This is a genomic window from Aeromicrobium sp. (genome assembly GCF_037719875.1).
Lineage (GTDB): Bacteria > Actinomycetota > Actinomycetes > Propionibacteriales > Nocardioidaceae > Aeromicrobium.
The window spans coordinates 54043-111713 of the sequence record NZ_JBBJMJ010000007.1; the positions used below are offsets into that span (position 1 = coordinate 54043).

General features: G+C 67.5%; 53 protein-coding genes (1 of these 53 running past the window's edge). 28 read left to right on the forward strand and 25 right to left on the reverse strand.

From position 1 onward, the window contains the following. Both WKF39_RS08850 and WKF39_RS08855 read left to right on the forward strand, forming a co-directional pair. Positions 1–495: the 3' portion of an SDR family oxidoreductase gene (locus WKF39_RS08850; RefSeq protein ID WP_340387462.1), read on the forward strand. The gene continues 264 nt to the left of window position 1, outside the view; only the last 495 of its 759 coding nucleotides appear in the window; its start codon lies beyond the left edge, outside the window; the stop codon is at positions 493–495. A 94-nt stretch (positions 496–589) separates the two neighbouring features. Beyond that, positions 590–1168: a hypothetical protein gene (locus WKF39_RS08855; protein ID WP_340387464.1), complete on the forward strand. Its 579-nt coding sequence runs from the start codon at positions 590–592 to the stop codon at positions 1166–1168. 10 nt (positions 1169–1178) lie between these two features. Here WKF39_RS08855 and WKF39_RS08860 read toward each other — a convergent pair whose 3' ends face one another. Next, on the reverse strand, positions 1179–1823 hold the full coding sequence (locus tag WKF39_RS08860; RefSeq protein WP_340387466.1) for a class I SAM-dependent methyltransferase: 645 nt from the start codon (positions 1821–1823) through the stop codon (positions 1179–1181). A 57-nt stretch (positions 1824–1880) separates the two neighbouring features. Then, entirely contained in the window at positions 1881–2468 is a 588-nt protein-coding gene (locus WKF39_RS08865) for an XRE family transcriptional regulator (protein ID WP_340387467.1), read from the reverse strand. Between the two features lie 66 nt (positions 2469–2534). Between WKF39_RS08865 and WKF39_RS08870 the strand changes: the two genes are divergently transcribed. Beyond that, positions 2535–3500 carry an NAD(P)/FAD-dependent oxidoreductase gene (locus WKF39_RS08870; protein WP_340387469.1) on the forward strand — a complete coding sequence of 322 codons (966 nt, stop codon included), beginning with the start codon at positions 2535–2537 and terminating at the stop codon, positions 3498–3500. On the opposite strand, the gene WKF39_RS08875 is transcribed toward WKF39_RS08870, so the two are convergent. Together WKF39_RS08875 and WKF39_RS08880 are read right to left on the reverse strand one after the other, a co-directional pair. Then, on the reverse strand, positions 3479–4798 hold the full coding sequence (locus WKF39_RS08875) for an ATP-dependent 6-phosphofructokinase (RefSeq protein ID WP_340387471.1): 1320 nt from the start codon (positions 4796–4798) through the stop codon (positions 3479–3481). The two genes, WKF39_RS08870 and WKF39_RS08875, sit on opposite strands and share 22 nt — an antisense overlap. Before the next feature lie 54 nt (positions 4799–4852). Then, positions 4853–6223: an NAD(P)/FAD-dependent oxidoreductase gene (locus WKF39_RS08880; RefSeq protein WP_340387473.1), complete on the reverse strand. Its 1371-nt coding sequence runs from the start codon at positions 6221–6223 to the stop codon at positions 4853–4855. Between the two features lie 115 nt (positions 6224–6338). Between WKF39_RS08880 and WKF39_RS08885 the strand changes: the two genes are divergently transcribed. Continuing rightward, the gene (locus WKF39_RS08885) at positions 6339–7001 is read left to right on the forward strand and encodes an SIMPL domain-containing protein (RefSeq protein ID WP_340387475.1); all 663 of its coding nucleotides are present in this window, start codon (positions 6339–6341) and stop codon (positions 6999–7001) included. A 68-nt stretch (positions 7002–7069) separates the two neighbouring features. Beyond that, positions 7070–8212 (forward strand): alpha/beta hydrolase, encoded by a 1143-nt coding sequence (locus WKF39_RS08890; RefSeq protein ID WP_340387477.1) that lies wholly within the window; start codon positions 7070–7072, stop codon positions 8210–8212. Between the two features lie 50 nt (positions 8213–8262). On the opposite strand, the gene WKF39_RS08895 is transcribed toward WKF39_RS08890, so the two are convergent. Further along, entirely contained in the window at positions 8263–9930 is a 1668-nt protein-coding gene (locus tag WKF39_RS08895; RefSeq protein ID WP_340387479.1) for a DUF3352 domain-containing protein, read from the reverse strand. Between the two features lie 169 nt (positions 9931–10099). Here WKF39_RS08895 and WKF39_RS08900 point away from each other — a divergent pair, with 169 nt between their 5' ends. The 10 genes from WKF39_RS08900 to WKF39_RS08945 all read left to right on the forward strand — a co-directional run bounded on the left by WKF39_RS08900 (position 10100) and on the right by WKF39_RS08945 (position 22417). Continuing rightward, complete coding sequence (locus tag WKF39_RS08900) at positions 10100–10714, forward strand: TetR/AcrR family transcriptional regulator (protein ID WP_340387481.1); 615 nt, start codon at positions 10100–10102, stop codon at positions 10712–10714. Continuing rightward, a complete protein-coding gene (locus WKF39_RS08905) occupies positions 10714–11535 on the forward strand; it encodes a TIGR03084 family metal-binding protein (RefSeq protein ID WP_340387483.1) in 822 nt (273 codons plus the stop codon). The genes WKF39_RS08900 and WKF39_RS08905 overlap by 1 nt, the downstream gene beginning before the upstream one ends. Then, a complete protein-coding gene (locus WKF39_RS08910; protein ID WP_340387485.1) occupies positions 11532–13274 on the forward strand; it encodes an acyclic terpene utilization AtuA family protein in 1743 nt (580 codons plus the stop codon). The genes WKF39_RS08905 and WKF39_RS08910 overlap by 4 nt, the downstream gene beginning before the upstream one ends. Then, a complete protein-coding gene (locus WKF39_RS08915; RefSeq protein ID WP_340387487.1) occupies positions 13271–14422 on the forward strand; it encodes an acyl-CoA dehydrogenase family protein in 1152 nt (383 codons plus the stop codon). Before WKF39_RS08910 ends, WKF39_RS08915 begins: the two co-directional genes overlap by 4 nt. An 11-nt stretch (positions 14423–14433) precedes the next feature. Next, positions 14434–16026 carry a carboxyl transferase domain-containing protein gene (locus WKF39_RS08920; RefSeq protein ID WP_340387489.1) on the forward strand — a complete coding sequence of 531 codons (1593 nt, stop codon included), beginning with the start codon at positions 14434–14436 and terminating at the stop codon, positions 16024–16026. A 139-nt stretch (positions 16027–16165) separates the two neighbouring features. Further along, on the forward strand, positions 16166–18124 hold the full coding sequence (locus tag WKF39_RS08925) for a biotin carboxylase N-terminal domain-containing protein (protein WP_340387491.1): 1959 nt from the start codon (positions 16166–16168) through the stop codon (positions 18122–18124). Next, complete coding sequence (locus WKF39_RS08930; protein WP_340387493.1) at positions 18121–19281, forward strand: acyl-CoA dehydrogenase family protein; 1161 nt, start codon at positions 18121–18123, stop codon at positions 19279–19281. The genes WKF39_RS08925 and WKF39_RS08930 overlap by 4 nt, the downstream gene beginning before the upstream one ends. Before the next feature lie 10 nt (positions 19282–19291). Next, positions 19292–20038 (forward strand): enoyl-CoA hydratase-related protein, encoded by a 747-nt coding sequence (locus tag WKF39_RS08935; RefSeq protein ID WP_340387495.1) that lies wholly within the window; start codon positions 19292–19294, stop codon positions 20036–20038. Positions 20039–20150: 112 nt separating this feature from the next. Next, a complete protein-coding gene (locus WKF39_RS08940; protein WP_340387497.1) occupies positions 20151–21620 on the forward strand; it encodes an ABC transporter substrate-binding protein/permease in 1470 nt (489 codons plus the stop codon). 26 nt (positions 21621–21646) lie between these two features. After that, positions 21647–22417 carry an amino acid ABC transporter ATP-binding protein gene (locus tag WKF39_RS08945; protein WP_340387635.1) on the forward strand — a complete coding sequence of 257 codons (771 nt, stop codon included), beginning with the start codon at positions 21647–21649 and terminating at the stop codon, positions 22415–22417. A gap of 8 nt (positions 22418–22425) precedes the next feature. Here WKF39_RS08945 and WKF39_RS08950 read toward each other — a convergent pair whose 3' ends face one another. Further along, positions 22426–23904, reverse strand: a complete 1479-nt coding sequence (locus tag WKF39_RS08950; RefSeq protein WP_340387499.1) for a carboxypeptidase regulatory-like domain-containing protein — start codon at positions 23902–23904, stop codon at positions 22426–22428. A gap of 225 nt (positions 23905–24129) precedes the next feature. On the opposite strand from WKF39_RS08950, the gene WKF39_RS08955 reads away from it, so the two are divergent. Next, on the forward strand, positions 24130–26250 hold the full coding sequence (locus WKF39_RS08955) for a UvrD-helicase domain-containing protein (RefSeq protein WP_340387501.1): 2121 nt from the start codon (positions 24130–24132) through the stop codon (positions 26248–26250). Further along, a complete protein-coding gene (locus tag WKF39_RS08960; RefSeq protein WP_340387503.1) occupies positions 26229–27767 on the forward strand; it encodes a metallophosphoesterase in 1539 nt (512 codons plus the stop codon). Before WKF39_RS08955 ends, WKF39_RS08960 begins: the two co-directional genes overlap by 22 nt. Here WKF39_RS08960 and WKF39_RS08965 read toward each other — a convergent pair. Further along, positions 27764–28975: an ArgE/DapE family deacylase gene (locus WKF39_RS08965; RefSeq protein WP_340387505.1), complete on the reverse strand. Its 1212-nt coding sequence runs from the start codon at positions 28973–28975 to the stop codon at positions 27764–27766. The genes WKF39_RS08960 and WKF39_RS08965 overlap by 4 nt on opposite strands. 229 nt (positions 28976–29204) lie before the next feature. Here WKF39_RS08965 and WKF39_RS08970 point away from each other — a divergent pair, with 229 nt between their 5' ends. Next, on the forward strand, positions 29205–31070 hold the full coding sequence (locus tag WKF39_RS08970) for an anthranilate synthase family protein (RefSeq protein WP_340387508.1): 1866 nt from the start codon (positions 29205–29207) through the stop codon (positions 31068–31070). Positions 31071–31164: 94 nt separating this feature from the next. Here the strand turns inward: WKF39_RS08970 and WKF39_RS08975 are convergent, their stop codons facing one another. From WKF39_RS08975 to WKF39_RS09020, 10 genes are all read right to left on the reverse strand, one after another. Next, positions 31165–31779, reverse strand: a complete 615-nt coding sequence (locus WKF39_RS08975) for a LysE family translocator (protein ID WP_340387510.1) — start codon at positions 31777–31779, stop codon at positions 31165–31167. A 1-nt stretch (position 31780) separates the two neighbouring features. Further along, a complete protein-coding gene (locus WKF39_RS08980) occupies positions 31781–31984 on the reverse strand; it encodes a DUF2945 domain-containing protein (protein WP_340387512.1) in 204 nt (67 codons plus the stop codon). Between the two features lie 131 nt (positions 31985–32115). Then, entirely contained in the window at positions 32116–33051 is a 936-nt protein-coding gene (locus WKF39_RS08985; protein WP_340387514.1) for a DMT family transporter, read from the reverse strand. Positions 33052–33177: 126 nt separating this feature from the next. Continuing rightward, positions 33178–34662 (reverse strand): trypsin-like peptidase domain-containing protein, encoded by a 1485-nt coding sequence (locus tag WKF39_RS08990; RefSeq protein WP_340387516.1) that lies wholly within the window; start codon positions 34660–34662, stop codon positions 33178–33180. 71 nt (positions 34663–34733) lie between these two features. Then, the gene (locus WKF39_RS08995; RefSeq protein ID WP_340387518.1) at positions 34734–36128 is read right to left on the reverse strand and encodes a HAMP domain-containing sensor histidine kinase; all 1395 of its coding nucleotides are present in this window, start codon (positions 36126–36128) and stop codon (positions 34734–34736) included. Further along, positions 36125–36817, reverse strand: a complete 693-nt coding sequence (locus WKF39_RS09000) for a response regulator transcription factor (protein WP_340387519.1) — start codon at positions 36815–36817, stop codon at positions 36125–36127. The genes WKF39_RS08995 and WKF39_RS09000 overlap by 4 nt, the downstream gene beginning before the upstream one ends. A gap of 46 nt (positions 36818–36863) precedes the next feature. Beyond that, the gene (locus WKF39_RS09005) at positions 36864–37736 is read right to left on the reverse strand and encodes a fructosamine kinase family protein (RefSeq protein WP_340387521.1); all 873 of its coding nucleotides are present in this window, start codon (positions 37734–37736) and stop codon (positions 36864–36866) included. Between the two features lie 72 nt (positions 37737–37808). Continuing rightward, entirely contained in the window at positions 37809–38297 is a 489-nt protein-coding gene (locus WKF39_RS09010) for a low molecular weight protein-tyrosine-phosphatase (protein ID WP_340387523.1), read from the reverse strand. Then, positions 38294–38692, reverse strand: coding sequence for a phage holin family protein (locus WKF39_RS09015; RefSeq protein WP_340387525.1), 399 nt, complete (start codon positions 38690–38692; stop codon positions 38294–38296). The genes WKF39_RS09010 and WKF39_RS09015 overlap by 4 nt, the downstream gene beginning before the upstream one ends. A 29-nt stretch (positions 38693–38721) precedes the next feature. After that, complete coding sequence (locus tag WKF39_RS09020) at positions 38722–39660, reverse strand: EamA family transporter (protein ID WP_340387527.1); 939 nt, start codon at positions 39658–39660, stop codon at positions 38722–38724. A gap of 45 nt (positions 39661–39705) precedes the next feature. On the opposite strand from WKF39_RS09020, the gene WKF39_RS09025 reads away from it, so the two are divergent. The 5 genes from WKF39_RS09025 to WKF39_RS09045 all read left to right on the forward strand — a co-directional run bounded on the left by WKF39_RS09025 (position 39706) and on the right by WKF39_RS09045 (position 45768). Beyond that, positions 39706–40764, forward strand: coding sequence for a histidinol-phosphate transaminase (locus WKF39_RS09025; RefSeq protein WP_340387529.1), 1059 nt, complete (start codon positions 39706–39708; stop codon positions 40762–40764). Between the two features lie 37 nt (positions 40765–40801). Further along, the gene (locus WKF39_RS09030; RefSeq protein ID WP_340387531.1) at positions 40802–42112 is read left to right on the forward strand and encodes an alpha/beta hydrolase family protein; all 1311 of its coding nucleotides are present in this window, start codon (positions 40802–40804) and stop codon (positions 42110–42112) included. Between the two features lie 171 nt (positions 42113–42283). Next, positions 42284–43426 (forward strand): pyruvate dehydrogenase (acetyl-transferring) E1 component subunit alpha, encoded by a 1143-nt coding sequence (pdhA, locus tag WKF39_RS09035; protein ID WP_340387533.1) that lies wholly within the window; start codon positions 42284–42286, stop codon positions 43424–43426. Beyond that, positions 43423–44424: an alpha-ketoacid dehydrogenase subunit beta gene (locus WKF39_RS09040; protein ID WP_340387535.1), complete on the forward strand. Its 1002-nt coding sequence runs from the start codon at positions 43423–43425 to the stop codon at positions 44422–44424. Before pdhA ends, WKF39_RS09040 begins: the two co-directional genes overlap by 4 nt. A gap of 9 nt (positions 44425–44433) precedes the next feature. Continuing rightward, positions 44434–45768, forward strand: a complete 1335-nt coding sequence (locus WKF39_RS09045; protein WP_340387537.1) for a dihydrolipoamide acetyltransferase family protein — start codon at positions 44434–44436, stop codon at positions 45766–45768. Between the two features lie 20 nt (positions 45769–45788). Here the strand turns inward: WKF39_RS09045 and WKF39_RS09050 are convergent, their stop codons facing one another. After that, positions 45789–46394, reverse strand: coding sequence for a DUF1684 domain-containing protein (locus WKF39_RS09050; RefSeq protein WP_340387539.1), 606 nt, complete (start codon positions 46392–46394; stop codon positions 45789–45791). 60 nt (positions 46395–46454) lie between these two features. On the opposite strand from WKF39_RS09050, the gene WKF39_RS09055 reads away from it, so the two are divergent. Then, positions 46455–47756 (forward strand): MFS transporter, encoded by a 1302-nt coding sequence (locus tag WKF39_RS09055; protein WP_340387541.1) that lies wholly within the window; start codon positions 46455–46457, stop codon positions 47754–47756. Positions 47757–47838: 82 nt separating this feature from the next. Here WKF39_RS09055 and WKF39_RS09060 read toward each other — a convergent pair whose 3' ends face one another. The 4 genes from WKF39_RS09060 to WKF39_RS09075 form a co-directional block, all read right to left on the reverse strand. Continuing rightward, positions 47839–48291: a GNAT family N-acetyltransferase gene (locus WKF39_RS09060; protein ID WP_340387543.1), complete on the reverse strand. Its 453-nt coding sequence runs from the start codon at positions 48289–48291 to the stop codon at positions 47839–47841. Between the two features lie 81 nt (positions 48292–48372). Further along, a complete protein-coding gene (locus tag WKF39_RS09065; protein ID WP_340387545.1) occupies positions 48373–49308 on the reverse strand; it encodes an oxidoreductase in 936 nt (311 codons plus the stop codon). A gap of 29 nt (positions 49309–49337) precedes the next feature. Then, complete coding sequence (locus tag WKF39_RS09070) at positions 49338–50135, reverse strand: maleylpyruvate isomerase family mycothiol-dependent enzyme (protein WP_340387547.1); 798 nt, start codon at positions 50133–50135, stop codon at positions 49338–49340. Then, positions 50122–50646, reverse strand: coding sequence for a hypothetical protein (locus tag WKF39_RS09075; RefSeq protein ID WP_340387549.1), 525 nt, complete (start codon positions 50644–50646; stop codon positions 50122–50124). Before WKF39_RS09075 ends, WKF39_RS09070 begins: the two co-directional genes overlap by 14 nt. A 333-nt stretch (positions 50647–50979) precedes the next feature. On the opposite strand from WKF39_RS09075, the gene WKF39_RS09080 reads away from it, so the two are divergent. Continuing rightward, positions 50980–51621 (forward strand): response regulator transcription factor, encoded by a 642-nt coding sequence (locus tag WKF39_RS09080; RefSeq protein WP_340387551.1) that lies wholly within the window; start codon positions 50980–50982, stop codon positions 51619–51621. On the opposite strand, the gene WKF39_RS09085 is transcribed toward WKF39_RS09080, so the two are convergent. Further along, complete coding sequence (locus WKF39_RS09085) at positions 51618–53300, reverse strand: GAF domain-containing protein (RefSeq protein ID WP_340387553.1); 1683 nt, start codon at positions 53298–53300, stop codon at positions 51618–51620. The two genes, WKF39_RS09080 and WKF39_RS09085, sit on opposite strands and share 4 nt — an antisense overlap. A gap of 145 nt (positions 53301–53445) precedes the next feature. Between WKF39_RS09085 and WKF39_RS09090 the strand changes: the two genes are divergently transcribed. Next, positions 53446–54291 carry a universal stress protein gene (locus WKF39_RS09090; protein ID WP_340387555.1) on the forward strand — a complete coding sequence of 282 codons (846 nt, stop codon included), beginning with the start codon at positions 53446–53448 and terminating at the stop codon, positions 54289–54291. A gap of 1 nt (position 54292) precedes the next feature. Beyond that, positions 54293–54820 (forward strand): flavodoxin domain-containing protein, encoded by a 528-nt coding sequence (locus tag WKF39_RS09095; RefSeq protein ID WP_340387557.1) that lies wholly within the window; start codon positions 54293–54295, stop codon positions 54818–54820. A gap of 64 nt (positions 54821–54884) precedes the next feature. Here the strand turns inward: WKF39_RS09095 and WKF39_RS09100 are convergent, their stop codons facing one another. Further along, positions 54885–55316, reverse strand: coding sequence for a pyridoxamine 5'-phosphate oxidase family protein (locus WKF39_RS09100; RefSeq protein WP_340387560.1), 432 nt, complete (start codon positions 55314–55316; stop codon positions 54885–54887). A 214-nt stretch (positions 55317–55530) separates the two neighbouring features. Here WKF39_RS09100 and WKF39_RS09105 point away from each other — a divergent pair, with 214 nt between their 5' ends. Continuing rightward, positions 55531–56073, forward strand: coding sequence for a hypothetical protein (locus WKF39_RS09105; protein ID WP_340387562.1), 543 nt, complete (start codon positions 55531–55533; stop codon positions 56071–56073). 69 nt (positions 56074–56142) lie between these two features. Here WKF39_RS09105 and WKF39_RS09110 read toward each other — a convergent pair whose 3' ends face one another. Next, positions 56143–57648 (reverse strand): acetyl-CoA hydrolase/transferase family protein, encoded by a 1506-nt coding sequence (locus tag WKF39_RS09110; RefSeq protein WP_340387565.1) that lies wholly within the window; start codon positions 57646–57648, stop codon positions 56143–56145. Positions 57649–57671 lie beyond the last annotated feature (23 nt).

Sequence of the window (57671 nt, forward strand, 5' to 3'; positions counted from 1 at the left end):
GCCGGACTCGGCAAGGGCGGGCGGATCGGAACCGGCAAGTTCCAGGCCAACAAGCAGACTGCAGAGACCAACTTCATCGCGGCGATCGCCCAGTGCGAGGCGGCGATGGAGCACTTCTACGAACGCAAGTCCGGCCATCTCGTGGTGATCTCCTCGATGTCGGCGATGCGCGGGATGCCATCGGCGATGACGACCTACGCCGCGACCAAGGCGGGCATCGCGATGGTCGCCGAGGGCATCCGATCGGACCTGATCGGCCGCAAGGGCCTGGACATCAAGGTCACGACGCTCTATCCGGGCTACATCGCCTCGGAGATGAACGAAGGAGTGCAGCAGGAGGCCAAGCTGATGGTCGACACCGAGACCGGCTGCCGCGCACTCATGAAGTACATCGACAAGGAAGTCGTTGACGCCGCCGTCCCTGCATGGCCGTGGGCACCGATCGGCCAGGTCATGAAGCACGCGCCGCTCAGCATCGTCCGCAGGATGGTCTGACCGCCGCTCCAGTCGTCGCGACGCGATACGGACAGGCTGTAGTTCGTGAACTACCGTGGTGCACACCATCTGATGACATCGACAGGGGATTTGCATGAGCACCACACCGACACCGCCTGAGGGCGGGGACCAGACGACGGGGCCGGCCGGATACCCGGTGCATCCGGGCACGCCGCAGGACCAGCCGGGACGTTCTGCGGCACTGGTCGACCAGCCGCCCTCGATCCGCTTGGCAGTTCGCCTCATGTGGGCCGGCGCTGCGTTGAGCCTCATCGGCTTGATCGTCACCTTCGCCACGCTGGGCACGTTGAAGGACCAGCTGCGGGATTCGCTGGAGAAAAGTGACGCCAACTATTCGCAGGCTGATTTCGATGCGATCTACACCGCCACCCTCGCATTCGCCGTGGTCTTGTCGCTCGTCACGACCGGGATCTGGTTGTGGATGGCGTGGAAGAACGGTCAGGGACGTAGTTGGGCGCGCATCGTCGCCACAGTGCTCGGCGGGCTGTCCGTGGTCTCCACCATCTATGCGGTCGCCGCGGGCACATCGACTGGCGCCTCGATCGTGGTGAGTGTTGTCAGCCTTCTGCTGTCGATCGCGATCCTCGTGCTGCTGTGGCGCAAGGAGTCCAGCAACTTCTATGCCGAGCGGTCACGTCCGCAGGTTGGCTGAGCGCCCGGCATCAGGGCTGGCGAACCGCGCGCAGCACGGCATCGACCGCGATGGCAGGGTGGCCATCGCGGTCGGTCCAGGCGCGCTCGGAGGTCAGCGGGTCGATCGTCTGCCAGTCGGCCGGATCGAGTGACGCGGCGGCTTCTTCGGCGGTGAAGCGGATGTCCTCGAAGACCTCACCCTCCGGCGAGTGGCGGACGTCGTGGGGGTGGTGGCCGACGATCAGGAGCGTCCCGCCCGGTGCGACCGAGGCCGCGAGCTCGCGGTGCAGCGCGGTGAGTGTCGCGCGGGGGAAGTGCATGAACTGCGCAGACACCAGGTCATACGCGGCGTCTGCCGACCAAGCGAAGGCGTCGGCCTGCTGCCACGTGGTGAGTGCGTCGACACCCACGTGGACCGCTCGTCGAGCGGCACCGTCGAGCGCCACCGGCGAGACATCCAGTCCGGTGACCTGCCACCCTCGCTGGGCGAGCCAGATGACGTCGGCTCCCTCGCCGCACCCGAGGTCGAGTGCGGTGCCCGGGCGCAGGTCCGAGGCGTAGGTCACGAGGTGCGGATTCGGCTCGCCGCTCCAGACCTGCTCGCTGCCGTAGCGCTCGTCCCAGAACGCCTGGCTGAAGAAGTCGTGGGTCTCGGTCGTGTGCTCGTGTGTCATGGTGCCATCGTGCGCGGCTCTTGAGCTTGGGGCAAAGCGGCTTGCTCCTATGGCAACTCAGTCCTGTGACCGCGGCCTGGCGCGGACGTGCATGCGCTCGCCCTGCGTGCCGAACAGCATCAGCAGCTCGACCTCGCGCTTGCCGGCGTTGGTCACGGCATGCGGCAGCCGGGTGTCGAACTCGGCGGCCTCTCCGGCGCCGAGGTTGAGGTCGTGCTCGCCGATCCGCAGTCGCAATCGACCCGACAGCACATAGAGCCACTCGTAGCCCTCGTGCGTCTTGAGCTCATGGTCCTGATGGGCCGGGTCGGGCGGCATGATGACCTTGAAGGCCTGCAAGCCGCCCGGCTGACGTGTCAGCGGGACGAAGGTGCGCCCGTGCCGGATGATGGGCTCGGCCTGGATGCGGGGATCCTCCGAGGCAGGAGTTTCGACGAGCTCGTCGAGTGAGACCCCGTGAGCCCTGGCCAAGGGGAGCAGAAGCTCGAGCGTCGGCTTGCGCTGCCCCGATTCGAGGCGGGACAGCGTGCTGACCGAGATGCCGGTGGATTGCGAGAGCTGCGCCAAGGTGGCCTCGCTGCGTTGACGCAGGGCTCGCAGGCGTGGGCCGACGGTCGTGAGAGCTTCGGAGAGATCATGGGGCATATGTCGGAGTTTGCCATAGTGGCAATCGAGTTTGTCAGTCCGGTGGTCGCGACGAAGACTGGTGCCATGAACTCGAACTCGTGTGACGTCCTCATCATCGGAGCCGGCGCGGCCGGACTTTCTGCTGCCCTCGTGCTCGGGCGAGCCCGCCGACGGGTGATCGTGCTGGACGGTGGGCCACCGCGCAATGCCCCGGCTGTGCACGTCAACGGCTATCTCGGGGTGGACGGTCCGAGTCCGCTCGAGCTGCTGGAGATCGGCCGCCGCCAGGTCAAGGAGGTGGGGGTGGAGGTCATCGAGGCGAGGGCCGGGCAGATCGAGATCGCGGGCGACGACTTCATCGTGCGGACAGATGCCGGTGACATCTCGGCTCGTCGCATCGTGCTCGCAACGGGCGTCACCGACGTGCTGCCCGGGATCGCCGGCCTGCGCGAGGGCTTCGGTGTCGACGTCTTCCACTGCCCCTACTGCCACGGACATGAGGTCGCAGATCTGCGGTTGGGCGTCATCGCGACGCACCCGATGTCGGGCCATCAGGCGCGGCTGATCCGGCAGTGGTCGTCCGACGTGGTGTTCTTCCTCAACGACACGGTCCAGCTCGACGCCGAGGAGCGCCGACTGTTCGCCGCGCGTGGCGTCGACGTCGTCGACGGCCCGGTTGCCGAGGTCGTCCGCGACGGGGGCGTGTTGCGGGCGGTACGCGACCAGCACGAAAACTCATACGATGTCGATGCGGTCTTCGTCGCGACCACCATGATGCTCAACCTCGGACCGGTGGCCGGCCTGGGGCTGGAGATGGTCGACACGCCGATCGGCCCGGTTGTCGCGGTCGATCACATGGGTATGACGAGCGTGCCCGGCGTTTGGGCCGCAGGAAACATCGCCAATGCTGCGTCGCAGGTGATCTCGGCTGCCGCCGAGGGCGCCAAGGTCGGCGCGATGGTCAACTCATTCCTGATCGAGCACGAATGGGCCGGGGCCGAACGAGCCCTGGTGGGGGCCGCTCGGCCTCAGCACATCGAGAAGGGCTGAGCCGTGCTCTCCAGCACGGAGAGCCACAGGTCACCGTCGGGGGAGACGCTGTGTGATCCGGTCGTGACGAAGGGGATCGGCACGTGGACGAAGCGGTGCCGGCGACGGCCGACGACCATGTCGGTGCGTCCGGCCATCGCGGCATGGACCGCAGTCTGGGCGAGGCGCGCGCAGTAGACCGAGTCCGAGGCATCGGCCGGCACGGAGCGGATGGCGTAGCCGGGGTTGAAGTAGCGCATCGTCAGCGGCTGGTTGCGGTTGGCAAAGTCCTTGCTGATCTGGCCACGGAGGAATCCGGCGATGTCGCCGAGGACCGCGTTGCCGCTCGCGTCGGCGCGGTCGCTGGCCGGAATGAGGTCCTGGCCGGCGCCCTCGGCGAGCACGATGACGGCGCTCCCACGGGTGGCGACGCGGCGCTGCAGGAGGGCAAGCAGGCCGTTGTCACCGTCGAGCGTGAAGTCGACCTCGGGGATCAGGACGAAGTCGGCGTCGTGGTTGGCAAGCGCGGCATAACAGGCGATGAACCCGGCGTGACGCCCCATGACCTTGACGATGCCAACCCCGCCGACCGCGGCCTCGACCTCGACCCGAGCGGCCTTGATCGACTCGGCCGCCTTGGCAAAGGCGGTGGAGAAGCCGAAGCTCTGACCGATGTGGGGAATGTCGTTGTCGATCGTCTTGGGCACTCCGACGACGCCGATCGAGAGTCCACGGGCGGCGATCTCGGCGCCGATGTTGTGGGCTCCGCGCATCGAGCCGTCACCGCCGATGACCATCAGGATGTCGATGTCGAGCTCGACCAGCCGGTTCACGATCTCGACCGGGTCCTGCGCGCCGCGTGACGAACCGAGCACCGTGCCGCCGCGCTCGCTGATGCGGGAAACCGAGTCCGGGGTCAGGGTCACCACCTCGTGGCCGTTGGCCGGGATCAGCCCTGCATAGCCGTGCTGGAAGCCGACGACGTCGCGTACGCCGTAGTGGGTGTGCAGCTCGAGCACGATCGCACGGATGACGTCGTTGAGGCCGGGGCAGAGGCCACCGCACGTCACGACGCCGACCTTGGTCGTCGAAGGATCGAAGAAGATGCGCTGGCGCGGACCGCCGGACTCGAAGGTCGGCAGCTCATCCATCGGCACACCGCGTGAGGCGATCAGCTCGAGGGTGTCGTCATAGAGGATGCGGTCGGTCTCACCGACGTAGTACTCATTGGTCGTCCGCCCCTCGACATAGAGCGCGAGCGGCGAATCGATGTCGCACTCGCCGAGCGAGCGGACCTGGAGATCGGAGAAGGTGACCACGGCTCAATGCTATCCGAGGAAACCCTCACGTTTGACGGTGATCCCGGGAGATGTTCAGGTGTACGAGTAGTCCTCGAGCGGGAAGCTCGCGGCCTCTCGGAATGCGTTGATCGTCGACGTGGGTCGCAGGAGAGTCGCTTCGCCGTGCTGGTTGAAGTAGTACGACCGCGAGGTCGAGCAGCTGCCGTGCAGGAACACCGAGTCGCCGAGGTTCTGCGTCATGCGGTCGAGGAACTCCGTGTTGGCCCGCTCGGTGACCTCGAAGACACTGGCGCCCCTCCGCTGGACTTCGCCGAGGAGGCGACCGATGTGGACCATCTGCGACTCGATCGTGGTGAAGTAGGACAGGCCCGAGTACGAGTAGGGGCTGTTGAGCGAGATGAGGTTGGGGAACCCCGGGATGGCCACGCCCTCGTAGGCCTGGAACCGACCCTCGCGCCAGAACTTGCCGAGGTCCTTGCCATCGCGGCCGATGATCTCGAACGCCGGGAAGTTGGTGTCCCACAGGTTGAACCCGGTCGCCAGCACGAGGGTGTCGATCTCGGTCTTCTTGCCGTCGGACGTCACGATGCCGTCGGGCTCGATCCGCGCGATCGGAGTCGTCTCGAGGTGCACATGGGGACGGTTGAACGTGGGGAAGTAGGTGTTGGAGAACGTCGGGCGCTTGCACCCGAACGAATAGTCCGGCGTGAGCTTCTTGCGGGTCTCGGGATCTCTGACCTGCCGGCGAAGGTGACCCAGTGCCACTTTCTCGACGGCCTTGTTGATCATCTTGGTCTGGCGATAGCGCAGGACTCCGCTGACCATGATCGCCTCGAGGACGCCCGACCCGATGGTCCGCACGGCCCGTTGCGTCAGGGGCATCCGCGCATACAACTTCTGGATCCGCTTCGGGATGTTCCCGTCCTGCTTGGGCGTCACCCAGATGGCGGTGCGCTGATAGACCGTGAGCTCAGCCAGCCGGGGGGCGATCTCGGGGATCAGCTGCACGGCAGTGGCCCCGGTGCCGATGACGGCGGCCTTCCGGCCGTCGAGCTGGATCGAGTCATCCCAGCGAGTCGTGTGGATGACGGTCCAGTGAGCGTTGTCCTCGTCCCACACGGCGCCCTCGACCACGGTGTCGAATCGCATGTGGCGACGCACGTCGTACTTCGTGGCGACATGCGTGGCGTATGCCTTCAGCTCGTGGCCGGGTGCGTAGAAGCGTGACCAGTGGGGATTGGGTTCGAAGGAGTACGAGTAGGTCGAGGAGGGGATGTCGACGGCGAGCCCGGGATAGCGATTGACGTGCCACGTGCCGCCGAGGTCGCTCTCTCGCTCGAGGATCACGAGGTCGTCATGGCCGAGCCGGCGGAGCTGGATCGCCGCGCCGATGCCGCCGAAGCCGGCACCGATGATCGCGGCGTCGTGGATGGTGTCGGGCATGAGGCTCCTGGAGATTCAGATAATCGGACTATCTGAACTCAGTAAATCAGGCATCCGGCCCTGTGACAAGTGGCGAGTCGGGCTCGATCCGCCTGCCATGCGGCAAGATGAATCCATGACTCTGGACATCACGGTGCGCGGTTCCGCCGAGCAGCACCATCCTGCCGAGCGCGCGATCGTCTCGATGGCCGTCGCCATCGAAGGGCACGAGAAGCAGCAGGTGTTCAAGGATGCCGTCGCGATCCAGGATCCGTTGGCGACCCAGCTCAAGGAGCTTGTCGATCTGCACGCTGTCGCCACGTGGTCGAGCGACCAGGTTCGCGTCTACAGCCACCGTCCGTGGGGCGAGGACGGCAAGCGCGGTGCCATGGTGCATGTCGCGCGGGTCAAGGTGGGAGCCGAGTTCACCGATTTCGAGCGTCTCAGCGGGTTCCTCGACTACTGGGCCGGGACCGAGGGCGTCGACATCTGTGGTGTCGCGTGGGACGTCGGCGCCAAGAACCGGCGCGCCTACGAGACGGAGGTGCGCAAGGCCGCTGTCGACGATGCCGTCGCGAAGGCGCAGTCCTATGCCAATGCGGTCCGACGGGGCAAGGTCGTGGCCCTGCAGCTCGCCGATCCCGGCATGTTGACGCACCACATCGAGGGCCCTGGCAGCCTTCCGATGATCGCCAGGGCGGCCTTTGCAGACTCCGTCGATGGCCCGCTGGAGCTCGACCTGACTCCCGAAGAGATTGTCATCCACGTCGACGTGGACGCACGCTTCCAGGCGGATTAGGCCCCTGACCTGCGCAAATGCTCTACGGCTGACTTGAGAGTCGAGCATACCGAAGGTACGCTCGACGCATGTGGTCACTGGTGTACGACCGATTGACGGCTCTTGTGGGTGGCTCCCGGCCCCCGCGCAAGCGGGTCCGGCTCGTGCTCCCTGGTCGCCGGCCGATGCGCGTCGTCTATGACAAGGCCGTGGTCCACGAGAGCTACAGCTTCAAGGCGCGGGTCCTCCAGCGGACGCTGCGGATCGTGTTCAAGCCTGTGCTCCGGTACACCCCGATCAACGAGCGGTCGATCGCGGTGATCCAGAAGGTCGACGGGCTTTCGGCCCGCCGCAAACGATCGCCGTACATCACGTTCGAGGCCTACGAGCTCGGCGGCGTGCGGGTCGAGTCGATGAAGCATCGGCATGGTCCCGACAGTGAGATGACACTGCTCTATCTCCATGGCGGCGGGTTCTTCTCCGGCAGCATCGTGACGCATCGCCGCATCTGCGAGCGCCTCGCCCGCAAGACCGGAGCGACCGTGATCTCTGTTGACTACATCCAGCTGCCCGAGGGCTCGATAGCCGAGTCCGTGCAGGATGTGATGTCGGCCTACGTCGCCCTGCTCGACGTGTGCGAGCGACCCGACAAGATCGTGGTCGCCGGCGACTCCGCGGGCGGTTATCTGACCATGAAGGTCGCCGAGCTCGCGACCCGGCGCGGGCTGCAGGACCCGGCTGCGCTGATGGGATTCTCACCCCTGCTCAGCGTCGATCCGGACCGGCAGGACAAGGCCGTCCAGCGGATCATCCGGGCCCGCGACGCCTACCTCCCGGTCAAGCGGATAGCCCAGATCCGAGAGCGCTGGCTGCCCGAGGGGGGCGCTTCGATCGAGGGGTATGCCTCGCCGTTGCACGCCTCGGCCTACATCTCGTCGCCGACGTTCTTCGTCGCCGTCGAGGACGAGATGCTTCGCCCCGAGATCGAAGCCATGGCCCTGCTGTTGTCCGGGCGCGGCGTCGAGGTCGAGACCCACGTGTGGCGCAAACAGGTCCACGCGTTTCCTGTGCTGGCGGACATCCTCCCCGAGAGCGACATGGCGCTGCAGCTGGCGGCGGACTTCGCCAGGCGCGCCGTCGGTGAGCTCGACCGACCCCCGCTCGTCGACCCGGACAGCCATGAAGAGGTCATGACCGCCGAGGTGACGTCCGGCCGGGACTCAGCTGCCTGAGTGCCAAGGGAGGGCCGGCCGACGACGTCGACCGGCCCCTCATCGGTTGTCTACTTCTTTAAGGCGATCCGAATGCTGAACACCGAATGATCGCCCTTCTTGCCGGCTGAGACGCCGACGGCCTTGAGCGCCTTGGCCTCCTCGATGTCCTTGCTGATGTCCTCCGGCGGGTCGGCCTTGCTGATCTGGTCGAGGATCGTGCCGACATCGACGAAGAGTCCGTAGGTCGTGTCGTCGCCATAGGGCATCACGGACGAGAACGTCTCGTCGTCCCCGAGCCGGCCCGATCCGTCGAGGGCGCCCGCCGCCTCCGGGTTGGTCGCCAGGACCGCGCCGTCGTCGGTCTGTGCCGTCGAGAGGGTGATTCCGGCCTGGGCCGCCAAGGCCGCGAGGCGCTTGGCCAGGTCGAGCGCCTTGGCCGGGTCGGTCGTCATCTGCAGCGCGGCGTCCAGGGAGGTGATGTCAGCGGGGCCTTCCATCGTCGGAAGCGTCTGGAGATTCTCCGAGCCGATGGCGATGGTCAGGCCGTCGCCGAACAACGTCTCGAGATCGTCGGGGAGCTTGAGACCGGTCTCGCGCTCGAGCTCCGCGACGAAGTCGTCCGGGGTCGGTGCGGCGGCAGGGTCACTCTCGGCATACGGATCGACCTCATCCTCCTTCCCTGGCGTGATGCCTTCGGCGACCGACGGTTCGGCGGCCTGCACCCGTGCCACGCTCGGCCCGCCGAAGGCGCCGGTCAGCTGCTCGAGGAACGTGTCGTACTGCGCCGAGATCTGCTCACCCAACCCTCCGACCGACAGTGCCGCGACGGTGTCGGACGGCAGCTTTGTCAGCGGCGCCGCCGGGAGCTCGTCCAGCGCGTCGGTCAGTCCGGAGATGCCGGCGAGCTCGAGGGTCGAGCCGTCGGCGCGCAACGCCATGGCGCCTGACCCGACCTGTTCGAGCTGCTTGAGCTGGTCGGGGGATGAGCCGGCGAGGTCCTTCATCTCAGGGAACTCATCGATCAGCGCATCGGTGTCGACCCACGCCGAGGCGACGCCCTGCTCGCCGAGGCTCTCGGTGTCCTTGGCGAAGTCCGCGTTGTCGCCCAGCGATGACGTGGTCGCGGCCTTGACGGCAGCGTCGGCACCCTTCTGGTCCTCGGCAACCACCGCGTAGCCGTCGAGGAATGCGACAGCTGCCTTCTCTCCGCTGCACGTGAAGATCGCCTCGATGCCCTTGGCGGCCTTGTCCTCGTCCGTCACCTGGATCGCGACGAGCGGAGTCTGCTTCTTGTCGAGGGCGACCCCGACGCGACTGCCGAGCCACGGCTCGACGTCCTCGTCGTAGGTGAGATCGCAACTGCCGGCCTTGAGGGCTTCCTTGACCAGCAGCTCGCGGACGTCCTGGTCGGCGCTCTTGATGCCGATGTCGTCGGCAGCCTCCGGGAACTTGCGGATCAGCTTGAGCAGCGCGATCTTCTGGCTGGCCGAGGGGTCGAGGTCGACGCGCGCATATGCCACGACCGACTCGGGGAGCACGTCGTGGGGCTGGGCTCCACCGCCGTCGAGCTTCTGGAAGACCGCAAAAGCAGCGCCGCCCAGGGCAAGGACCGCGACGGCGATGATCCCGGCGATCACGAGTCGCTTGCCACTGCGGCCCTTGGGGTCCTCAGCCGGGGACGGGTCGGATGGCGGCGGCGCCGCGGGTCCGGGCGACGTGGGGGGCTGCTCTGTCATGGTGGGTCCTTCAAGTCGTACGCGGGAGAGTGCGAGGAGACTATCGGAGAATCGCCCGCTCCTGAGCAGGGTTCTCGATGATTGGGACGATCTGTCTCAGATCACACACATCAAGGCCATACAAACAATCAGGCTTGACTGTTTGTGGTGAAGGCCGCATGCTGGTTCTGTGATCACCGACCCCGGCACGACCACGCGCACGTCTCAGGGCGAGCGCACCCGGGCGATGCGGCTTCGGCTCATGGAGTCGACGATCGAATGTCTCGTCGAGCTGGGCTGGGCCGGCACGACCACCACTGTCGTGAGCAAGCGCGCGGGAGTCAGTCGCGGTGCCCAGCTGCACCATTTCCCCAGCAAGCAGGCGCTCGTCGTGGCCGCAGTCGGACACCTCACGGAGCGCCGTCGCGAAGACATGCGGGCCGCCGCCGCGGATCTCCCGGACCGGGGGCGTACCCGAGCGGTTCTCGAGATCCTCTCGGCGCAGTTCGTCTCGCCGGTGTTCTTTGCGGCGCTCGAGCTGTGGGTGGCGGCGCGGACCGATGTCGAGCTGCGGGTCGCGGTCGCACCGCTCGAACGCCGGATCGGACGCGAGACCCATGCCTACGCCGTCGAGCTCCTCTCGCTCGACGAGGCCATTGGCGACAACCGCCGCATCGTCCAGGCCACCCTTGACCTGCTGCGAGGCCTTGGCCTCGCCGCCTCACTCAGTGATGACGCCAAGCGCCGGGCCGCCGTGCTCGACTCCTGGGCCGTCGTCCTCGACCACGAGCTGGAGACATCTTGATGAACGAGCCAACCACCAATCCGGGCGGCGCGAGCGTGCTCGACGCCGTCCTGTCCGACCTGGCTGCCGAGAGTCAGCAGCTCGACTCGTGGGTCGCGGCGCTTCCGGCCGACGGCTGGGCGACTGTCACGACCCCGGAGGGGTGGACCGTGGCGAGCCAGATCGGTCACCTGCACTGGACCGATCAAGCCTCTCTGGCCGCGATCACCGACCAGGAGGAGTTCGGCCGGGGCATGAAGATCGCCGCGAGCAACCCGACTGGCTACGTCGATGAAGCCGCTGAAGAGATGGCGCTGCTGCCGCCCGAAGAGCTCCTGGCCGGGTGGCGGGAAGGTCGCGTCGCGCTCGACGCCGCCCTACGTGAGGTGCCGGCCGGCGAGAAGATTCCTTGGTTCGGGCCGCCCATGAGTCCGGCCTCGATGGCCACGGCCCGGATCATGGAGACGTGGGCACACAGTCATGACGTCGGCGAGGCGTTGGGCCTGCCGATCCCCCAGACGTCCCGGGCGAAGCACGTGTGCCACATCGGTGTTCGCGCGCGCGGCTTCGCCTATCTGGTGCGGGGCGAGGAGCTGCCGACTGACGAGGTGCGGGTCGAGCTCACAGGTCCCGACGGTGATCTGTGGACCTGGGGCCCTGAGGACGCGACGGAGAGGGTGACCGGCTCCGGATATGACTTCGCGCTGCTTGCCACGCGGCGCCGTCATCTGGACGACCTCGATGTACGGGCCGAAGGAGACAGTGCGGCCCACTGGTTGACGATCGCTCAGGCATTCGCCGGCATGCCGGGCAACGACCCGGTCAGGTTGGCCGATCGATGATGATCCGGATCGGCAACTGCTCGGGATATTACGGCGATCGCTTCTCGGCGATGCGGGAGATGCTCGAGGGCGGAGAGCTCGACTACCTCACCGGCGACTACCTCGCCGAGCTGACGATGTTGATCCTCGGCCGTGACCGCATGAAGGACGAGGCGCTCGGATATGCCAAGACGTACGTCCGGCAGATGACGGACTCGATGGGCCTGGCCAAGGAGCTCGGCGTCAAGGTCGTGACGAATGCCGGCGGACTCAACCCGGCCGGACTCGCCGCGAAGCTCCGTGAGATCGCCGAGGCGCAGGGCCTGCAGATCTCGATCGCCCACGTCGAGGGCGATGACCTCCTCGAGCGGGCCGAGGAGCTTGAGTTCGGCAATGTCATGACCGCAAATGCCTACCTCGGGGCATTCGGCATCGCGTCGGCCCTCGCCGGAGGTGCTGATGTGGTCGTGACCGGTCGAGTGACCGACGCCTCGGTCGTGGTTGGCCCGGCGATCGCTCATTTCGGCTGGGGACGAGACGATCTCGACCAGCTTGCCGGCGCCGTCGTCGCTGGGCATGTCATCGAGTGCGGGACGCAGGCCACAGGCGGCAACTTCTCTGGCTTCGAGCACGTCGACATGTCGGCGCCGCTGGGCTTCCCGATCGCCGAGATCTCTGACGACGGGTCGGTCGTGATCACCAAGCACGACAACACCGGCGGTGCGGTCACGGTCGACACCGTCACGGCCCAGCTGGTCTACGAGGTCGGCGGACCTTCCTACCTCGGGCCGGACGTCTCGACGCGGCTCGACACCATGACGCTGACCCAGGCGGGACCTGATCGGGTGGCGATCACGGGCGTCCTCGGTGAGGCACCGCCGGCGACCACCAAGGTGTGCCTCAACGCATTCGGCGGCTTCCGCAACAGCGTCGAGTTCCTGCTGACGGGGCTCCAGATCCCTGAGAAGGCTCAGCTCATCCAGCGCCAGATGGAGATCGCGCTGGCCGGTGGCACGGTCCCGGAGTCGGTCGAATGGGACCTGGAGCGCACCGACACCCCGGACCCCGCGACCCAGGCGCAGGGGACCTCGCTGCTCCGGTGTCACGTCAGGAGTGCGCAGCCCGAGCCGGTCGGTCGTGCGTTCAGCGATGCCGCGATCCAGCTGGCGCTGGGTTCCTACCCGGGCTTCAGCGTGACCCGGCCGCCGGCCGCAGGCACGCCCTTCGGCGTCTACCGGCCGGCGTATGTCCCGCAGTCCGAGGTGCCGCACATCGTCGTGGCCGCTGACGGCTCACGCACCGAGATCGCCCCGCCGCACAGCGGCCAGGTCCCCGACCCACGCCCGCTGGATGTGCGTGCAGTGCCGCTCGGCGACTGGGCGGCGGCGACGGTCCGGGCCCCGCTCGGCCGGCTGGCATACGCACGCTCGGGTGACAAGGGTGGCGACGCCAACGTCGGCGTGTGGATCCCGGCCGACCACCCGGCTCGTGAGGACGCATTCGCGTGGCTCGTCAACTTCCTCGACGAGACGACGATCCGCGAGCTGCTCCGAGAAACGGCCATGCTCGACATCGAGATCCATCCGCTCCCCAACCTCGCCGCGGTCAACATCGTGATCCACGGGTTGCTCGGCGAGGGAGTCGCCTCGTCGACGCGGCTCGACCCACAGGCCAAGGGCGTCGGCGAGTGGCTCCGCGCACGTGACTGCGCCATCCCCACCATGCTCCTGCCCGACACGATTGCGGAGGCCGCACTGTGAATCCCTGGCAAACCCCTGAACGCCTCGCCCTGCGCGAGATGGTCACGTCATTCACCGAGAAGGAGCTCGCGCCGCACCTGCCCGCCTGGGAGGACGCCGGAGAGGTCCCGCGTGACGTGCACAAGAAGGCCGCCGATGCTGGGTTGCTCGGCATCGCGTTCTCCGAGGAGGTCGGCGGGCAGGGTGGCGACCTGATCGACGGATCGATCGTGAGCGAGGCGGTGGTGGAGGCGGGTGGTTCGACAGGCCTGCTGGCCGCTCTGTTCACCCACGGCATCGCGATCCCCCACATCATCGGGTCGGGCAACGCCGACCTGATCGATCGTTACGTGAGGCCGACGCTGGCCGGCGAGATGATCGGCTCGCTCGGCATCACCGAGCCCGGTGGTGGCTCGGACGTCGCCAACCTGCGGACTCGCGCGGTCCGCGACGGTGACGAGTTCGTCATCAACGGGGCCAAGACGTTCATCACCTCCGGGGTGCGCGCGGACTTCGTGACGACGGCGGTGCGTACCGGCGGCGATGGCTATGGCGGCATCAGCCTGCTGGTGATCGACAAGGGCACGCCGGGGTTCACCGTCGCGCGGCCCCTGCGCAAGATGGGCTGGCACTGCTCCGACACCGCGGAGCTGAGCTTTGACGACGTACGCGTGCCGGCGAGCCAGATCGTCGGTGAGGTCGACGGCGGGTTCATCCTGGTCATGCAGCAGTTCGTGAACGAGCGGCTCGGCCTGGCGGTGCAGGCCTACTCGACCGCGCAGCGTGCGCTCGATCTCGCGGTCGCACATGCCCGTGATCGCGAGACGTTCGGCAAGCCGCTGATCACGCGCCAGGTGATCCGTCACAAGCTCGTCGACATGCACCGCAGGACCGCCGCGGCCCGAGCACTCTCGCGGCAGGCTATCGAGAGCGCGGTCGCCGGAGACAACGCCGATCCGGCGATCATCCTGGAAGCCGTCATGGCCAAGAACCAGTCGGTCGAGGCGTGCGAGTGGGTCGTCTCGGAGGCCGTGCAGATCTTCGGCGGAATGGGTTACATGCGGGAGTCAGAGATCGACCGGCACTACCGCGACGCCCGGATCCTCGGCATCGGCGGCGGTGCCACCGAGGTCCTGAACGACCTGGCCGCCAAGCTGCTGGGCTACTGAGGGAACGACACATGACCAAGACTGCAGTGGACACGACGTCCGAGACCTACGCGGGCAACCGCGAGTCGATGCTGGCGCGCATCGCCGACCTCGCCGAGCAGCACAGCAAGGCGCTCGCGGGAGGTGGTGAGAAGTATGTCGAGCGGCATCACCGGCGCGGCAAGCTCACCGCGCGTGAACGCGTCGAGCTGTTGATCGACCCGGACTCGCCCTTCCTCGAGCTGTCGAGCCTGGCGGCGTGGGGCACCGACTTCACGGTGGGAGCCTCGATCGTCACGGGGATCGGCGTCGTCGAGGGCGTCGAGTGCATGATCGTCGCCAACGACCCGACCGTGAAGGGCGGAGCGTCCAACCCCAGCACGCTCAAGAAGGGTCACCGCGCCGCGCAGATCGCGCAGGAGTGCGGGCTGCCCAGCATCAACTTGGTCGAATCAGGCGGCGCCGACCTGCCGACGCAAAAGGACATCTTCATCCCGGGCGGTGCGTCGTTCCGCAACATCACCCGGGCCAGCGCGGCCCGGCGACCGACCGTCGCGCTGGTGTTCGGCAACTCGACGGCCGGCGGCGCATACATCCCGGGCATGAGCGACTACGTCGTCATGGTCAAGGAGGGCGCCAAGGTGTTCCTCGGCGGTCCGCCGCTGGTCAAGATGGCGACGGGCGAGGAGTCTGACGACGAGTCGCTGGGCGGTGCCGAGATGCACGCTCGGACGTCCGGCCTGGCCGACTATCTCGCGGTCGACGAGCACGACGCGATCCGCATCGGCCGTTCGATCATCAAGCACCTCAACTGGAGCAAGCAGGGGACGGTGCCCGACCCGACGTATGCCGAGCCGGCGCTCGATCCCGAAGAGCTGCTCGGCATCGTGCCGACCGAGCTCAAGATCCCGTTCGATCCGCGCGAGGTCATCGCGCGCCTGGTCGACGGCTCGGAGTTCGATGAGTTCAAGCCGCTCTACGGCTCGTCGCTCGTCACCGGATTCGCCAACCTGCACGGTTATCCGATCGGCATCCTCGCCAACGCGCAGGGCGTCCTGTTCAGCCAGGAGGCGCAGAAGGCCACGCAGTTCATCCAGCTGGCCAACCAGATCGACACCCCGCTGCTGTTCCTGCACAACACGACGGGCTACATGGTCGGTGCGGAGTATGAGCAGGGCGGCATCATCAAGCACGGCGCCCAGATGGTCAACGCGGTGTCGAACTCCACGGTGCCGCACATCTCGGTCGTGATCGGGGCGTCCTACGGCGCGGGGCACTACGGCATGAGCGGTCGGGCCTACGATCCGCGCTTCATGTTCAGCTGGCCCAACGCCAAGTCGGCGGTCATGGGCCCGGCACAGCTGGCGGGGGTCATCTCGATCGTCGCGCGCGGGGCGGCCGAGTCCAAGGGCCAGGCCTACGACGAAGAGGGTGACAAGGCGATGCGCGCCTACATCGAGGAACAGATCGAGAAGGAGTCCCTGGCCTACTTCACGTCCGGGATGCTCTACGACGATGGCGTGATCGACCCGCGCGACACCAGGACGATCCTCGGGATCTGCCTCAGCGCGATCAACACCATGCCGATACGCGGCGCCGAGGGATATGGGGTGTTCCGCGTATGAAGCGCGCGGCTCACGGCTCGCTGGCGCTCGCCGCTCCTGCGACTACGTCGCAGCCGTGCTTCGCACGGGCGCCTGCCTTCGCTCGCTGCGCTCGCTCGGCCCATGGTTGCGTTCTTTCCACCGTTCGAGGAGAGCTCTCTTGATCACGTCGATACTCGTTGCGAACCGGGGCGAGATCGCTCGCCGGGTCTTTCGTACGTGCCGCGATCTCGGCATCCGTACGGTCGCGGTGCACTCCGACGCCGATGCCGGGGCGCCATTCGTGGCCGATGCGGACCTCGCCGTACGCCTTGCGGGCAACGCTCCGTCCGAGACCTACCTGCGGGGTGACTTGGTCATTGCGGCAGCGCTCAAGGCCGGCGCCGACGCGATCCATCCCGGTTACGGCTTCCTGTCAGAGAACGCGCAGTTCGCCCGCGATGTCGCGGCAGCAGGCCTGACCTGGATCGGTCCGGCGCCCGAGACGATCGACGCGATGGGCTCCAAGATCCGGGCCAAGGAGCTCATGTCCGCCGGCGGCGTGCCGATCCTGTCGGTCGACGTCGCGGCCGTGACCGCCGAGGCCGGAAAGAATTGGATTGGCCCGCTCCTGGTCAAGGCGTCGGCCGGCGGCGGCGGCCGAGGCATGCGTGTCGTCACCGATCCTGCCGACCTGGAGGGCGAGCTTGCCGCCGCCGGAGCCGAGGCGCTGTCGGCGTTCGGGGACGACACGGTCTTCGTCGAGCCCTATCTGCCGACGGCGCGCCACATCGAGGTGCAGGTCATGGCCGACACCCACGGGACGTGCTGGGTCGTCGGTGACCGTGACTGCTCGATCCAGCGTCGCCACCAAAAGGTCGTCGAGGAGGCACCCGCCCCGGCGGTCAGCGATCCCGTCCGCACGATCCTCCACGACGCATCCCGCGCCGCGGTCAAGGCGGTCGACTACGTCGGGGCCGGCACTGTGGAGTTCCTCGTCGCCGACGCGCACACCGACAGCGGCAAGGTCTACTTCCTCGAGATGAACACCCGCCTCCAGGTCGAGCATCCGGTGACCGAGTGCGTCACCGGCACGGACCTCGTCGCGCTGCAGATCGATGTCGCCGAAGGTCGGGCACTCGACGGTGAGCCGCCGCAGCCGAGGGGCCACGCGATCGAGGTCCGCCTGTATGCCGAGGACCCGGCCGATGACTGGCAGCCCCAGACCGGGACGGTCCGCACGTTCGAGCTCGAGGACGCGCGCTTCGTGAACCCCGCCGCTTACGGGTTGAGGGTCGACTCCGGAGTCGAGTCCGGCTCGATCGTGGGCATCCACTACGACGCGATGCTGGCCAAGCTCATCGCCCATGGCCCCGATCGGGGCACCGCGATCCGGCAGCTCAGCTCGGGACTGCGTCGGTTGAGATTGCACGGCGTCACGACCAACACCGATCTGCTGCTCGGCATCCTCGCCGATGAGGAGTTCGCGGCGGCGCGCATCCACACCGCGTTGCTCTACCAGCGGCTCGCCGACTGGACGAAGCCGAGCCTCGACGAGCGGGCCGTGCGTGCCTCGGCTGTCGCCGCAGCACTCGCGGAGGCCACGACCGCAACATCGAAGGCCAAGGTGCTCGGCCGGATCCCGACGGCCTACCGCAACGTCCCGAGCCAGCCACGCACCCGAACGTATGAACCGGACATCACGGTCTCCTACAGCGCAGGACTCGTGCAGCACGATCTCGCGGACGTGACCGTGGTCGAGGCGAGCCCGACCCGGGTCGTGCTCGACGACGACGGAGTCACGCAGGCCTATGCGGTCTCGGTCGGTGACGGCTGGGTCGATGTCGATGGCCCTCAGGGGTCGATCACGTTGACGCCCGTCCCGGTCTTCGTCGACCCAGCAGACGTGATCGCCGAGGGCTCGCTGCTTGCGCCGATGCCGGCCGCGGTCATCAGCGTGGCTGTGAAGGACGGTCAGCAGGTCGCCAAGGGCGATGTCATCGTCGTCCTGGAGGCCATGAAGATGCAGCACACCATCACCGCACCGACCGACGGCGTCGTCACGCAGCTCTCGGTCACCACAGGCGCACAGGTCGAGTCCGGAGCCGTACTCGCCATCATCGAAGGAGAAACCGCATGAGCAGCTTCACCGAGTCAGAGGAGCGTCTGGCGCTCCGCAAGGCCGTCGCCGATCTCGGCAAGAAGTATGGCCGCGACTACTTCGAGCAGGCCGCCAAGGAGGGGCGCAAGACCACCGAGCTGTGGCAGGAGGCCGGCAAGCTGGGCTATCTCGGCGTGGCGGTCCCCGAGGAGTTCGGCGGGGGCGGCGGTGACATCGGTGACCTCGCTGCGGTCTGCGAGGAACTCGCTGCGGCCGGCAGCCCCCTGCTGCTGATGGTCGTCTCCCCGGCGATCGTCGGGACGATCATCGCGCAGTACGGCACGCAGGAGCAGAAGGAGCGCTGGCTGCCGGGTCTGGCCGACGGCACATCGACGTTCGCATTCTCGATCACCGAGCCCGATGCCGGGTCCAACTCGCACCGGATCATCACCACGGCATACCGGGAGGCGGACGGTTGGCGCCTGAAGGGCACGAAGACCTACATCTCGGGCGTCGACGAGGCCAGTCACGTGCTGGTCGTGGCGCGCACCGAGGACGCCAAGACCGGCAACCTCAAGCCTGCGCTGTTCCTCGTGCCGACGGACTCCGAGGGGTTCACCTACACCGAGATCGACATGGGCATCGTGTCCCCGGAAAAGCAGTTCACGCTGTTCTTCGACGACGTCCTGCTCCCGGCCGACACCCTGGTCGGCAGTGAGGACGCCGGCATCGAGCAGCTCTTCGCCGGGCTCAACCCCGAGCGCATCATGGGTGCGTCGTTCGCGACCGGAACCGCCCGTCTGGCACTGGCCAAGGCCACCGAATATGCCAAGGAGCGCCAGGTCTGGAAGGCCCCGATCGGCTCGCACCAGGCCATCGCGCACCCGCTCGCCCAGACATTCATCGAGATCGAGATGGCGCGACTCATGACCCAGAGGGCCGCAGCGCTCTATGTCGACGGCGACTTCATGGCTGCCGGTGAGGCGGCCAACATGGCGAAGTATGCCGCCGGTGAGGCGGTGTGCAACGCGGTCGACCGTGCGATCCAGACGCACGGAGGCAACGGGCTGGCCAACGAGTACGGTCTGGTGCAGATGCTGGCCGGCTCGCGGCTGTCCCGCATCGCGCCGGTCAGCAAGGAGATGGTGCTCAACTTCATCGCCCAGTTCTCGCTGGGCCTCCCCAAGTCCTACTGAGGAGACAGTCATGACTGAGCTGGTTCATCTCGAGATCACCGATCAGGTCGCCACGATCACGCTCGACAGTGAGCACAACCGCAACGCCCTGAGCAGGCAGCTGGTCACCGAGCTCGCAGCCCACCTGACGACGGCAGATGCCGATCCGGCCACCAAGGCGATCCTGATCCGCTCGGCGGGGCCGGTGTTCTGCTCCGGTGCCGATCTGACCGAGGCGGTCGGCGGCGGCATGGTCGAAGGAGCCAAGGCGATCGTCGCCCTGCAGCGCCAGATCGCCACGGCCACCAAGCCGGTCGTGGTCGGGCTGGGGGGCCCCGTGCGTGCGGGCGGCCTGGGCATCGTCGGCGCCGCCGACATCGTGATCGCCGCCGACTCGGTGACGTTCCAGCTGACCGAGGTACGCCTGGGGCTCGCGGCGGCCGTCATCTCGCTCAGCCTCATTCCACGCTTCACCGAGCGGGCGGCAGGCGACCTGTTCCTCACCGCGCGCACGTTCGACGCCGCAGAGGCTGCAGCGGCCGGCCTGGTGACCCGGGCCGTTCCGGCCGCCGACCTGGCCACCGAGGTCGCGAGCGTGCTCGCGGATCTCTCCAAGGCGTACCCGCAAGGATTGCGGGAGACCAAGAGGATCCTCAACCACGATCTGGTGGCCCGCATCGACGAGCGAGGTGCCGAGGTCGCGGCCAGATCAGCTGAGCTCTTCGGCAGCGATGAGGCCCGCGAGGCGATGACTGCATTCCTCAATCGGAAGAAATAGCAGGGACTCGTTCGTCGCCTGTCGGGCCGACCGCATGCTGGTACGACGGGTGCGACGGTGTGCGGGGCGACCCTCATCCCGTACGGTCAGGTCACTGACCGAAGGGGGAAGCATGCGGCATGCAGTGAAGCTCATCGTGCTCGTTCTGCTGGGGCTGATGCTGCTCCCGATGGGGTCCGCCCAGGCCGCCGACGACAGACCACTGGTCCGGGTCGGTACCGAGGGCGTCTATCCACCCTTCTCCTTCCACGACGAGGAGACCGACGATCTCACCGGCTATGACATCGAGGTCATCAAGGCCGTAGCCAAAAAGGCCGGCTGGCGACTCGAGTTCGTCGAGACGCAGTTCGACGCGATCTTCGCCGCGCTCGAGGCCAATCGCATCGATGTCATCGCCAACCAGGTGACGGTCAACCCCGAGCGCAAGGCGAGGTACGGCCTCGGCACGACCTACACCTACTCCCGCGGTGTCATCGTCGTGAAAAAGGGCACCAAGGGCATCACGAAGCTCGAGGACATCAAGGGCAAGAGCGCGGCCGAGTCAATCACCACCAGCTGGGCCGATGTCGCGCGCGAGGCCGGTGCCAAGATCGTGGCCGTCGAGGGCTTCTCGCAAGCTGCATCGCTGGTCGTCCAGGGCCGGGCCGACCTGCTGATCAATGACAACATCGCCGTTCTGGACTACCTCAACACGACCGGTTCGGACGACATCGAGATCGTCGGCAACGCCGGCGACGAGGTCAGCGAGCAGGTGCTGGCGTTCCGCGAGTCCGACAAGGTGCTGCTCGAGCAGTCCAATCAGGCGCTCGCGGCGCTCAAGGCCGACGGGACACTGGCCAAGATCTCGGAGAAGTACTTCAAGACCGACGTCTCGATCCCCAACGACGGCGAAGCCGACGTGTCTGGAGGCCGCGCGAAACGCAGCGATGTGGACATCCTCAAGGATGCCGCAGGACCCATGTTGAAGAAGCTCCTGATCGCGACGATCCCGATCACGATCGTCAGCTTCGCAATAGGTCTGGTGCTTGCCGTGGGAGCGGCACTGGCCCGGATCTCCGGAAACCGGACCCTGAGCGGCATCGCTCGGGCGTACATCTCGGTCATCCGAGGCACTCCGCTCCTGGTCCAGCTGTTCATCTTCTTCTACGGTCTCCCAGAGATCGGCATCAGGCTCTCACCGTGGGTCTCGGCGATCCTCGCGCTGAGCCTCAACGTCGGTGGTTATGCGGCCGAGGTCGTGCGGGCTGCCATCCTGTCGGTTCCCAAGGGCCAGTTCGAGGCCGCGTCGACGATCGGCATGGGCTATTGGAAGTCGTTCCGCAGGATCATCTTCCCCCAGGCGGCACGTATCGCGGTCCCGCCGTTGTCCAACACCGCGATCTCGTTGCTCAAGGACACATCGCTGCTGTCGGTGGTGCTGATCACCGAGCTGTTCCGCCAGGCGCAGTTCGCGGCATCCAACGCGCAGGTCTTCCTTCCCCTGTATGTGCTGGCAGCGTTCTACTACTGGGTCGTGTGCGTCGGCATGTCCGCGGTCCAGGGCAGACTCGAGACCCGACTGAACAGGTTCGTGGCGACATGACCGAGATCCAGCAGACCAGCAGTGCCATGGCCGACCTCCGGGTACGTGCGACCGGCATCCACAAGTCATTCGGCGACAATCACGTGCTGCGCGGCATCGACTTCGAGGCCGTGGCCGGCACCACGACGGCGCTCCTCGGCCCATCAGGTTCGGGCAAGACGACGATCCTGCGAGCCCTCAACGTGCTCGACCGGGCCGATGAGGGCACGATCCAGATCGACGATGTCGAGGTCGACTTCGGCTCCCTGCCGGCCAAGGGTCGGGTCGCGCGCGACCAGATCGCTCGGCTCCGGGCGCAGAGCGGCATGGTGTTCCAGTCGCACAACCTGTTTCCCCACAAGACCGTCCTCGAGAATGTCATCGAAGGTCCGGTCCAGGTGCAGGAGCGTCCGCGCGACGAGGCAGTCGCTGAGGCGCAGGCGCTGCTCGAGCAGGTCGGGCTGAGCGAGAAGGCTGATCAGCACCCGTTCCAGCTCTCCGGCGGCCAGCAACAGCGTGTCGGCATCGCCCGGGCGCTGGCCCTCAAGCCGCGGGTCGTGCTGTTCGACGAGCCGACCTCGGCACTTGATCCGGAGCTCGTCGGTGAGGTGCTCGCAGTCATCAAGGACCTGGTCACCGAGGGCTGGACCACGGTGCTGGTGACGCATGAGATCCGCTTCGCGGAGCAGGTCGCCGACCAGGTGCTGTTCCTCGATGGTGGTGTCGTGGTCGAGCGCGGCAGCAGCGCCCAGGTCATTGGTGACCCGCAGGAGGAGAGAACCCGCCAGTTCCTCAAGCGGATTCTCGACCCAGCCTGAAGCAGTCGTCAGCGGAGCTTGGCGGAGGACGCAGCAGCACGGGTGTGCTTGCTCCCGAGATAGGTGACGTCGACCTTCTTGGTGAGTGCTGGTGAACCCTTGGCGCTGCCGAACAGGGTGATCGTGGCCCGGCCCTCGTTGAGTGCGAGCTGGGTGCTGAACAGCTTGGTCGACACACGTACCGAGCCCTCGGCGGGAGTGCCGGTGGCGCGATCGGTGACGGCAATGTGGACGATCGCCTTCTTCTTGCGGAGGTCGACGTCGAGGTCGACCTCCGCGATCGCCACCAGGGTGACATCGGCCTTGCGCCGGGTCCTGCCGTCCTTGACCTTGAGGATGGTGGCCAGGGCTCTGGCCGATTCGCCGTGCCAGCTCGCGGCAAAATCTCCGTCGGACTGGTCCGAGACACCCAGGCGATAGTTGCCGGCGGGCAGCTCCTCGACGATGAACGAGCCACCCGTACCCGTGAGTGTCGTGCCGACGACCTCACCCCGCTCGTCGAGGACGTTGACGACCATGCCGCGCAGACCCCGACCTCGCGAGCTCTGCACCGTGCCACTGACGGCGCTGCGGTGGCGACGATGCTTGCCGCGGTTGCCCCGCCTGTCCGTGGTCTCGGCAAGCGGCCGGTCTCCGGTTGCCTGATCCGCCGGTGCCGGCACGAGCCCGATCGGCGGGCCGGGGCTCGGGGTTGTCGGCTTGCCGAAGACGGGCTCGGTCAGGTCGCCGACCGGGGCGGCGTCCTCCTCGGCGACCGGGGTGTCCTCGACCGGGGGAGCGGAGAGTCGCAGGGGTCGTACCGACGCGAAAACGGGCTCGGACACGGGCTCGGACACGAAAACAGGGACGGGCTCGGGCTCGGGGACTTCCTCCTCGATGTCCGCGACCTCGTCGGGCTCGTCGAGGGGCTCGTCCTCAGGTTCGGCCGCGTCATCCTCGGCCGCCGACTCGGGCTGCTTGTCGTTTTCGAGGGGCTCCGGGTCGGAGTCGTCGTCCATGTCGTCGTCGAGCTCATCGTCGTCAAACTCGTCGTCCTCGTCGAGATCCTGCACGATCGCGGCGGCGGTGTGGACAGACTCGGGCATGTTCACCGGCTGGGCCGGCGCCACGTCGTCCGGCTCGTCGGGCCTGCCGGGGCGGGAGATGACCGGCATCTCGGCGACCGGTTGGGGGCGCCGCGGCTCGGACCTGAATCCGATGCCGTGCGACGGGGTGATGACTCGCGTCGGACCGAACTCGTGCGGCGGCTCGACGTGGGCGGCAACCACTCGCTCGGGGACGGCGGGCGAGTGGATCATGACCGGTGCCAGCTGTGCGGGCGATTCGACAAACGTCGGCGGAGGCGGAGGGGTGGGTGTCGGGCCACTCAGCGCGGGCTGCTCGACCTCGGCGAGGAGCTTGCGCATCGAGTCGGCGGCCCGGGACACAGCTCTTGCTGCCGCTGCGGCAGCCATCATCCGTGCCGTCACACGCCAACCGCCAGCCATCGTGTTTCCTCACCAAGAGTTGTCTGGGCCCCAGTATGGCCCGTCAACCCGGATCCTGGGGGCAGGACCGCCGTGTCGCCTGGCCGCCCGGATCCGGGCTGTCCTCAGCGGACCCCTCGGTGGAGACAGCCAGCTCCCGCGGTGTCCGCAGAACGGTCGGCTGCCTGCGGAATATCTCGACCACGCAATAGACTTGTGAGTTCTCTAGGGGCGATGAGGAGTCGGGTGAGCGCGAACAACGCGGAGCAGCGCGAGATCGATGCTGAGCAGGCGTATGTCGACGCCGTCTACGAACGACTCGATGCGTCCGCCAAGGTGGCCCAGTCCCTCGTCGTCGAAGGGATGGCGCGAGGCCATGTCGGCAACGAGGGTGGCCTCGTCGAGCGCGATGCGATGGTCTATCAGGCATCTCGGCGACTCTCCGCCCTCAACGCTGCCCATGACGGACTGGTGTTCGGCCGACTCAACCTGCTCGATGGCGAGTCTCGATACATCGGTCGCATCGGCGTACGCGACGCAGATCGCGAGATCATGCTGGTCGACTGGCGTGCCCCTGCCGCGGCGATCTTCTACCAGGCCACGGCGCAGGAGCCAGCGGGAGTCATCCGGCGCCGGGTCCTGCGCTGCGCCAACGACAAGGTCATCGGCATCGAGGACGACCTGCTCGACGGAGACAACGCGGCCGACGACCTCGTGGTCGTCGGCGAAGGCGCCCTGCTCGCCAGCTTGACCCGGGCGCGCGACAGCTCGATGCACTCGGTCGTCGCGACGATCCAAAAGGAGCAGGACCAGGCGATCCGCGCTCCGAGTCGAGGCGCAACGACGATCGGAGGAGGTCCCGGCACGGGCAAGACCGTGGTCGCGCTGCACCGCGCGGCCTACCTGCTCTACACCGATCGGCGCAGGTTCGAGTCCGGCGGCGTGCTGGTCGTCGGCCCCTCGACGGTCTTCATGAACTACATCGAGCGGGTTCTTCCGAGCCTCGGCGAGACGAGCGAGACGAGCGTGACGCTGCGATCGCTCGGCGAGGTCGTGGACGGTCTGCGCGCCGCCCGCCACGACGAGCCGGTCGCCGCAGCCGCCAAGGGGTCCTCGCGGATGACCGCCTTTCTCGCCCGGGCCGCATCCGAACCGTTGCCCGGAGCGCCGACGGAGTTCCGATACTTCTACAAGGACGATGTCCTGCGCCTCGACCAACACCAGCTCGACCGCATCCGCCGCCACCTGCTGTCTGGGGCGAAGCGCAACCGCGCTTACCTCAAGGCCCCAGCGGCACTGGTCGACGCGCTGTGGCGTCAGGTCGCCGGTGAGCGGGCTCTCGAAAAGGGCGAGGAGGAGTTCGTCTCGACCATCACCACGGATGACCGCTTCGTCGACTTCGTCGAGGACTGGTGGCCACCGGTCGAGCCGATCGACGTGTGGCGCACCCTGCCCGAGGTCCTCGACCGGCTTTCGCGCGGTGCGTTCGACACCGAGGAGGCGAGGGCGCTCATGGCCTCCTGGACGATCGGTGAGCCCAGCATCCAGGACGTGCCGCTGATCGACGAGCTGCGCTATGTCATCGGTGACATCCCCGCGAGCGGCACTGATGACGACGATGCGCCCAAGCAGCTCATGAGCTTTGAGCGTCGTGAGCGCGAGGAGCGGGTCGACCGCTTCCGCTCGACGCAGAGCATCGAGGACGATGGTTTCGCTCACGTGCTGGTCGACGAGGCGCAGGACCTGTCGCCGATGCAGTGGCGCATGCTGGGACGCCGGGGCCGCTATGCCAGCTGGACGATCGTCGGAGACGAGGCCCAGTCGTCATGGCCATTCCCGCGTGAGTCGGCCGCGGCGCGCCGCGCGGCGCTCGAGGGCAAGCCCGAGCACGCGTTCCGGCTCTCCACCAACTACCGCAACTCGGCAGAGATCTATGACCTCGCCGCCAAGGTGGCGGCAGTTGCCGTCCCGGATCCGGACCTGCCCGACGCGGTCCGTCGCACAGGAGAGCTGCCGGTGCATCTCACGGTCGGTCCCAGCGAGCTGGTGGACGCGGTCCGACGCGGCGTCGAGGATGTCCTCGACCGGGTCGAGGGTACTGTCGCGATCGTCGCGCCGGCCGCGCAGGTGACCGGGCTCCGCGCGGATCTCGCGGAGCTGCTCGAGCGTCACACCGATCGGCTCCGGCTGATGGACGGACTCGACACCAAGGGCCTGGAGTTCGATGGCGTCGTCGTCGTCGAGCCGGATCAGATCACCGAGGAGTCCCGCGCCGGATGGCGCACCCTGTATGTCGTGCTGACCCGTGCCACCCAGCTTTTGACGACGGTGGGCACGACCAACACGTGGTTGAACCGCCTGGCATGAGCCGGCTCCTCAAGCTCCTGCTGCTCGTCCTCCTCGCGGTGGGCGTCGCGTTGCCCACCGCCTATTCGACGTTCATCCACAGCGAGCGCGACATCGTCATCGGGGCGCACGAGGCGAAGGTGCAGCCGAACTTCAGCGGGTATGCCCGCATCGACTCCGGCACCTTGATCCCGCGGATCCGCCTCCCCGCAGAAGCGCCGCTCCGCCTCGGCATCGACATCCGGCTCGGCGACAGCGAGGTCTCCAACCTCGAGCAGCTGGTGGTGCGTGATGCCGTCATCGCATCGCAGCCGCAAGGCGAGATCGCGGCCATCCGATCGACAGTCACATCGATGCTGGCAGACGCCGCGATGCGTGGGGTCGGCGCGGCTGCACTGGCGGTGCTGTTCGCCGTGCTCGCCTGGCGGGCGATCGGCCAGCAGCGGCGGCGCACGATCTGGGCATCGACCCGCAGGCCGAGACTCGGGCAGGTCCTCGGCGCGGCAGCGGTGGGAATCATCACGATTGGCGCGCTGGTCCTCGTCGCGGCCCCGGAGCGTCCGCGGGCGGACGATGCGGCCTGGGTGCCGATCGACTCGGTGTTCCCCGAGCTGCCGACCGACGCGGTGCTCGACAAGGTGGAGATCGCCGAGGGCGCCTCGACCAGCGGGAGCAGGGCGCTCGTCCAGGGGGCGCTGGAGACGTACCGGACCTCTGTCGCGTTCTACGGCAAGCTCGCGAAGAGCGCGGCCACCGCAGAGGTGCGCGCACCGCTCGCCGCCGAGACGACAGCACTGGTCGTGACCGACCGCCACGACAACATCGGCATGGACCCGGTCGCCCGGGCGATAGCCGATCGGGCGGGGGCCAGCCTCCTGATCGACCTGGGTGACGACACGTCGAACGGAGCAAGCTGGGAGGCGTTCAGCCTCAACTCGCTGGCGCGGGAGTTCCGCGACTTCGAGATCGTGTCGGTGGCCGGCAACCACGACACCGGCGGAACCGTCAGCAAGCAGATGGAGGACAAGGGTTTCACGGTGCTCGATGGCGAGCCGGTGATGGTTGACGGGATCCGCTTCCTCGGCAACAGCGATCCACGGAGCTCGGGTCTGACGGCTGGTTACAACGGCAACGAGTCCGACAACATCGCCGCGATCCGCGCCCAGGACACCGAGCTCACCGAGCTCGCGTGCGAGGACGGTGAGATCAGCGTCATCGCGGTCCACTCGCCCTCATCGGCCAAGCGGGCCGCCGCCTCAGGATGCGCCGACCTGGTCCTCTCGGGCCACCTGCACAGGCAGGTCGGCCCGACCGTGGTGACCGGCAGCAACGGCCGGTCGACCACGACGCTCTCGACCGGGTCGACCGGCGGCGCCGTCTATGCCGTCGCTCTGGGAAGCAAGCTGCGGGGGGAGCCCAAGGTCACGATCGTGACCTTCGCCGAGGGGAGGCCGGTCGGTCTGCAGCCGGTCAGCTTCGAGCCCGGTGGGATCATCCGCGTGGCCGACTACACGCCGATCACCACGACCCCCCGCTAGCGGCACCGGGCGAGGATCAGCTCGGCGTACGCCTTGGCGCAGGCCACGACGTCCTCGATCGGCACCTGTTCATCAGTGGCGTGTGCGTTGGCGATGTCGCCGGGACCGAACTGCACCGTCGGGATGCCGAGCGCGGCATACTGCCGCAGGTCCGAGCCGTAGGGCGCGCCCGTCAACAGTGGCCGGGGCTGTCCGGCGGCGATGACTGCCTCGGCGACCTGGTCCCCGAACGGATCGCCCTCAGGCAGTCGTCCAGCGGCGAAGTGGCCGCCGGGCCACGTCACGTTCGGCGGGTTCTCGGCGAGCCAGGGGTCCTTGGCCGCGGCCTCAGCGAGGGCACCCTCGAAGGCCGCCTTGGCATCTGCGAACGACTCACCTGGTATGACCCCGTAGCGGCCCTCGGCGACCAACAGGTCCGGCACGGTGCTGGCCCAGTCCCCGGCGTGCACGACGCCGACGCTGATGGGCCAGGGCAGGTCTCCGAAGGGGTGCGGGGGAGCCTCGTTGCGCACGCGTTCGAGCTCCGCAAGGGCGCGATGCAGCCGCTCGAACGCGCTGATGGCACTGTGACCGCTGGTCCGCATCGACCCGTGTGTGGCCCGCCCGAGGACCTCGATGCGAAATGTCAGGGAGCCGGCATTTGCGGCGACGATCTCCCCATTGGTCGGCTCGGCAATGACGCAGGCCTCTCCGGTGTGGCCGCGGAGCAGGGTGGCAAAGGTGCCGAGCCCCCCGTCCTCCTCGCCGATGACGGTGTGGACCGCGAACGGCCTGCGCAGCTGGACGTTGCTGACCGCGCGCGCGGCCGCGATGATCGCCACGACCCCGCCCTTCATGTCGCAGACGCCGCGGCCGAACCACGTGTCGTCCGCCTCGCGGACATGCCACGGATCGGCGTCGGGCCAGGACTCCGAGTCGCCGGGAGGCACGACGTCGACGTGACCGTTGAGGATCAGCGCCGGGGTGCCGGGGGCAGAGACTCCGACGCACCCCCAGGCCTCGTCTCGCTCGACCTCCTCCCCCGGATAGCCCTCGGCCGACCGCAGCTCGTCCAGATCCAGACGCCACTGATCGACTTCCAGGCCGAGGCCGGTCAGTGTCGCGGCGCACCAGCGCTGGACCGCGATCTCGGCATCGGAGCCACCGATGCTCGGGAGGTTGACGATCTGCGTCAGATCGCGCCGGATCAGGTCGACGTCGATGTCCATGTCGCCAGCATGGCAGCAGGCTCCTGACGTGCTGCTGTGCCGCTCCTGGGCGCTGGCTCGAGTCCCGTCTGCGCTGCGCTAGGCTCCTGCCATGACAGGACAGCAGCTCGTCGCCGCCTGGTGGCCCCACCCCTGACGTGGTGGACTGTTCGAACCTTGCCCAGACCGCTTCACGGCCGGATCTGGGCTCTTGTCTTGTATGCCGGTCGAGACTTCTCGAAGGATCCTCATGACCCAGCTCGACGAACTGCTCGCTCAACCGGCCTTCGCGCTGATCCGCGTGCGCGACTCGGACACCGTGACGCTGCTCGGCGGCCCGCGCGTGGATCTCGACGCGCTGTCGGACATACCGCTGGTGCCGGGGAGCGATCGGGCGTGGAACCACCTGGTGCTCGTGCCGTATGCGCAGGTGCGCGAACGCGGCTTCGAGGCACACCAGGACGGCACGCCGCTGTCCGCGATCGAGGCGGCGTATGGCGCCGAGGTGCCGATCGACGACCTGCTCGGCCTGCTGCCGGATGCGCCGATCGAGTTCGCCGATCGTGGCGGGTTCGAGACGTCCGACGACGACTATGCCGCGGTCGTGCGGGAGATCATCGATGAGGAGATCGGTCAGGGCGAGGGTGCCAATCTGGTGATCGGCCGGCACTATCGCGCGCAGGTCGCCGACTGGGGCCATGACCGGGCGCTCACGGTGTTTCGTCGCCTGCTCGAGCGGGAGCGGGGCGCGTTCTGGACGTTCTGCGTCTTCACCGGCGATCGTTATCTCATTGGCGCGAGCCCCGAGCGGCACGTCAGCGTCGAGGACGGCCAGGTGCGGATGAACCCCATCAGCGGCACGTTCCGTATGCGGGGCCTGGAGACACATGCTGATCGCAAGCGCGAGCTCCTGCGGTTCCTCAAGGACGAGAAGGAGATCTACGAGCTCTTCATGGTCGTCGACGAGGAGCTCAAGATGATGTGCGACATCTGCCACGAGGGCGGACTCGTGCTCGGGCCTTATCTCAAGCCGATGACGCACCTCGTGCACACCGAGTACCTGCTAGCGGGCCGCACCAACCGCGATGTGCGCGAGGTACTGCGGGACTCGATGTTCGCGGCCACCGTCACCGGCAGCCCGGTCGAGAACGCGTGCCGGCTGATCAAGAAGTACGAGCCGGAGGGCCGCGGCTACTACGCTGCGGTCGCGGCCCTGATCGGTCGCGACGACGACGGTTCACCGCTCGCGGACGCTCCGATCCTGATCCGTACGGCCGATGTCGACCTCGAGGGCAATCTCAAGGTGACCGCCGGGGCGACCCTTGTCCGCGACTCCGACGCGATGTACGAGACCCATGAGACGTGGGCCAAGGCTTCCGGCATCCTCAGTGCGTTCGGGCTCGTGGAGCCTGCGCCCGATCCAGTCGAGGGATTTGACGCCTTCACCCGTGAGGACGAGGTGCTGATCGCGCTCGGGTCGCGCAACCAGCGGCTCAGCCAGTTCTGGCTGACTGATCAGTCAGGTGCCGCTCCGGTGCCCTCGCTGGTCGGCAAACGGGTGGTGATCGTCGATGGCGAGGATGACTTCGTCAACATGCTCTCGCACGTCTTCGGGGTGCTCGGCATGTCGACCGACATCGCGCGGCACGACGCCTACGCCGATGGCGACCTCGATGGTTTCGACCTCGTCGTCGTGGGGCCCGGGCCCGGTGATCCGCGGGATCTGGCCGACCCCAAGATGGCACTACTTCACGGCGTCGTCACCTCTCTCCTGTCCACAGAACGACCATTTCTGGCTGTGTGTCTTGGTCATCAGGTGCTGAGCCATCAGATCGGTCTCGACCTGGCGTTCAAGGACATCGTCTTCCAGGGGACGCAGAGCCGGCTCCCGGTGTTCGATCGGCAGGAGACCGTCGGGTTCTACAACACCTTCGTCGCGCGAGTGCCGGCCGGCGGCTTGCCGGATGGGGTCACGGTCGAGACCGATCCGGCGACCGGCGACATCCACCTGGTGGCCGGACCTCACTACCGGGGTGTGCAGTTCCACGCCGAGTCGATCCTGACGCAGAACGGTTTCGGCATACTCCGCGATCTCGTCACGGACCTGGTCGGCTAACCCCTGCCCCCGCCTGCCCCCGCTGGGAGTGACGCTTTTGAGGCTCGCGCCGGCGTGTCACATCAAAAGCGTCACGCTCAGCGGAGACGGGAGCTCAGATCTTGGTGGTGGCGAGGGTCGCGCCGAGGCCGGTCAGGACGCCGCCGGTGGCCCTGTCCCAGCGTTGGCGCACCTTGGGGCGGGCGAACCAGGACGCCAGGCTCGCGCCGATGGCGACGAGCACGGCCCACAGAATCAATCCGGCCAACACGTCGACCGCACCCAGTGCGAGGACCTGCGCACCCGTCGGCACGCCCGGCACGACGAACTGTGGCAGCACGGCGGCGAAGAACAGGATTGCCTTGGGGTTGAGCAGATTCGTGAACAGCGCCTGCGTGAATGCCGTGCCAGTCGACAACTCCTCGCCGTGGTCGGACGCATCTGACCTGCGGAAGCTCGACCGGATCAGCCCGACGCCGAGCCAGATGAGGTACGCAGCGCCGGCCCATCGGATCGCACTGAGCGCACTGGGAGACTGCGCGAGCAATACTGACAGGCCGGCCGTCGCGACGAGCATGTGGACGCAGAGTCCGGCCTGCGCGCCGAGCGCCGCGGCCGCCCCGGTGCGCCAACCACGGCTCGCCGACCGCAGGATCACTGCGAAGTCCGGGCCCGGGATCGCATACGCGACCGCGACGACGCCGAGGAATGCCCACCAGTGAATGCCCATGTCAGCCCTTCAGGATCCGGAGCGCCGAGGCTGCGTGAGCGGCGCGCGCTCCCGTCTTGTCGCTTTCGACTATAAACTTCGGCTCGTTGTCGGATGCCGTGAACTTCTGCCCGGCGAGCTGGAAGTCCTGGGTCTTCTTCTCGACGATCCTGCCGTGCGTACGTCCCTGGGGCGTCTCCCAGCTGACCTTGTCCCCGATCTTCACCTGTCCAGTCTCATCCAGGTTGCCTGAGCCCGCGACCGATAGCGCCTGTCCCCGCTGGGAGTGACGCTTTTGAGGCAAGGCCCGGCGTGTCACATCAAAAGCGTCACGCTCAGCGGGGTCGGGGCGGGAGGTCAGCGAGAGGGGGCGGGGGACTCGTCGACCGGGGCGGGGGTCGTGTCGGGCCGGGGCGCCGACCGCAGGCGGGTGATGGCGACGCCGAGGAGACACAGGCCGCCGCCCACGAATGCGAGCGCCGCGGGCACCTCATCGAGGACGACCCACGAGATCAGCGTCGTGACCGCAGGGACGAGGTATGTCGTCGAGGCGGCCTTGCCGGTCGAGATGCGCTTGAGCGCATAGGCCCACGTGCTGAACCCGATCGCGGTCGGGAAGACACCGAGATAGCCGAGCCACAGCAGATCGTGCATCGAGGCGTTGCCGACATCGTCGATCAGGGCGGGCGCGAACGGCAGGCAGACCACGACGCCGACGAGGCAGCCGAGCCACACTGAGGTGATGGGTCGCATGTGCTTGAGGGCGGGCTTTTGGGCGAGAGCGCCGAACGCATAGAAGGCCGCAGCGGCGACACACAGGATGACGCCGGTGGTGCTCGCGGTGTCGACCGCGGAGGAGTCGCTGTTGGTGCTGACCGCGATCAGGACGACGCCGGAGAATGCGATCCCCATGCCGATCATGAGCGGCTTGGGGAAACCCTCCTTGTAGATGACCCCGGCGATGACCGCCGCGAAGATCGGCCCGACATTGACGATCAGCGCGGTGGTGCCGGCATCGAGATCGCGCTCGGCAGCGTTGAGGGCGATGTTGTAGGCGCCGAACCACACGACCCCGTAGAGCACGACCAGCAGGAGTGGCCGGCCGGTCGGCAACCGGGTGCTGAAGGGGCGAGCAACGATCGTGAGCGCGATCGCCCCGACTGCGAGCCTGCCCAGGGTGAGCGATCCCGGGGAGAAGGTGTCGCCGACGGCGCGGATCCCGACGAACGCCGAGGCCCAGAGGAAGACCGTGACGAGCATCGCCGGCAGTGACAGGTCGCGATCAGTCTTCACTCCCTCACGGTAGTGCGGGCGGCGGACAGTTCACGAGCGAAAATCGGCCATCCTCACACGTGATCCGGCCGAACCCGGCAGGTGCCAACCCGTATGCGGGTGCGAGCGGGATGGCGCCGGCCGGACTCAGTTGTCGTCGCCTCCGCCGTCGGAGTCGAGCGTCACCTCGACGTCGGACTTCTTGCCGTCGCGGGTGTAGCTCACCGTGATCTTCTCGCGGGGCTCGAAGCCGCGAATCGCGGAGACAAGTGCCTCCGAGCTGGGCACCAGGTCGCCGTTGACCGCGGTGATGATGTCGCCCTTCTTGAGGCCGGCCTCGTCACCGGCACCGTCGCCGGCGACCTCGTCGATCAACGCCCCGACGCCCGTGATGCCATCGTCGGAGGTGGCGGGCTTGACCGTGACACCGATCTGGGCATGCTCGACGGTCTCGCCCTTGACGAGCTGCTTGGAGACATTCTTGGCCAGGTCGACGGGGATCGCGAAGCCGAGGCCGATCGATCCGCCCTCACTTGCCCCGGAGCCCTGCCTGATCGCCGAGTTGATGCCGATGACGTTGCCCTCGATGTCGACCAGCGGACCGCCGGAGTTGCCCGGGTTGATCGCCGCGTCGGTCTGGATCGCGGGGAAGGTGTTGGACTTGGTCGGGTCGGAGCTGCCGTCAGATGAGGTCACGGGACGGTTGAGCGCCGAGATGATGCCCTGGGTCACGGTGCTCTCGAGACCGAACGGCGAGCCGATCGCGACGACTTCCTGGCCGACCTCGAGGTCGGAGGAGGTGCCCAGCACGGCAGGGGTCAGGCCGCTCTTGCCCTCGGCCTTGATGACCGCGAGGTCGGTCTTGGGATCGGCTCCGACGACCTCGGCCCGCGCGTTGGAACCGTCGTTGAAGGCCACCGTGATGATGCCCTTGTCACCCGCAGCGGCAGTCACGTGGTTGTTTGTGAGGATCTCGCCGTCGCTGCTGATGATGATGCCGGTGCCCGAGCCGGACTCCTCATCACCCTTGACATTGATCTGCACGACCGACGGGAGCACCTTCTTGGCGACCTGCTCCACGGCGCCGGCGGGGACGTTGGTGTTGGTCGACTTGCCGGTGTCGAGCGAGCTGACCGTGCTGCCGTCGCTGCTGTCGTCGTCCTGCACCTGGTCATAGGCGTATGCGCCACCGAATCCTGCGCCGGCGGCGAGGATGAGCAGCGCCAGCGCGCTGGCGACGACTCGAGCGCCCCGACGCTTCTTCTTGACCGGAGGCTCGCCTCCGGCGCCCGCCTCGGCGGGGAAGGCGATGGTCGGCTCGTGGTCGCGGAAGGGCGGGGCCGAGTCGGTCCGCGTGTCTGCGGCCGGCGAATCAGTGGCGGGATAGCGGTGTGTGTAGGTGTCGGCGGCGGGGGCGACCGGGACTGTGGGTTCGGAGTCCGATCCCGCCCCGGGCTCGACCCGAGCGTCCGGCTGCGCTGCCGGCGCCTCGACCGTAGGGCGCTCAGGTGCCGACTCGGGCGGGGTCACGGCCGAGGGCTCGGTGGAGGCAGGTGCCGGCTCTCCATCGCCGTCGCGCTCCGTCGGGGGGACGTAGGGGCGGCTCGCAAACGGGTCGTTCGTATCGGTCATGGAAGTAGATTCTCGCTCATCACTGAGACTGATGTGAGAGTGGCGTGTGAGCGATCAAAGAAACCCGCAGGTCAGGGCTGGCGCGAATCAGGCAGCGTGACGGTGAATGTCGTGCCTTCGCCGGGCCTGGAATCGACGTCGACCGTCCCCCCGTGCCGGTCCGCTGCCCGTTTGACGATCGACAGACCCAGGCCGGAGCCGGGCAGGGTTCGTGCCTCGCTGGCGCGGTAGAACCGGTCGAAGATGTGCGGCAGATCGGTCGGCTCGATCCCGGGCCCTTCGTCCCTGACGGTGAGCGAACCGTCCCTGAGACGTATGTGCACCGTCCCGTCCGTGGGGCTCCACTTCGTCGCGTTGTCGAGCAGATTGGTGACGGCCCGCTCGAGCAGCTGCGGCTCACCGAACACCATCCAGGGCTCCAGGTCGACGTCGAGCTGGATGCTTTGCGCCCGCAGGCGTACGCGGTGGACGGCCTGGTTGACGACCTCGGCGAAGTCGAGGGGCTCAGGGTCGCGGCGCATCGGCTCGTCGCGGGCCAGCTCCACGAGGTCACCGACGAGGGTCGTGAGCTCCTCCAGCTGTGACCGGACGTCGCCCATGATCTCGTGTCGTTGGTCGTCCGACAGCGACCGCTCGGTGTTGTCGGCGGCCTGGCCGATGAGCTCGATGTTGGTCCTGAGGCTGGTCAGGGGTGTGCGGAGCTCGTGGCCGGCATCGGCAACGAGTTGTCGCTGCCTCTCCTGCGATGCGTCGAGCGCCTGCAGCATCGCATTGAAGGAGGTCGTGAGTCGGGCGAGCTCGTCGTGCCCGGAGACCTCGATGGGGGTCAGGTCGGAGGTACGCGCGACGTGCTCGGTCGCTGCGGTGAGTCGTCGCACGGGGCGCAAGCCGTTGGCCGCGACGGCCCACCCAGCTACGCCGGCGAGCGCGACACCGGCGGTGCTGGTCAGGAGCAGGATGATGCGCAGCCGGTTGAGGGCGTGATCGACCGACTCCATCGACTGCGTCATGACGAGAGCCGTGCCGCTCCCGGCCTGCACCGCGACGACGCGATAGGGCGTCCCCTGGACCCGGACGGTCCGCAACGACTGGCTGGCCTGACCGATCGACACCTCGATCTCGTGGTAACCCTTGAACGCACCGGCCTGGGCATCGATCGTGTTGTCGCCGAACAGCGTCCCGCCCTTCACGACAAAGATCTGGACGTCCGCGATCTGCTGCAGGCGCGGGTTGAGCTGCTGGAAGATCGTCGCCTCGGCGAGGTCAGCATCGACAGCCGCCTCTGCGCGGCGAAGCATTGACTCATCGAGCGAGCTCTCGAACTCGGCCTGGACGATGACAAAGACGATGGCGCTCACGCCGCTGAGCGTCAGGGCCACTGCGAACGTCGTGAGCACCGCGACCCGCAGGGCCAGCGTCATCCGGTGGGTGAAGAACTGCAGGAGCCGGTGCAGGCCTGCGATCACGGAGGCGTCTCGCGCAGGACATAGCCGACTCCGCGCACCGTGTGGAGCAAACGGGACTCACCCTCGGCCTCGAGCTTGCGGCGGACATAGCCGACATAGACCTCGAGGGAGTTGGCGGTGGTGGGGAAGTCGAAGCCCCAGACCTCCTCGAGGATGAAGGACCGCTCGAGCACTCGCTTGGGACGTTGCAGGAACAGCTCGAGCAGCGCGAACTCCGTACGTGTGAGGGACAGTGCGCGATTGCCGCGCTTGACGTCCCGGGTGACGGGGTCGAGCGATAGATCCGCGAAGGTCAGAGGAGCCTCGTCCGGCTCGACGGCCGCGGCCCGACTCGAGCGCCGCAGCAGCGAACGTACGCGGGCGAGGAGCTCCTCCAGGGCGAATGGCTTGGTTAGGTAGTCATCTGCGCCGGCGTCGAGACCGTCGACCCGGTCCGAGACGGCATCACGAGCGGTCAGGACGAGGATCGGCACGTCATTGCCGGCCCCACGCAACGCTCGGGTCGCCTCGAGGCCGTCGAGCCGCGGCATCATGACATCCATGATGATCGCGTCGGGATTGATCTGGGGGACGCGGGCCAAGGCCTCGGCGCCGTCGGAGGCGAGCTCGACGGTGTAGCCGTTGAACTCGAGGGACCGTCGCAAGGAGTCACGCACAGCACGGTCATCGTCGACGACAAGGATGCGCATGGAACCAGTCTGCCCCGAATCCCTGAGACTTGGCTGAGGTCTGGGCTCAGGCCGGTGGCGCCAGCAGTGACCGTGCGGCGGCCACGGCTCGTACGCCATACGTGCCGCCGAACAGCACGGCATGCACCAGGAGCGGATGCAGCTGGTGCAGCGGCAGGCGGGCGTGCCATCCGTCGGCGAGCGGCGAGACCTCCACGTATGCATCGAGGATGCGTTGGAGGTGCGGTGCCCCGAACAGGGACAGCATCGCCAGGTCGGTCTCGCGGTGGCCGCCGTGCGCGGCTGGGTCGATGAGCCAGACATCGCCGTCGGAGCCCCAGACCAGGTTGCCCGACCACAGATCACCGTGGATGCGGGCGGGCGGCTCCTCGGGTCCAGCCAGGTCGTGGATGCGTCTCATGGCCGACTCGATCGTGGCAGCGTCATCGGACGTGATCGCCCGGCGATCGACGGCTGCGCGGACGTAGGGCATGACCCGGCGGGATGCGAAGAACTCGGGCCACGCCGGCATGGAGCGATTGGGCAGCGGTGCGAGTCCGATGAATCCGTCCTTGGACGCTCCGAACGCCTCGGCGCCGGCCAGGTGGGTCGCGGCCAGATCACGCCCGAATCGCTCGGCGAGGTCTGTCGTCGGCTTGCCCGGCTCGACCCAGTCGACGATGAGGCAGTCCTCGGCGACGGCCAGCACGTGGGGGACCTTGGCGCCCCCTGCGGCGCGGAGCCAGCTGAGTCCCTCGGCCTCGCGCTCGAAGAATCCTTCGGGGGCGTGCGGACGCGTCTTGATGATGGCGCCGTGACCATCGGTCAGGCGGAGGCGGGTGGATGTGCAGATGTCTCCGCCGGCGACCGGAGTGGTGGAGACGACACCGAGGCCGAGGAGTGCTTCCGCCCGGGCGGCGGTCCCTGCCATACGTGCCATGACGACGACGTTACCGCGTGGCCTGCGATGACGTGCCCGGTCTGCCCTGCCCGCAACTCCCGAGGCGTACGCTCAGCTGCCCGTCAGCCCCGGCAGTCGGGCGACCAGCTCGTCGGTCGTGCGCTCGATCATGGCGAGGACGTGGCGAAATCCCTCGTCACCCCCGTACCAGGGGTCCGGCACCTCGTCGTCACCGTCGGTTGCCTCGGGGTCGAATTCCCGGAACATCCGCACCTGGGTCTGCCGGTCGACGCTGGGGGCCTGGTCAGACATGTCGGCGCGATTGCTGTGGTCCATCGCCAGCAGGAGGTCGTTCTCGGCGTACCAGTCGGTCGAAAACGTGCGAGCGCGGTGGCGAGAGGGGTCATAGCCGGCATCGCGGAGCACTGCGGCGGCTCGGCTGTCCATCGGCTCGCCGGCATGCCATCCCCCGGTGCCGGACGACACGACCTCGACGCTGTCGTCGAGGCCGGCCTTTTCGAGCCGGTCCTCGAGCACCACGTGCGCCATCGGTGAGCGGCAGATGTTGCCGAGGCACACCACGGCGATGCGGTAGGTCACCTGCTGGCGCGAACGTTCTTACGAGTGAAACCGCCGAGGACCGTGTTGACGATCGAGATCACGATCGATCCGAGCACTGCCCACCAGAACCCGTCGACCTCGAAGGCGACGCCGAACTTGCCGCTCAGCCACTCGGTCAGCAGGAGTAGCAGGGCGTTGATGACGAGCAGTGCCAGCCCCAGCGTGATGATGATGAACGGCAGCGAGAGGGTCTTGACGACCGGGGACACGAAAAGGTTGACGATCGTGAAGACGAGAGCGACGAGGGCAATGGCGATGATCCGCTCACCCGTCGAGTCCGCTGAGCCGCCGATGTCCATGTGATCGCCGAGCAGGCCGGCGGCGGCCGCGAGGGCGAGTCCGCTGAGGACCCAGGAAGTCACAAACGTGCGCATGCGCCGATTGTTGCACTGTCGCGCCCGGGTCAGGGCTGGGGGAGCGTCGTATCGATCGTGCGGGATGTCTGTGCGAGCACGATCCCGCCGAGCACCGCGATCGCACCCAGCACCTGGACCGGTGTCAGCGACTCTCGGAACCAGCCCCAGCCGAGGATGGTCGCGATGACCGGCTCGAGCATCGCGACCACCGTGACGATCGTCGCGGGCAGGTGCCGCAGGGCGACCAGCTCGAGGAAGAACGGCACGACAGTGCCCAGCACGACGACTGCACCTACGACGAGCCGGAGATTGGCCGAGTATGCATCGAGCCGCCCGAGCATCGAGGTCTGGCCGCCAAGTCCCGGCGTCGTCCAGACGGGCTCGACGAGGTTCATCGCCACGGTCGCGACGAGGAATGCCCAGAGGATGACCCGCAGCGGATCGTCGATCCCGACATTGTGCTCGCCGAGCAGGAAGTATGCCGCAAAGCTCACCGCCGCCAGCAGCGCCATCACGACACCGAGACCGTCGAATGTCAGCCCATTCCACACCCGGCTCACGACCGCGAGTCCCGCCACGGCGAGCGCGACGGCGAGCCACATGCGGCCGCGCACCGGCTCCTTGCGGACGAAGCGGACCCACAGGACGACCAGCACCGGCGCGAGGTATTCGATCAGCAACGCGATGCCGAGCGGCAACCGGTCGATCGCGACGTTGTAGGTCAGCTGCAGTGCCGCGACGCCGATCAGGCCGAGGGAGATGACGAGCAGGAGCGCGCTGCCGCGGGGACGGCGCAGGGCCGACCGACGGAAGCAGACCGCATACGCGACAAAGACCATCGCAGCACCGGTGATGCGCAGTGTCGTGAGCGACTGGGGCGAGAGGCCCGAACCCATCGCGACTCGGGACACGCCACCGTTGAGTCCGAACAGCACGGCGGCCGAGATGACCAGTGCGTAGCCCAGTCGAGGCTTGCGGACGCTCACCCGTCGATCATCTCAGCGTCCGGGCCCAGGGCTACGCTCGGGCGCATGAGTCTCCCCCGTGCCCGCAAGGCACTCGACGACATCCCGGTCTACCGGCCCGGCAAGGCCGCGTCGGACGAGGATCACAAGCTCTCCAGCAATGAGAACCCGTTCGCCCCGCTGCCCGGTGTCATGGAGCGCGCCGCGATCGAGCTCGGCCGGATCAACCGCTATCCCGACGCCGGGATGACCGCTCTCTATCAGGCGCTCTCCTCGAAGTTCGGGCTGTCCCCCGATCATTTCGCTGCGAGCACGGGATCGGTCGCCGTGCTCTATGCGCTGCTCAACGCCCATCTCGAGGACGGTGACGAGATCGTCTATGCGTGGCGGTCGTTCGAGGCCTATCCGATTGCTGCCGACCTGACCGGCGCGACGACCGTGCGCGTGCCGCTGCGCCCCGACGCGACCCATGACCTCGACGCGATGGCCGCCGCCGTCACAGACCGCACCCGTGTCGTGCTGGTCTGCACGCCCAACAATCCGACCGGTCCGACAGTCAGGGCCGCCGACCTCGACCGCTTCCTCGATGCCGTGCCTGACCGGGTGCTCGTCGTGGTCGACGAGGCCTACGTCGAGTTCGTCCGGGACCCCGAGGCCGCCGACGGGCTCGCAGCTCTCGCGAGCCGTGGCAATGTCGTGGTTCTTCGGACGTTCTCCAAGGCATACGGGCTGGCCGGCCTCCGGGTCGGATATGCGATCGCCCGCCCGGCGATCGCCGAGGCGATCCGCAAGGCGACTCCTCCTTTCGCCGTCACCGACCTCTCCCAGGCCGCGGCAGTCGCGTCGCTGGAGTCGCAGACCGCACTGGACGAGCGGGTGGAGGCGATCGTGCAGGAGCGCATCGCGATGGTCGCGGCCCTTCGCGGGCAGGGATGGGAGGTCCCCGAGACCGAGGCCAACTTCGTGTGGCTGCGCCTGGGCGACGATTCGGTGGACTTCGCTGCGGCATGCGACCCGCTGTCGGTCCGCCCGTTCGCCGGCGAGGGTGTACGCGTAAGTGTGGGCTCTCCGGAGGTCAATGCCGAGTTCCTCGCGCGCGCTGCCGCCTGGCGCAGGGGTCGATAACCTGTACGTCCGTACAGATTGCGGTTAGCCTGAGGCGATGAGACGATTCCTCGCCGCTGGACTGCTCACTGCCGCGCTGGTGGCGCCCGCCGCGTCGGCGGCCGCCGAACCGGACCCGGTGAGCGGCCACGGGCTGACCGTCACTGACACGACCCGCCCGCACGAACGCATCGTGGAGACCACGGTGTCGACCGCGGCGCTCGAGAAGCCGGTCCGCATCCGGGTCGTCCTGCCCGAGGGCTACGACGCGACCGCCAAGCGCTATCCGGTGTTGTATCTCTATCACGGCACGTCGGGCCGTCCGTCGGACTGGACCGGGGCGGGCGATGCTCTCAGGACGAGCGAGGGCAAGGACGTCATCCTGGTGCTGCCGGAGGCCGGCTACGACGGCAACGGCGGCGGCTGGTTCGTCAACTGGGTCAATCCACTCGGGACCAGGCAGATGTGGGAGACGTTCGAGCTCGATCAGGTCATCCCGTGGGTCGACGCCAACTACCGGACCGTGGCCGATCGCGACCACCGCGCCATCGCCGGACTCTCGCAGGGCGGGTTCGGAGCAATGCACGCGGCGGCGCGCCGGCCCGATCAGTTCACGTCGGTCGCGACGTTTTCCGGCGCCCCGGAGATCTATCGTGATCCCGTCGTCCGTGCGGGTGCGTCACTCGTGATCGAGGGGACCAATGTGGCCCTCAACGGCGGCCAGCCGTTCCAGATGTTCGGCGACCCCGTCCTCAACGGGGTGCATTGGCAGGGGCACGACCCCGGCACCCTGGTCGAGAACCTGCGCGGGATGGACATCAACCTCTGGACGGCGACAGGCCTGCCGGGCGAGCGGGACACGCTCCAGTCCGGGCTGAGCGTCTCGGGCAATGTCATCGAGTCGCTGACGCATCTGTCGAACCAGGCCTTCCGCGGGCACTTGAGGCAGGCGGGCATCCCGCACCATTTCGACAACTATGTGTTCGGGACGCACTCGTTCCCCTATTGGGCGCAGGACCTGCGGGAGTATCTCCCGGGGCTCATGGACCGCTTCGCGTCTCCCTCGACGCCGTCATCGATCACCTACTCCTCGATCGACAAGGCATACACGCAGTGGGGCTGGGGGGTGCTCGTGCAGCGTCGCCCGGCCGAGCGGCTGACGACGCTGTCGGGTGCGGACGCTGCGGGATTCGGCTTCGTCGGCGGTGACCCCGCGACTGTCGTCACGCCTCCGCTCTATGCCCCCGGTGCCGTGAAGAGCATTCGCCTCACGCGATACACATCGACGTCGACCCGAAATGTCACGGCCGACGCATCGGGTCGACTGACGATCGCCGTACCGGGAACGTCCACCGTCTCGATCGGCTGATCGGGGCGGCGTTTGGCCTGTGGCTCCCTGGCGGGATACGGTGGTTCCAGATGTGATGCCAGTCACTTCCATGTGAGACCACCTCCGTCCACCACCCCTGTGACACCGGTGGCTCTCACATCTTCGACATCGACGCGGCAATCCCGCTCACCGATTGATTGAGGTAGACGCATGAGCCTGTCCATGCCCGACACATATGTCGCGGACGATCCGACCGGAGCGTTTCCGCTCGTCCAGCTCCTGACGCCTGAGGGACAGCGAGTCAGTCACTCCGAGTTCTCCTACGACGGTGATGACGACAGCATCCGGGACCTCTATCGCGACCTGCTGCTGAGTCGTCGCATCGACTTCGAGGCTCACGCGCTCCAGCGACATGGCGAGCTGGGACTGTGGCCGCCTGCGCTGGGCCAGGAAGCCGCCCAGATCGGTTCAGGACGTGCGCTGCGCCAGCAGGACTTCGCCTTCCCGACCTATCGTGAGCACGGTGTCGCGCTGTGTCGCGGTGTCGATCCGGCCCTGCTCCTCGGCATGTTCCGCGGTGTCGAGCTCGGCGGCTGGGACCCGGCCGAGCATGGCTTCGCGCTCTACAGCATCGTGATCGGCGCCCAGACGCTGCACGCGACCGGCTACGCCATGGGGTTGACCCTGGATGACGCGGTCGGCCACGACGATCCCGAGCGCGATGCCGCCGTGATCGCCTACTTCGGCGACGGGGCCACGAGCCAGGGCAGCGTCAACGAGGCATTCGACTGGGCCGCCGTCTTCAACGCACCCGTCGTGTTCTTCTGCCAGAACAACCAGTACGCCATCTCGGCCTCGACCGATCGGCAGACCCGTGGACCGATCGTCCAGCGTGCCGGCGGCTTCGGTTTCCAAGGCATCCGGGTGGACGGCAACGACGTGCTCGCCTGCCACGCGGTGACCACCGCGGCGATGGACAAGGCGCGCAACGGTGAGGGGCCGACCCTGATCGAGGCCTACACCTACCGGATGGGCGCGCACACGACGTCCGATGACCCGAGCCGTTATCGCGACAGTGCCGAGGTCGAGACATGGAAGCTCAAGGACCCGATCGAGCGGGTCAAGCGCTATCTCCTGGTGCAGGACACCCCACAGGAGTTCTTCGACGAGCTCGATGCTGAGGCCGAGGCCCTGGGCAAGCACCTCCGAGAGACCTGCAAGGCATTGCCCGAGCCCGATCTGGCCGCCCTGTTCGACGAGGTGTTCGTCGAGGGCACGCCCGAGCTCGCCGAGCAGAAGGCCGAGTATCTCGCCTTCCGGGAGAGCCTCGAAGCCGAGGGGAGCGACTCATGAGCGAGCGCCAGCAATCGAACGGCATCACGAGGATGCCGCTCGGAAAAGGTCTCAACGCCGGCCTCCGCGCCGCGATGGAGGCCGATGACAAGGTCATGATCATGGGCGAGGACGTCGGCAAGCTGGGCGGCGTCTTCCGCATCACAGACGGCCTGCAGAAGGACTTCGGTGAGAGCCGGGTCATCGACGCGCCACTGTCGGAGAGCGGGATCCTCGGCACCGCGATCGGCCTGACATTCCGCGGCTACCGACCCGTCCTGGAGATCCAGTTCGACGGCTTCGTCTATCCCGCGTACGACCAGATCGTCAGCCAGGTCGCCAAGCTGCACTTCCGCAGCAAGGGCAAGGTCACGATGCCGATCGTCATCCGCATCCCGTTCGGCGGTGGCATCGGCGCGGTCGAGCATCACTCCGAGAGCCCCGAGGCGCAGTTCGCGTTGACCGCCGGCCTCAAGGTCGTGTCCTGCTCCAACGCCAACGACGCCTACTGGATGATCCAGCAGGCCATCGCGAGCGACGACCCCGTCGTGTTCATGGAGCCCAAGCGGCGCTACTGGGACCAGGGTGAGGTCGACCTCGAGTCGACGCCCATGCCGCTTCACAGCTCACGGGTCGTTCGCGAAGGCACCGACGCGACGCTCATCGCATACGGCCCGATGGTCAAGACGTGCCTCGAATCGGCCGATGCCGCCGCCGAGGAGGGCACGAGCCTTGAGGTCATCGACCTTCGGACGCTCTCGCCGCTCGACCTCGATCCGGTCTTCGACTCCGTGCGGCGGACCGGCCACGCGATCGTCGTGCACGAGGCCGCGCAGACGCTGGGCCTCGGAGCGGAGATCTCGGCGCGCATCACCGAGAAGTGCTTCTATTCATTGCAGGCACCGGTCATGCGGGTCACGGGCTATGACCTTCCCTATCCGCCGAGCCGGGCCGAGGAAGAGTTCCTGCCGGGGCTCGATCGAGTGCTTGATGCCGTCGACCGTTCGCTCGCGTTCTAGGAGTCAAAGATGAATGAGTTCAAGCTGCCCGATGTGGGCGAGGGCCTGACCGAGGCCGAGGTCGTCACGTGGAAGGTCGCCGTCGGCGATGTCATCAAGGTCAACGACATCATCGTCGACATCGAGACCGCCAAGTCGATCGTGGAGCTTCCCAGCCCCTACGAGGGCACGGTCGAGGCACTCCTGGTCGCCGAGGGGCAGACCGTCGATGTCGGCACGCCGATCATCCGCATCACCACCGCTGACGTAGCGGCCCCGCAACCGCCCACCGCGATGACCGCCGGTGACTTCGCGTCCATGCCGGAGTTCGTCGGTGCGCCGCCGGAGGCCACCAAACCGGATCTGCCCGATGAGAAGCGCCAGTCGGTGCTCGTCGGCTACGGGCCGCGCAACACCTCCACCAAGCGCCGCGCCCGCAAGAGTGCGGTGGCCTCTGTCGACACCGAGAGGGTCCCGCAACGTTCGGTCCGGGCGCTCGCCAAGCCTCCCGTGCGCAAGCTCGCCAAGGATCTCGGGATCGACCTCGACTCTGTGCCGGCCGCGGGCGAGATCATCACCCGGGCCGAGGTCGAGGCCTTCGCCGGCGTGAGGACCGATGCGACCCCGACCGCCGCCGCCGCTGTGGCCCCGCCCCGCGAGCGTGACGGGGACGTGCGGATCCCGATCAAGGGGGTGCGCAAGATGACCGCCGAGGCGATGGTGTCCTCGGCGTTCACCGCGCCCCACGTCACCGAGTGGGTCACTCTCGACGTGTCGCGCACGATGGATCTGGTGGCTCAGCTCAAGAGCGACGACCGGTTCGCCGGACTGCGCATCTCGCCGCTGCTGATCGTGGCCCGGGCCGTATGTCTGGCGATGCGTCGCACGCCGGAGATCAACTCCACGTGGGACGAGTCGGCACAGGAGATCGTGCTCAAGAGCTCGGTCAACCTCGGCATCGCGGCCGCCACTCCGCGGGGCCTCGTGGTGCCCAACATCGTCGGGGCCGACCAGATGTCACTGCCCGATCTCGCGGAAGCCTTCGGCGCCTTGATCGCCACGGCGCGCGACGGCAAGACGCAGCCGGCACAGATGAGCGGAGGCTCCTTCACGATCACCAACATCGGGGTCTTCGGCATCGATGCCGGCACGCCGATCCTCAACCCGGGCGAAGCCGGCATCCTGGCCGTCGGCGCGATCAACAAGCGTCCGTGGGTCGGTGACGATGACGAGATCGTGGCCCGCTGGGTCACGACCCTCGCGTTGAGCTTCGACCATCGGGTCGTCGACGGCGAGCAGGGCTCCCGCTTCCTCGCCGATGTTGCCGCGATCCTGCGCAACCCGGCGATGGCGCTGACCTACTGATCGGCGCCGGTCGCGCGGTTTCAGATCTGCTCGCCGGCCTCGACCCGCGCCGTGATGGTGTTTCCCGGTGGGGCGAGCGGACACTGCCAGCGCGGGTTGTAGCGGCAGGACGGGTGGTACGCATAGTTGAGATCGAGCGTGATCGAGTCGTCGTCGCCGCCCAGCCACGAACCCTTGGCAGTGTCGAGCAGATAGCGCCCACCACCGTAGGAGCCGTCGCCCGAGGTGCCGTCACGCAGCGGAAGGAAGATCCCGCCGCCGTACTGGTGAAGCCACCACACATCGAGGCCGCCGCCGATCGGAGCGGGTAGGTCGACCCGGCCGATGAGCGACATCCGGATCGTGCCGTCGCCGCCGGCCTCGACCAGCCGGTCCTCGATCGGCTCGACAGACCACAGTGGTGCCTCGAACCGCAGGGTGGGGTCATATGGCCAGTAGGGGAGCCCGCTCTCGAGCAACGGATCGCCATCGGCGAGGGGTGTCTGCGGGTGGGTGCGGAAGAGTTCGTCGCGAGCGGCCCGCCATCGGGCGTGGCCCGACGCGTGGTCGGTCTCTGCCCGGACGTCGGCATACATCTCGTTGACGCGGCGGCGCCAGTCGACCAGGGTCAGCGAAGACTGAGGCATGCGGTCCACCGTGGCACACGCGTCGCAGGTCGGCCCGATGGCCACGACTAAACTAAGTCGGTGAGCCAGACCGTCGACACCCGCCACCCCGGGGCGTACGCCGTGTGGATCGTGGCGCTGCTGGTCTACATGCTCGCGGTCTTCCACCGGTCCTCGCTGGCGGTCGCAGGACTTGCCGCGACCGAGCGCTTCGACATCTCGGCCGCGCAGCTCGCGACGTTCACGATGCTTCAGCTGCTGGTCTACGCCGGGATGCAGATCCCGGTCGGGCTGCTGGTCGACCGGTTCGGCCCCCGCCGTGTGCTGCTGACCGGCGCCGTCACGTTGACATTGGCGCAGGTCGGCTTCGCCTTCGCCGACACCTACGCCTGGGCACTCATCGCGCGGGTGTTCGTCGGCATCGGCGACGCCATGACCTTCATCTGCGTCCTGCGGCTCGTCAACACCTGGTTCGCACCTCGACGGGTGCCGCTCGTCACCCAGCTGACCGGCGTCACGGGCCAGCTGGGCGCGATCATCGCCGCCGTGCCGATGACGCTCGCCCTCCGCGAGCTGGGCTGGACCAGGTCCTACCTCCTGGCCGCTTCGCTCGGCGTGGCCCTGACGATTGCGATGCTGATCTTCGTACGGGACGGGCCGGAGCTGCGGTCGGCCAGGGGAGCCGCGCTGTCGCTGGGTGGAGTACGCCGTAGCCTGACCGCGTCATGGGCACAGCCCGGCACCCGACTGGGGTTCTGGATGCACTTCTCGACCCAGTTCAGCGCCACGACGTTCGGCTTGTTGTGGGGCTACCCGTTCTTCGTCCGGGGTGAGGGCAGGTCAGAGCAGGTGGCCGGCCTCCTGCTGACACTCATGGTCGTGGCGGTGATGTCGGCCGGGCCCGTGTTGGGCTGGGCGATCACCCGCCACCCGTGGCATCGGTCGACGATCGTGATCGGCATCATCACGACCATCGTCATGGTCTGGACCGTCGTGCTGGTGTGGCCGGGTCCCGCGCCGCTGGCACTCCTGGTGCTGCTCGTTGTCGTGATGGGCGTCGGCGGCCCGGCCTCGATGATCGGGTTCGACCTGGCGCGCACCTCCAACCCGGCCGATCGGCTCGGCAGCGCGACCGCGATCGTCAACCAGGCCGGGTTCGTTGCCAGCCTCGTCCTGGTCGTCGCGATCGGCATCATCCTCGACTGGCGCACGCCCGGCGCAAGCACGGCCTACACGCCGTCAGCGTTCATCTGGGCCATGTCGTTCCAGTACGTCCTGTGGGCCCTCGGGCTGACGCAGATCTGGCGCTACAGGGTCAGGGCGCGAGCCAAGATCATGGCCGAGGAGCCGGAGGCATACGGCCGCACCCGCGAGCTGGGGTGACGCAGTTGGGCGGTGGCCCAGCCACATTTCGGCACTTGGAATGCACGGCAGACCCACCGCTCCACAGGAAGTGGTTGCCTGATCAGGCCTCGTCGGGCTCGCGGACCAGCATGAGGTTGGTCTTGCCGTCGTGCGTCAGAGCACCGACCTCTTCGAATCCGCGGCTCTCGTGGAAGGCGAGGGAGACGTCGTTGGTCTCGTAGACCTCGAGTGCGACGGGCGTAGCGCCCTCGATCTCCTCGTAGAGCTTGGAGGCCACGCCCTTGCGGCGGTGATCGCCCGACACGACGATGCGGTCGAGATAGACGTAGTCATCGACGAGCTTGTCCTCGAACCAGCGATAGCGGCTCGAGTCATAGTCGGTGCCCGGTGGGAGCGTGATGACGAAGCCGGCGATGTCGCCGCCGTCCTCGACGACGAGGGCCTGGTCGGACATCTTCACCAAGAGCGACAGGCTCTCGTTATCGAGTGGACCGACGCCTTCGAGGGCGTTCTGGTTGAGGTGGACGATGCTGTCAAAGTCGCTGTGCGTCATTTCTCGGATCATCAGGCAGTCAATGTTACGTCAACCTGGAGCCCCGCGGCGGTAGATGTGGCGGATCCCACATGGGGCGGATCAGACGTTGAATCGCATCCCAGTGGCCTTCTCCGAGGCAGTCCAGAGTGCAACGGCGAGCTCGGCATCCCGCGCGACCCGGGTCATGCCGACGAGCTTGGGCCGTCCCCGCATCCCGCGGAATCCCGCCGGTCCGACGTACTCCCCGCCGGTCAGCGCCTCATCGGTCGCGGCCATCAGCAGCGGCCACGCGCCGTGCGAGGCGGATTGTCCAAGGACCTTCGTGACCTGATGCATGCCGATCCCGGGCAGGGACAGGCCGTTGACCGCCGGCCCGGCCTTGGTGAGATTGGTCGCGGCGTAACCGGGGTGGGCGCCGACACTCACGACGCCGGATCCGGCGACCTTGACCCGCCGGTCGAGCTCCACGGCAAACATCAGGTTGGCCAGCTTGGACTCCCCGTATGTCTGCCAGCGGCCGTATTTGCGGCTCGAGCCCTCCGGCGTGAGGGCGGTCAGGTCGATGCTGCCGACCGTCGTGTGCGCGAGGGAGGCCACTGTCACGACGCGGGCGCCGCTGGCTTCTAGCAGCGGCCACAGGCCGGCGGTCCACGCGAAATGGCCCAGGTGGTTGGTCCCCATCTGCAGCTCGAATCCATCGACGGTCTTGGAGAGTCGGGGCGGCACCATGATGCCGGCATTGTTGACCAGGATGTCGATGCGGTCGTACTTCTGAGAGACCTCGGCGGCTGCGCCCTTGACCTCGGTGAGATCGGCCAGATCCAGCGAGACGACCTCGACGACGGCTCCCGCAGCGGCGTCCTTGATCCGCTTGACCGCTTGATCTGCCTTGCGGTCGTTGCGCGCAGTCACGACGAGCTCGGCGCCTTGTCGGGCCAGCCCGATCGCGGTGTGGAGGCCAAGGCCGCCGGTCACGCCGGTGATGACTGCTCGCTTGCCGGTCAGGTCAGGGATGTCGTCGGTGCTCCAGCTCATGCGCGACAGCCTAGGGCCTGTCGCCACATCTAGGGCGTCACCGCCATCGCTGTGAGGGTCGCGAGACCGAGGGCATGGTCGCCGTCGATCGTCACCTCGACCTGGTCGGGCAGACGCCTGCCGGCAGTCAGGACCGTGAAGGTCTCGGTCGACATCGACAGCGTCACCGACGGCCGGTCGATGGTCTCGACCGCACTGGCGCGGCCGTCTTCGCCGACCTGCACGACCAGCTCGAGCGGGGTCTCCCCGGTGACATCCCAGCGGACTGTCGACGCGGCCGGCGGCTTGACCCGCTTGCCGAGGATGTAGGGCATCGCGAAGGAGAAGGTCATCGCCGCGACCTGGGCGCCGGTGCTCCCCAACCCGCCAGGTCGCCCGGTCGCGCGGCGAATGTCCTGCTCGTGGACCCAGGCATCGATCGAGCGGTTGCGGAGCAGGGTGTCCCAGCTCCACGCGATGCCGCCCGGCGTCACGGGCGCCGGAGTGGAGGGGTCGTCGGGCAGGTCGGTCAGCTGCCGGGCCCGCACCTGGACTGCGGCGGCAAACTCTGCGGTCACCTCGTCCGGCGTCAGGTCCCTGCGGTCCGCGACCCCGGCGGCGGTGTAGGCAGCGACCACCTCGCTCGCACCGGTTTCCTCGTGCACATTCTGCTCGGCGTGGCACAGCTCGGTCTCGAGGTGAGCGAGGTGCGACATGACGTCCTTGACGCTCCATCCGGGGCAATCGGTCGGCAACGCCCAGTCGGACTCCTCGAGCTCGGGAGCGATCAGAAGGATTGCGTCGGCGGCCTCGCGCCATCCTCGGACATAGGTGTCAAGCAGGTTCACGAGCGAGCTCCTTGCGATGCTGTCGGCGGCAGTGGAAGACATACCCGGCGAACACTGCGCCGGTCGCCAGACCGATCACGCCGATGCCGTTGCCGGTGTTGGTACGGGAGTCGAACCCGGTCACGGTCGCAAAGGCGTAGGACGCGTTGTCCGCACGCTTGTCCTGAGGTACGCAACGGACCTTGACGTCGTTCGTCCCCTTGCCGAGCAGACCGATCAGGTGCCACTGGTTGCCCTCGTTGTCGACCGTGATGTCGAGCTTGGCCGGAGGGATCTCGACACTCTTCTTGTCACGGCCGGTGGCACGGCAGGTGACGTCCCGGTCAGGCTGCACGATGTCGGTGAACACAGCAAGACTCTTGCCCTGGGAGTCAGCGCGAACCGTCGTCGGGGTGACTGTGACTTCGCGGACCGGATCCCAGCCGCTCGCGGCGACGGCCGTGCCGACCATGGTGCTGCCGAGGGCGACGAGGAACGCCGCGAGATACCACAGCGGATTGATCGGCTTCACGCAGCCACTTTCCCACAGGACCTACACGAGCGCTGTGCTGACGGGCCGCGTGCGGTTCACATCGGGGTCAGGGGCTCGTCCTGGCCGGCGCCGTCAGGATGTGGATCGTTGACGCCGGGCTTCGGTTCGGTGTCCGGTTCGGTTTCAGGTGCATCCTGCGGGGTCTCGGTCATGACCTGCACGTACCCCCATCGCGTCCGCGCACACGGAGGAGTGACAACCGTAGAACTAGGCTCGACGGTCAGCAGGGGTTCGCAGGAGGGCGGGACCTTGGCCCCTCGACACCTCGTGGGGGAAATTCGATACTGAACCTCCGAGCCAATGAGGAGAACCATGCCGATCCGCGTCTTCCTGCTGGACGACCACGAGGTCGTACGCACCGGCCTTCGGCAGCTGCTCGAGAGCGGCGGTGACATCGAAGTCGTGGGCGAGGCTGGAACGGCGGCCTCAGCGTTGGCCCGCATCCCTGCGCTGAAGCCGGATGTGGCGGTGCTCGACGCACGTCTGCCTGATGGCAGCGGCATCGAGGTGTGCCGTCAGGTCCGCTCGTCCCAACCCGACACGAAGGCCATCATCCTGACCTCGTTCGACGATGATGAGGCACTGTTCGCTGCGATCATGGCCGGCGCCGCGGGTTACGTCCTGAAGCAGGTGACCGGTCAGGACCTGATCGCTGCGGTCCGACATGTCGCTGCGGGTGGCTCCTTGCTCGATCCGAGCGTGACCGCCAAGGTCATGGAGCGCTTGCGTGAAGGCGCACCGGGGGAGCCGGAGGAGCTCAAGAGCCTGACCGCGCAGGAGCGCCGCATCCTCGAGCTCGTCGCCGAGGGTCTGACCAACCGGCAGATCGGTGAGCGCCTGTTCCTCGCCGAGAAGACGGTCAAGAACTACATGTCCAACGTCCTGTCCAAGCTCGGGTTGGAGCGTCGCACACAGGCAGCCGTGTTTGCGACGAGGCTGATGGATGACCGCTAGGTTGGAGCGTTCCAGGAAAGTCGCGTACCGCCGCCGGGGATCTGACGGATCTCGAACGAGCCATCCCGAGCCTCGGCCCGCTGGCGAAGGTTGGACAACCCGCTGAGACGAGGTGAGTCTCCTGGCCCGACGCCGTCGTCGGTGACCTCGATGCTGACCTCACCGGACACCGCGGCCACACTGACCTCAACCTTGGCTGGACCTGCGTGCCGAACGGCGTTGGCGAGGGCCTCGGTGACGACTGCGGCCACGTCGTCGGTCAGATCGCCGGAGACCATCAGGTCGACCGGGCCAAGGAACGTGATCCGCGGCCGGGTGGTCAGCTGGTCGGCGACCCGGTCGACGATCTCGAGGATCCGGGCGCGCAGGCTGACGGTCGTGTTCTCGGGATCGTGCTGCATCGCAAAGATGCTCTGGCGGATCTGGGCGATCGCGCTGTCGATCTCCTTGATCTGATCCATGATGCGCCTGGCCGTCTCGGCGTCTGCGCTGGCGGCCGCGGCCTGAAGGCTGAGCCCCGTGCCGAACAGTCTTTGGATGACGTGGTCGTGCAGGTCTCTCGCGATGCGGCTGCGGTCTTCGAGCAGGGCGACGCGACGCCGATCCCGCCGGGACTCGGCCCGGTCGATCGCGACACTGATGTGGCTGGCGAACGAGGTGCCCATGTCGAGGTCACGATCGCTGAACGGCAGTCGACCCGACAGGCGGGTCAGCGTGAGGATGCCCGCGGGTCGGTCGCCGCGGGTGAACGGGATGACGACGGAGTTGCCGAGCAAGGCGTGCTGGGCGAATCCGTGGATCTGGAACTTGCTCGACTCCCCGACCAGGATTGGCTCCCCGGATGCGATGGCGTCACCGGCAAACGTCTCGTCGAGGGGGAACGACATCGACATCAGCTCGGTGGCCCCGATGCCGGAGGCGCGGTCGACGACGATCTCTGTGCCCGACGCCGTGATGCGGCCGATGCTCACGAGGTCGGCGTCGGCGAGGTCGAGGACCTGCTCGACGATGACGCCGAGATGCTCCTCCTCCTCTTCGTCGCGCATGAGCCGGCGGGCGGTGTCCGCGAGGGCGGATGACCAACGCTCGCGATAGGCCGAGTCGTCGAACAGCCGGGCGTTCTCGATCGCTATCCCTGCAGTCGCCGCCAGGGCCTGCGCCAGCTCTTCGTCGTCAGCCGAGAACGATCCGTTGAGGCTGTCGGTGAGATAGAGGTTGCCGTAGACCTCGTCGCGTACGCGGATCGGCACGCCGAGGAAGTTCTCCATCGGGGGGTGATGGGCCGGGAAGCCGCTCGATCGGCCATCCGCGGCGATCTTGTCGAGTCGGACTGGCTGCGGATCGTCGATCAGGGCCCCCAGCAGTCCCTTGCCCTCGGGGAGGTGGCCGATCTCCTCGACGGTGGCGGCGTCCATGCCGATGTGGATGAACTGCTCGAGGCGGCGCTCATCGCCGATGACACCCATCGCCGCATACCGAGCGTTGAGCAGCTCCATGCCGATCTCGACGATGCGACGAAGCACGGTGGGCAGATCGAGCTTGCTGGTCAGGTCGTTGTTGACCCGGATCAGGTCCCGCATGCGCGACTGCGACGCCATCATCTGCTCGGCGCGCTGGACGAACTGCGCGAGGACCGTCTCGAACTCGAGCGTCGGGCCAGCCGAGCGCTCGTCAGTCATGACACTCCCGGTCGGACAGTCGAAGAGCCCTCACCCTACGCCCGCCGCAAGCGGGGACCTAGGTCCCGGCAAACGTGGTCGGTGGTCCATGTGGACCGGTGGCGGCGCGAGGGATCGTGAGAGGACCAACAACGCAGGAGGAACCATGATCAGCTCGCGCAGGCCCGTCGTCATCGGCATTGCTGACAAGCAACCCACGGCGTTGCGATGTGCGATGCACGAGGCGCAACGCGCTGGCACGAGCCTCCAGGTCGTACATGCCGCATCGATCCCGGTCCAGAGCGCCGAATTCTATGTCGGGGTCGACGTCTTCGAGGACGTCAAGGCGGCCGGCCAGAAGGTGCTGGACGACGCGAGGGAGTTCATCGAGCAGGAGGCGTCATCGCCCCCCGTCGCCTACGTGCTGTCGACGGCTCCCGCCATCGAGACGCTCGAGCGCGCGGCTGCTGACGCACAGCTCCTGGTCATCGGAGCGGACGACATCCCGTGGTACGACCGGATGCTCGGCGGCGGCGTTGCACGACACATGGCGAAGCACTCCGCGTGCCCCGTTGTCGTGGTGCCCGAGGTTGCGTACCCGGCGAGCCGCAAGGGCGGCGTCGTGGTGACGCTCGACGGTGACTCCACCGCCTCCGGCCCGCTGACCTATGCGTTCGAGCAGGCGGACATGGGAGGGCACGAGCTCCACGTCCTGCACGCCACGCCACCGGCCACCCTGACAGAGGACGTCCAGGCGATCCGCGCCAACATCGGCGAGGTTCTCGCCGGCTGGTCCGAGATCTATCCGGACGTGCGAGTGATCCGCGCCTTCATCTTCGACGGCGCCGAGGAGGCCATCGTCAACGCGACCGCCCATGCAGAGCTCGTCGTCGTCGGCCGAACCAGCAGCCGCAACGCGTCGTTCGCGCTGGCCCGCCCGCTCGCGATGCAGGTGCTCAAGAGAGCATCCTGCCCCGTCGCGATCGTGCCCGCCGACTACCGGGGAGCCTGAGATGCAGGCCTGCCGGACCCTCGTCGTTGCCGCTGCAAGTCGCCACGGCGGGACGTGCGAGATTGCCGACCGGTTGGCGAGCACGTTGTCGAGCGGGCTGCCCATGGGGTGGAATGTCGTTCGAGCCGATCTCAGCAACCTCCGCGCGTTCGATGATGCGGACGCGGTCGTCCTCGGCAGCGCGATCTATTTCGGCCACTGGATGCATTCGGCGGCTCGCGCGATCAAGTACCTGAAGGATGCCCCGCTATTCGACCTGTGGCTCTTCAGCACCGGCCCGATCTCGGAAGTCGACAGCGAGAATGCCCAGGTGATCTCGGCCGATGCGCTCGTTGCCACCGGGCAGGCCGTGGAGCACAAGGTGTTCGGTGGCCGGCTCGACACGTCGCACCTCAACTGGGTCGAGCGGGTCGCCGTCAACGCGGTCCACGCGCTCCCGGGTGACCACCGCGACTGGGACCAGGTCGATGAATGGGCGCGGCACATCGCCGGTCAGCTGCTGGTCGTGCCCGACCGTGCCGCGAGCTAGAGCCAGTCCCGGGCGGGGGCGCCGTGCCGCAATGACCCTCGCCGCCAGAGCCGGTTGATCCGGGTCAGGTGGTGTTGCCCAGCACCCGGCGGCCATCGATCGACTTCAGCGTCACCTTGACGACGATCGGGCGCACTCCGCCGGCCCACGGCCGGAGCTGATGATGACCCATCACCCGATCGATCGTCGCGGCGTCGGTGACCCCGACGGCGGGCCCACGGACCGTGACATTCCACCCGACGCGGAACACGTCGTGGTGATCGACTCCGAAGGCGACATCGGGGTGACCGTCCGCGAGCTGAGCCAAGACGCTGTCGGGGCTCGTCCTGAAATAGATGTCTCCGTTGAGAACCGCGAAGTTCAGAGGGATCAGCTGCTGGCCCTCGGCGTCCACGAATGCCACCCGGCCGACGGTCGTCACCTCGAGCAGCGCCCTGCATTCCTCCTCGGAGAGCTGGACGAGTGTTCCGGTCGAGCGCGGTTCGGGGGTGCTCATGCGGTTCCCTTCGCTTTCGTCGATGGCTCAGACTCGCACATCGCGGCCTGACGCGGCCACGGTCGTTGAGCACAGGCCCCCGGGACCTTGGTCCCACAGCATCCCCTTGGGAGCGGATGGACCAAGGGCCTTCCCATTGCGGACACAGTGCCCTGATTCGCGCGGCGTTCGGCGGTGATGCTGGAGCCATCGAACAACCACTCAAGGAGTCACCATGACCGCCACCCTGGCATCCAGCCACAGCCGAAACACCCCAGCCACGGCGGAGCGGGCGACTCCCTTGTCGTACGTCCTCGGCGTGACCCGACTCGCGATGGGCTGGACCTTCCTCTGGCCCTTCCTCGACAAGGCCTTCGGACTCGGCCACGAGACCGCCTCCGCCGATGCTTGGGTCAACGGCGGCAGCCCCACGGCCGGATTCCTCGGTAATGCTCCCAAGGGTCCGTTCGCGGACTTCTATCAGAGCTTCGCCGGAGCCGCATGGGCCGACTGGCTCTTCATGCTGGGTCTGCTCGGAATCGGTGTCGCGCTGATCCTGGGCGTGGCAACTCGTGCCGCCGCCGCCGCCGGCGCGCTACTCCTGGTCCTGATGTGGACGGCCGTCCTGCCCCCGGAGAACAACATCTTCCTCGATGATCACCTGATCTACGCCTTGATCCTCGCAGTGCTCGCACTCAGCGGTGCCGGTCACATGCTCGGGCTCGGAGCGATGTGGGACAAGCTGCCGATCGTGAAGCGCAACGCGGTCCTGCGCTGACCAGGCAGACAGGTCAGCAGGACCGATGAGATCCGGCACCTCCAGGGGGTGGCGGATCTCATCGCCGTGTCACATCTGTCCGGTGTCCAGGTAACGCTGGTGCCAGCTGAGCGCCTCGCCCAGCAGGTGCGGGGTGTGGCGGGCATGAGGATGCTCGGCCCAGGCTCTCGCGGCATAGTCGCTGAGCTTCTCGCGGAAGGCCGGGTGCGCGCACCTCCCGATGATGCGCTCAGCCCGAGCCCGCGGCGGCAGGCCCCGCAGGTCTGCCAGGCCGTGCTCGGTCACGACGATGTGGACGTCGTGCTCGGTGTGGTCGACGTGGCTGGCCATCGGCACGATCGTGGAGATCGCCCCACCCTTGGCGGTCGAGGGGGTGAGGAAGAAGTTGAGGTACGCGTTGCGGGCGAAGTCGCCGCTCCCGCCGATGCCGTTCATGATGGCGCTGCCCATGATGTGGGTCGAGTTGACGTTGCCGTAGATGTCGGCCTCGATCATCCCGTTCATCGCGATGACGCCGAGTCGGCGTACGAGCTCGGGGTGGTTCGAGATCTCCTCGCTGCGGAGCAGGATCCGGCCCTTGTAGCCGTCGATGTTCGACATGAATCGCTTGACCCCGAGGTCGGACAGGCCGAAAGATGTCGCCGACGCAGCGCGCAACGTGCCGCTGTCGAGCAGGTCGAGCATCCCGTCCTGGATCACCTCGGTGAACGCGACCAGATCCGTGAAGCCGCTGCTGTCGATACCGGCGAGCACAGCGTTTGCGACGTTGCCGACACCGGATTGCAGGGGGAGCAGCGACGGCGGCATGCGCCCGGCGGCGACCTCGCTCCGCAGGAAGTCCACGACGTGCCCGGCAATCGCCGCGGACGTGACATCGGGGGCAGTGAACGGCGCATTGCGGTCGGGGTGATTGGTCTCGACGACGGCGACGACCTTGTCACGGTCGACTTTGAGATAAGGCTCGCCGATGCGCTGCATCGGGTCGGTGAGCTGGATCGGCCGTCGGTCAGGTGGCAGGGCGGTGCCGTGGTAGATGTCGTGGAAGCCTTCGAGCTCGCGTGGCTGCCAGTGGTTGACCTCGAGGATCACCCGGTCGGCGCGGTCCAGCCAGGTCTTGTTGTTGCCGACCGAGCTGCTCGGGACCAGCAGCCCGTCGGGCAGGACCGCGGTGACCTCGACCACCGCGATGTCGAGATTGCCGTAGAAGCCGAACCACATGTGCTGTGCCGAGTGGCTGAGGTGCTCGTCGACGTAGTCGACCTCGCCGGAGTTGATCATGGCCCGCAGCGTGGGATCGCTGCTGTAGGGCAGGCGGGTCGAGATGCCATGCGCCTCGGCGAGCACGCCGTCGGCGTCGGGCGCGGTCGACGCTCCGGTCCAGAGGCCGATCTTGAACTCGTCACCGCGCTGGTGCGCCGCGTCCATGCGGCGTGCGAGAGCTGTCGGCACGAGCTTGGGATAGCCCGCACCGGTGAAGCCGCTGAGGCCGACGTTGTCACCAGGTCGGATCAGGAGTGCAGCGTCACCGGCCGTCATGATCCGTGAGCCCAGCACGGGGCAGTGGATGCGGGACATAGGTCAACGAGCCTAGGCCCGTT

Excerpts from the sequence above, each read along its gene's own strand:
- WKF39_RS08975 (WP_340387510.1), bottom strand. The coding sequence starts at position 31,779 with ATGGGCATTCACTGGTGGGCATTCCTCGGCGTCGTCGCGGTCGCGTAT.
- WKF39_RS08970 (WP_340387508.1), top strand. The coding sequence starts at position 29,205 with ATGACCCAGCTCGACGAACTGCTCGCTCAACCGGCCTTCGCGCTGATC.
- WKF39_RS08930 (WP_340387493.1), top strand. The coding sequence starts at position 18,121 with ATGAGCAGCTTCACCGAGTCAGAGGAGCGTCTGGCGCTCCGCAAGGCC.
- WKF39_RS08865 (WP_340387467.1), bottom strand. The coding sequence starts at position 2,468 with ATGCCCCATGATCTCTCCGAAGCTCTCACGACCGTCGGCCCACGCCTG.
- WKF39_RS09110 (WP_340387565.1), bottom strand. The coding sequence starts at position 57,648 with ATGTCCCGCATCCACTGCCCCGTGCTGGGCTCACGGATCATGACGGCC.
- WKF39_RS09060 (WP_340387543.1), bottom strand. The coding sequence starts at position 48,291 with ATGACGCACAGCGACTTTGACAGCATCGTCCACCTCAACCAGAACGCC.
- WKF39_RS08895 (WP_340387479.1), bottom strand. The coding sequence starts at position 9,930 with ATGACAGAGCAGCCCCCCACGTCGCCCGGACCCGCGGCGCCGCCGCCA.
- WKF39_RS08880 (WP_340387473.1), bottom strand. The coding sequence starts at position 6,223 with ATGCCCGACACCATCCACGACGCCGCGATCATCGGTGCCGGCTTCGGC.
- WKF39_RS09050 (WP_340387539.1), bottom strand. The coding sequence starts at position 46,394 with ATGCCTCAGTCTTCGCTGACCCTGGTCGACTGGCGCCGCCGCGTCAAC.
- WKF39_RS09000 (WP_340387519.1), bottom strand. The coding sequence starts at position 36,817 with ATGCGCATCCTTGTCGTCGACGATGACCGTGCTGTGCGTGACTCCTTG.
- WKF39_RS09030 (WP_340387531.1), top strand. The coding sequence starts at position 40,802 with ATGAGACGATTCCTCGCCGCTGGACTGCTCACTGCCGCGCTGGTGGCG.
- WKF39_RS08860 (WP_340387466.1), bottom strand. The coding sequence starts at position 1,823 with ATGACACACGAGCACACGACCGAGACCCACGACTTCTTCAGCCAGGCG.
- WKF39_RS09085 (WP_340387553.1), bottom strand. The coding sequence starts at position 53,300 with ATGACTGACGAGCGCTCGGCTGGCCCGACGCTCGAGTTCGAGACGGTC.
- WKF39_RS08855 (WP_340387464.1), top strand. The coding sequence starts at position 590 with ATGAGCACCACACCGACACCGCCTGAGGGCGGGGACCAGACGACGGGG.
- WKF39_RS08945 (WP_340387635.1), top strand. The coding sequence starts at position 21,647 with ATGGCCGACCTCCGGGTACGTGCGACCGGCATCCACAAGTCATTCGGC.
- WKF39_RS09045 (WP_340387537.1), top strand. The coding sequence starts at position 44,434 with ATGAATGAGTTCAAGCTGCCCGATGTGGGCGAGGGCCTGACCGAGGCC.
- WKF39_RS09005 (WP_340387521.1), bottom strand. The coding sequence starts at position 37,736 with ATGGCACGTATGGCAGGGACCGCCGCCCGGGCGGAAGCACTCCTCGGC.
- WKF39_RS09090 (WP_340387555.1), top strand. The coding sequence starts at position 53,446 with ATGATCAGCTCGCGCAGGCCCGTCGTCATCGGCATTGCTGACAAGCAA.
- WKF39_RS09015 (WP_340387525.1), bottom strand. The coding sequence starts at position 38,692 with ATGCGCACGTTTGTGACTTCCTGGGTCCTCAGCGGACTCGCCCTCGCG.
- WKF39_RS08890 (WP_340387477.1), top strand. The coding sequence starts at position 7,070 with ATGTGGTCACTGGTGTACGACCGATTGACGGCTCTTGTGGGTGGCTCC.
- WKF39_RS08940 (WP_340387497.1), top strand. The coding sequence starts at position 20,151 with ATGCGGCATGCAGTGAAGCTCATCGTGCTCGTTCTGCTGGGGCTGATG.
- WKF39_RS09100 (WP_340387560.1), bottom strand. The coding sequence starts at position 55,316 with ATGAGCACCCCCGAACCGCGCTCGACCGGAACACTCGTCCAGCTCTCC.
- WKF39_RS08910 (WP_340387485.1), top strand. The coding sequence starts at position 11,532 with ATGATGATCCGGATCGGCAACTGCTCGGGATATTACGGCGATCGCTTC.
- WKF39_RS09105 (WP_340387562.1), top strand. The coding sequence starts at position 55,531 with ATGACCGCCACCCTGGCATCCAGCCACAGCCGAAACACCCCAGCCACG.
- WKF39_RS08965 (WP_340387505.1), bottom strand. The coding sequence starts at position 28,975 with ATGGACATCGACGTCGACCTGATCCGGCGCGATCTGACGCAGATCGTC.
- WKF39_RS09065 (WP_340387545.1), bottom strand. The coding sequence starts at position 49,308 with ATGAGCTGGAGCACCGACGACATCCCTGACCTGACCGGCAAGCGAGCA.
- WKF39_RS08905 (WP_340387483.1), top strand. The coding sequence starts at position 10,714 with ATGAACGAGCCAACCACCAATCCGGGCGGCGCGAGCGTGCTCGACGCC.
- WKF39_RS09095 (WP_340387557.1), top strand. The coding sequence starts at position 54,293 with ATGCAGGCCTGCCGGACCCTCGTCGTTGCCGCTGCAAGTCGCCACGGC.
- WKF39_RS09080 (WP_340387551.1), top strand. The coding sequence starts at position 50,980 with ATGCCGATCCGCGTCTTCCTGCTGGACGACCACGAGGTCGTACGCACC.
- WKF39_RS08990 (WP_340387516.1), bottom strand. The coding sequence starts at position 34,662 with ATGACCGATACGAACGACCCGTTTGCGAGCCGCCCCTACGTCCCCCCG.
- WKF39_RS09025 (WP_340387529.1), top strand. The coding sequence starts at position 39,706 with ATGAGTCTCCCCCGTGCCCGCAAGGCACTCGACGACATCCCGGTCTAC.
- WKF39_RS08870 (WP_340387469.1), top strand. The coding sequence starts at position 2,535 with ATGAACTCGAACTCGTGTGACGTCCTCATCATCGGAGCCGGCGCGGCC.
- WKF39_RS09040 (WP_340387535.1), top strand. The coding sequence starts at position 43,423 with ATGAGCGAGCGCCAGCAATCGAACGGCATCACGAGGATGCCGCTCGGA.
- WKF39_RS08950 (WP_340387499.1), bottom strand. The coding sequence starts at position 23,904 with ATGGCTGGCGGTTGGCGTGTGACGGCACGGATGATGGCTGCCGCAGCG.
- WKF39_RS08885 (WP_340387475.1), top strand. The coding sequence starts at position 6,339 with ATGACTCTGGACATCACGGTGCGCGGTTCCGCCGAGCAGCACCATCCT.
- WKF39_RS08920 (WP_340387489.1), top strand. The coding sequence starts at position 14,434 with ATGACCAAGACTGCAGTGGACACGACGTCCGAGACCTACGCGGGCAAC.
- pdhA (WP_340387533.1), top strand. The coding sequence starts at position 42,284 with ATGAGCCTGTCCATGCCCGACACATATGTCGCGGACGATCCGACCGGA.
- WKF39_RS08935 (WP_340387495.1), top strand. The coding sequence starts at position 19,292 with ATGACTGAGCTGGTTCATCTCGAGATCACCGATCAGGTCGCCACGATC.